This is a genomic window from Bacillus sp. FSL K6-0042 (genome assembly GCF_038006685.1).
Classification (GTDB): domain Bacteria; phylum Bacillota; class Bacilli; order Bacillales; family Bacillaceae_G; genus Bacillus_A; species Bacillus_A pseudomycoides.
The window spans coordinates 230686-288356 of record NZ_JBBOVS010000001.1; the positions used below are offsets into that span (position 1 = coordinate 230686).

General features: G+C 35.0%; 54 protein-coding genes and 10 pseudogenes (1 of these 64 running past the window's edge). 52 read left to right on the forward strand and 12 right to left on the reverse strand.

Going from position 1 to position 57671, the window contains the following annotated elements; genetic code table 11:
* Positions 1–408: 408 nt before the first annotated feature.
* From MHH45_RS01235 to hblB, 12 genes and pseudogenes are all read left to right on the forward strand, one after another.
* The gene (locus MHH45_RS01235) at positions 409–729 is read left to right on the forward strand and encodes a DUF3895 domain-containing protein (RefSeq protein WP_016115414.1); all 321 of its coding nucleotides are present in this window, start codon (positions 409–411) and stop codon (positions 727–729) included.
* 296 nt (positions 730–1025) lie between these two features.
* A complete protein-coding gene (locus MHH45_RS01240; RefSeq protein ID WP_016133087.1) occupies positions 1026–1805 on the forward strand; it encodes a hypothetical protein in 780 nt (259 codons plus the stop codon).
* A 19-nt stretch (positions 1806–1824) separates the two neighbouring features.
* A complete protein-coding gene (locus tag MHH45_RS01245) occupies positions 1825–2538 on the forward strand; it encodes a pentapeptide repeat-containing protein (RefSeq protein WP_016115412.1) in 714 nt (237 codons plus the stop codon).
* A 187-nt stretch (positions 2539–2725) separates the two neighbouring features.
* A complete protein-coding gene (locus MHH45_RS01250) occupies positions 2726–3106 on the forward strand; it encodes a hypothetical protein (protein ID WP_016115411.1) in 381 nt (126 codons plus the stop codon).
* Positions 3073–3390 (forward strand): HNH/ENDO VII family nuclease, encoded by a 318-nt coding sequence (locus MHH45_RS01255; protein ID WP_016115410.1) that lies wholly within the window; start codon positions 3073–3075, stop codon positions 3388–3390. Before MHH45_RS01250 ends, MHH45_RS01255 begins: the two co-directional genes overlap by 34 nt.
* A complete protein-coding gene (locus tag MHH45_RS01260; protein ID WP_016115409.1) occupies positions 3374–3802 on the forward strand; it encodes an SMI1/KNR4 family protein in 429 nt (142 codons plus the stop codon). Before MHH45_RS01255 ends, MHH45_RS01260 begins: the two co-directional genes overlap by 17 nt.
* Positions 3803–4077: 275 nt before the next feature.
* Positions 4078–4239, forward strand: a pseudogene (locus MHH45_RS01265) (ADP-ribosylglycohydrolase family protein); the annotation flags it as partial.
* A gap of 787 nt (positions 4240–5026) precedes the next feature.
* Positions 5027–5168: pseudogene (locus tag MHH45_RS01270) on the forward strand (RICIN domain-containing protein); the annotation flags it as partial.
* Between the two features lie 204 nt (positions 5169–5372).
* Positions 5373–6692: a hemolysin BL lytic component L2 gene (gene hblC / locus MHH45_RS01275; protein WP_340861741.1), complete on the forward strand. Its 1320-nt coding sequence runs from the start codon at positions 5373–5375 to the stop codon at positions 6690–6692.
* A 65-nt stretch (positions 6693–6757) separates the two neighbouring features.
* Positions 6758–7978 (forward strand): hemolysin BL lytic component L1, encoded by a 1221-nt coding sequence (gene hblD / locus MHH45_RS01280; RefSeq protein WP_016115406.1) that lies wholly within the window; start codon positions 6758–6760, stop codon positions 7976–7978.
* 37 nt (positions 7979–8015) lie between these two features.
* The gene (gene hblA / locus MHH45_RS01285; protein WP_016115405.1) at positions 8016–9143 is read left to right on the forward strand and encodes a hemolysin BL binding component B; all 1128 of its coding nucleotides are present in this window, start codon (positions 8016–8018) and stop codon (positions 9141–9143) included.
* Positions 9144–9410: 267 nt separating this feature from the next.
* Entirely contained in the window at positions 9411–10811 is a 1401-nt protein-coding gene (gene hblB, locus MHH45_RS01290; RefSeq protein WP_016115404.1) for a hemolysin BL regulatory component HblB, read from the forward strand.
* A 145-nt stretch (positions 10812–10956) separates the two neighbouring features.
* Here hblB and MHH45_RS01295 read toward each other — a convergent pair whose 3' ends face one another.
* Entirely contained in the window at positions 10957–11649 is a 693-nt protein-coding gene (locus tag MHH45_RS01295) for a cytochrome P450 (protein ID WP_016115403.1), read from the reverse strand.
* Positions 11650–12393: 744 nt separating this feature from the next.
* On the opposite strand from MHH45_RS01295, the gene MHH45_RS01300 reads away from it, so the two are divergent.
* Positions 12394–13677, forward strand: a complete 1284-nt coding sequence (locus tag MHH45_RS01300) for an aminopeptidase P family protein (protein ID WP_016115402.1) — start codon at positions 12394–12396, stop codon at positions 13675–13677.
* Positions 13678–13768: 91 nt separating this feature from the next.
* A pseudogene (locus MHH45_RS01305) lies at positions 13769–13981 on the forward strand (multicopper oxidase family protein); the annotation flags it as partial.
* A gap of 200 nt (positions 13982–14181) precedes the next feature.
* Here MHH45_RS01305 and MHH45_RS01310 read toward each other — a convergent pair.
* The 6 genes and pseudogenes from MHH45_RS01310 to MHH45_RS01335 form a co-directional block, all read right to left on the reverse strand.
* Positions 14182–14550, reverse strand: coding sequence for a hypothetical protein (locus tag MHH45_RS01310; RefSeq protein WP_016115400.1), 369 nt, complete (start codon positions 14548–14550; stop codon positions 14182–14184).
* Between the two features lie 304 nt (positions 14551–14854).
* Entirely contained in the window at positions 14855–15535 is a 681-nt protein-coding gene (locus MHH45_RS01315) for a DUF1266 domain-containing protein (protein WP_016115399.1), read from the reverse strand.
* Positions 15536–15547: 12 nt separating this feature from the next.
* Positions 15548–16846: a J domain-containing protein gene (locus tag MHH45_RS01320; protein ID WP_088093725.1), complete on the reverse strand. Its 1299-nt coding sequence runs from the start codon at positions 16844–16846 to the stop codon at positions 15548–15550.
* A complete protein-coding gene (locus tag MHH45_RS01325) occupies positions 16843–18546 on the reverse strand; it encodes a molecular chaperone HscC (protein WP_016133080.1) in 1704 nt (567 codons plus the stop codon). Before MHH45_RS01325 ends, MHH45_RS01320 begins: the two co-directional genes overlap by 4 nt.
* 592 nt (positions 18547–19138) lie before the next feature.
* Positions 19139–19445, reverse strand: a pseudogene (locus tag MHH45_RS01330) (MFS transporter); the annotation flags it as partial.
* Between the two features lie 78 nt (positions 19446–19523).
* Positions 19524–19856 (reverse strand): hypothetical protein, encoded by a 333-nt coding sequence (locus MHH45_RS01335; RefSeq protein WP_016115396.1) that lies wholly within the window; start codon positions 19854–19856, stop codon positions 19524–19526.
* Positions 19857–20378: 522 nt separating this feature from the next.
* Between MHH45_RS01335 and MHH45_RS01340 the strand changes: the two genes are divergently transcribed.
* The 8 genes and pseudogenes from MHH45_RS01340 (at position 20379) to MHH45_RS01370 (ending at position 25731) form a co-directional block, all read left to right on the forward strand.
* Positions 20379–22331, forward strand: a complete 1953-nt coding sequence (locus MHH45_RS01340) for a bifunctional metallophosphatase/5'-nucleotidase (protein WP_088093724.1) — start codon at positions 20379–20381, stop codon at positions 22329–22331.
* A gap of 106 nt (positions 22332–22437) precedes the next feature.
* Positions 22438–22593 (forward strand): annotated as a pseudogene (locus MHH45_RS01345) (IS6 family transposase); the annotation flags it as partial.
* Positions 22592–22711: pseudogene (locus MHH45_RS01350) on the forward strand (YIP1 family protein); the annotation flags it as partial. The pseudogenes MHH45_RS01345 and MHH45_RS01350, both read left to right, overlap by 2 nt.
* A 404-nt stretch (positions 22712–23115) precedes the next feature.
* Positions 23116–23583, forward strand: a complete 468-nt coding sequence (locus MHH45_RS01355; RefSeq protein ID WP_016133078.1) for a DUF6985 domain-containing protein — start codon at positions 23116–23118, stop codon at positions 23581–23583.
* Between the two features lie 349 nt (positions 23584–23932).
* A complete protein-coding gene (locus tag MHH45_RS01360) occupies positions 23933–24352 on the forward strand; it encodes an SMI1/KNR4 family protein (RefSeq protein WP_016133077.1) in 420 nt (139 codons plus the stop codon).
* A 44-nt stretch (positions 24353–24396) separates the two neighbouring features.
* Positions 24397–24843 carry an SMI1/KNR4 family protein gene (locus MHH45_RS01365; RefSeq protein ID WP_416076137.1) on the forward strand — a complete coding sequence of 149 codons (447 nt, stop codon included), beginning with the start codon at positions 24397–24399 and terminating at the stop codon, positions 24841–24843.
* A complete protein-coding gene (locus MHH45_RS27945; RefSeq protein ID WP_088093729.1) occupies positions 24844–24915 on the forward strand; it encodes a DNA/RNA non-specific endonuclease in 72 nt (23 codons plus the stop codon).
* A gap of 300 nt (positions 24916–25215) precedes the next feature.
* Positions 25216–25731 carry an ankyrin repeat domain-containing protein gene (locus tag MHH45_RS01370; RefSeq protein WP_016133075.1) on the forward strand — a complete coding sequence of 172 codons (516 nt, stop codon included), beginning with the start codon at positions 25216–25218 and terminating at the stop codon, positions 25729–25731.
* Positions 25732–25769: 38 nt separating this feature from the next.
* On the opposite strand, the pseudogene MHH45_RS27950 reads toward MHH45_RS01370, so the two are convergent.
* The 3 genes and pseudogenes from MHH45_RS27950 to MHH45_RS01380 all read right to left on the reverse strand — a co-directional run.
* Positions 25770–26249: pseudogene (locus MHH45_RS27950) on the reverse strand (hypothetical protein); the annotation flags it as partial.
* Positions 26250–26974: 725 nt separating this feature from the next.
* A complete protein-coding gene (locus tag MHH45_RS01375) occupies positions 26975–27514 on the reverse strand; it encodes an STM3941 family protein (RefSeq protein ID WP_016115395.1) in 540 nt (179 codons plus the stop codon).
* A gap of 197 nt (positions 27515–27711) precedes the next feature.
* Complete coding sequence (locus MHH45_RS01380; protein ID WP_229161768.1) at positions 27712–27840, reverse strand: DUF1963 domain-containing protein; 129 nt, start codon at positions 27838–27840, stop codon at positions 27712–27714.
* 392 nt (positions 27841–28232) lie between these two features.
* Between MHH45_RS01380 and MHH45_RS01385 the strand changes: the two genes are divergently transcribed.
* The 10 genes from MHH45_RS01385 (at position 28233) to MHH45_RS01430 (ending at position 41492) form a co-directional block, all read left to right on the forward strand.
* On the forward strand, positions 28233–31661 hold the full coding sequence (locus MHH45_RS01385; protein WP_088093722.1) for a DUF4132 domain-containing protein: 3429 nt from the start codon (positions 28233–28235) through the stop codon (positions 31659–31661).
* A gap of 15 nt (positions 31662–31676) precedes the next feature.
* A complete protein-coding gene (locus tag MHH45_RS01390) occupies positions 31677–32783 on the forward strand; it encodes an ATP-binding protein (protein ID WP_088093721.1) in 1107 nt (368 codons plus the stop codon).
* On the forward strand, positions 32744–35050 hold the full coding sequence (locus MHH45_RS01395; RefSeq protein ID WP_088093720.1) for a DUF5682 family protein: 2307 nt from the start codon (positions 32744–32746) through the stop codon (positions 35048–35050). Before MHH45_RS01390 ends, MHH45_RS01395 begins: the two co-directional genes overlap by 40 nt.
* Complete coding sequence (locus MHH45_RS01400) at positions 35040–36146, forward strand: VWA domain-containing protein (RefSeq protein WP_016133070.1); 1107 nt, start codon at positions 35040–35042, stop codon at positions 36144–36146. Before MHH45_RS01395 ends, MHH45_RS01400 begins: the two co-directional genes overlap by 11 nt.
* Complete coding sequence (locus MHH45_RS01405) at positions 36122–37759, forward strand: SWIM zinc finger family protein (RefSeq protein ID WP_088093719.1); 1638 nt, start codon at positions 36122–36124, stop codon at positions 37757–37759. Before MHH45_RS01400 ends, MHH45_RS01405 begins: the two co-directional genes overlap by 25 nt.
* The gene (locus MHH45_RS01410) at positions 37731–38009 is read left to right on the forward strand and encodes a hypothetical protein (RefSeq protein WP_016115389.1); all 279 of its coding nucleotides are present in this window, start codon (positions 37731–37733) and stop codon (positions 38007–38009) included. Before MHH45_RS01405 ends, MHH45_RS01410 begins: the two co-directional genes overlap by 29 nt.
* Positions 38010–38183: 174 nt before the next feature.
* Positions 38184–38528, forward strand: a complete 345-nt coding sequence (locus MHH45_RS01415; protein WP_016115388.1) for a DUF2185 domain-containing protein — start codon at positions 38184–38186, stop codon at positions 38526–38528.
* 283 nt (positions 38529–38811) lie between these two features.
* On the forward strand, positions 38812–39687 hold the full coding sequence (locus MHH45_RS01420) for a DnaD domain-containing protein (RefSeq protein ID WP_016115387.1): 876 nt from the start codon (positions 38812–38814) through the stop codon (positions 39685–39687).
* 467 nt (positions 39688–40154) lie between these two features.
* Positions 40155–40943, forward strand: a complete 789-nt coding sequence (gene imm47 / locus MHH45_RS01425; RefSeq protein WP_077293957.1) for an Imm47 family immunity protein — start codon at positions 40155–40157, stop codon at positions 40941–40943.
* A gap of 225 nt (positions 40944–41168) precedes the next feature.
* The gene (locus tag MHH45_RS01430; RefSeq protein WP_242227082.1) at positions 41169–41492 is read left to right on the forward strand and encodes a hypothetical protein; all 324 of its coding nucleotides are present in this window, start codon (positions 41169–41171) and stop codon (positions 41490–41492) included.
* Between the two features lie 299 nt (positions 41493–41791).
* Here MHH45_RS01430 and MHH45_RS01435 read toward each other — a convergent pair whose 3' ends face one another.
* Positions 41792–42061, reverse strand: a complete 270-nt coding sequence (locus MHH45_RS01435) for a hypothetical protein (RefSeq protein WP_033671322.1) — start codon at positions 42059–42061, stop codon at positions 41792–41794.
* 578 nt (positions 42062–42639) lie between these two features.
* Between MHH45_RS01435 and MHH45_RS01440 the strand changes: the two genes are divergently transcribed.
* From MHH45_RS01440 to MHH45_RS01515, 17 genes and pseudogenes are all read left to right on the forward strand, one after another.
* Entirely contained in the window at positions 42640–43125 is a 486-nt protein-coding gene (locus MHH45_RS01440) for an SMI1/KNR4 family protein (RefSeq protein WP_033671852.1), read from the forward strand.
* A gap of 164 nt (positions 43126–43289) precedes the next feature.
* Positions 43290–44960, forward strand: coding sequence for an IS200/IS605 family accessory protein TnpB-related protein (locus tag MHH45_RS01445; protein ID WP_088093718.1), 1671 nt, complete (start codon positions 43290–43292; stop codon positions 44958–44960).
* 465 nt (positions 44961–45425) lie between these two features.
* A pseudogene (imm47, locus tag MHH45_RS01450) lies at positions 45426–45866 on the forward strand (Imm47 family immunity protein); the annotation flags it as partial.
* Positions 45867–46040: 174 nt separating this feature from the next.
* Positions 46041–46544, forward strand: coding sequence for an SMI1/KNR4 family protein (locus MHH45_RS01455; protein WP_016115380.1), 504 nt, complete (start codon positions 46041–46043; stop codon positions 46542–46544).
* A 72-nt stretch (positions 46545–46616) separates the two neighbouring features.
* Entirely contained in the window at positions 46617–47099 is a 483-nt protein-coding gene (locus MHH45_RS01460) for a hypothetical protein (protein WP_016115379.1), read from the forward strand.
* Between the two features lie 93 nt (positions 47100–47192).
* Entirely contained in the window at positions 47193–47687 is a 495-nt protein-coding gene (locus tag MHH45_RS01465; protein WP_088093717.1) for a hypothetical protein, read from the forward strand.
* Between the two features lie 539 nt (positions 47688–48226).
* Positions 48227–50797 carry a type I pullulanase gene (gene pulA, locus MHH45_RS01470; protein WP_016131727.1) on the forward strand — a complete coding sequence of 857 codons (2571 nt, stop codon included), beginning with the start codon at positions 48227–48229 and terminating at the stop codon, positions 50795–50797.
* 245 nt (positions 50798–51042) lie between these two features.
* The gene (locus MHH45_RS01475; protein ID WP_016115376.1) at positions 51043–51408 is read left to right on the forward strand and encodes a hypothetical protein; all 366 of its coding nucleotides are present in this window, start codon (positions 51043–51045) and stop codon (positions 51406–51408) included.
* Between the two features lie 139 nt (positions 51409–51547).
* Positions 51548–51904: an Imm3 family immunity protein gene (locus MHH45_RS01480; protein WP_016115375.1), complete on the forward strand. Its 357-nt coding sequence runs from the start codon at positions 51548–51550 to the stop codon at positions 51902–51904.
* A gap of 108 nt (positions 51905–52012) precedes the next feature.
* On the forward strand, positions 52013–52369 hold the full coding sequence (locus MHH45_RS01485) for a hypothetical protein (RefSeq protein WP_016115374.1): 357 nt from the start codon (positions 52013–52015) through the stop codon (positions 52367–52369).
* A gap of 2 nt (positions 52370–52371) precedes the next feature.
* Entirely contained in the window at positions 52372–52962 is a 591-nt protein-coding gene (locus tag MHH45_RS01490) for an SUKH-4 family immunity protein (RefSeq protein ID WP_016133063.1), read from the forward strand.
* 69 nt (positions 52963–53031) lie between these two features.
* A complete protein-coding gene (locus MHH45_RS01495) occupies positions 53032–53583 on the forward strand; it encodes an SUKH-4 family immunity protein (protein ID WP_016133062.1) in 552 nt (183 codons plus the stop codon).
* A 204-nt stretch (positions 53584–53787) separates the two neighbouring features.
* Positions 53788–54180, forward strand: coding sequence for an immunity 50 family protein (locus tag MHH45_RS01500; protein WP_088093728.1), 393 nt, complete (start codon positions 53788–53790; stop codon positions 54178–54180).
* 70 nt (positions 54181–54250) lie between these two features.
* The gene (locus MHH45_RS01505; protein WP_016133060.1) at positions 54251–54598 is read left to right on the forward strand and encodes a hypothetical protein; all 348 of its coding nucleotides are present in this window, start codon (positions 54251–54253) and stop codon (positions 54596–54598) included.
* Between the two features lie 84 nt (positions 54599–54682).
* Entirely contained in the window at positions 54683–55078 is a 396-nt protein-coding gene (locus tag MHH45_RS01510; RefSeq protein ID WP_033671320.1) for an immunity 22 family protein, read from the forward strand.
* A gap of 96 nt (positions 55079–55174) precedes the next feature.
* Entirely contained in the window at positions 55175–55315 is a 141-nt protein-coding gene (gene tnpA / locus MHH45_RS27955) for an IS66 family insertion sequence element accessory protein TnpA (protein ID WP_414848071.1), read from the forward strand.
* Positions 55316–55378: 63 nt separating this feature from the next.
* Complete coding sequence (locus MHH45_RS01515; RefSeq protein ID WP_088093716.1) at positions 55379–56221, forward strand: SDR family oxidoreductase; 843 nt, start codon at positions 55379–55381, stop codon at positions 56219–56221.
* 166 nt (positions 56222–56387) lie between these two features.
* Here MHH45_RS01515 and MHH45_RS01520 read toward each other — a convergent pair.
* Positions 56388–56546: pseudogene (locus MHH45_RS01520) on the reverse strand (helix-turn-helix domain-containing protein).
* Between the two features lie 210 nt (positions 56547–56756).
* Between MHH45_RS01520 and MHH45_RS27960 the strand changes: the two are divergent.
* The 3 genes and pseudogenes from MHH45_RS27960 to MHH45_RS01530 all read left to right on the forward strand — a co-directional run.
* Positions 56757–56858, forward strand: a pseudogene (locus MHH45_RS27960) (nucleoside triphosphate pyrophosphohydrolase); the annotation flags it as partial.
* A 158-nt stretch (positions 56859–57016) separates the two neighbouring features.
* Positions 57017–57433 (forward strand): DUF6985 domain-containing protein, encoded by a 417-nt coding sequence (locus MHH45_RS01525; protein ID WP_016133057.1) that lies wholly within the window; start codon positions 57017–57019, stop codon positions 57431–57433.
* Positions 57434–57669: 236 nt separating this feature from the next.
* Positions 57670–57671, forward strand: a 2-nt sliver of a protein-coding gene (locus MHH45_RS01530) for a hypothetical protein (RefSeq protein WP_016115372.1). 139 nt of this gene lie beyond the right edge of the window; a 2-nt sliver of its 141-nt coding sequence is all that appears in the window; the start codon is cut by the window's right edge — 2 of its three bases fall inside, at positions 57670–57671; the stop codon falls past the right edge of the window.

The window sequence follows — 57671 nt, forward strand, 5'->3', positions numbered from 1 at the left end:
TAGGTGTATTTTTATTCTTGAAAACCACACATGTATTGGAGATTTTTCTCGAGTACAGTGTATTACATTAGAAATCATGCGTATACATAGGTTTGGGCACATAGAATGATTTTCTATAAAAATAAGTACAGGATAAATTTAAAATCTAAGTAGATTGCCCTTTGGTTAACTTAGATACCTTCCACCAGGTTCACTATTACTTTCAGTCCTATTGTAACGAATTCTACAATAGATGGTAGAACGTATATTTGGTATAATCAAAACATACTATTTGAAACGATGTACATGAGTTATGAAATTCATGTAATAAGGTAAGGACTACATAACAATAACTAGATTTTAAAGTTCTAGTACATATAGGCTTCAGTTAGTGTTATACAAATCCACCATTAGAAAGGAAAAGATGTAATGAATCAAATTGCATTTGAAGATTTATTTGAAGAAGAAAAAGTGGAGGTAGCTGAGATACCAGTACCTTTATCGCCATTGCAAAAAGATATTTTGGGATTACTTAATTCCGAAGAAATAAGTGCATTGGAGCTATGCGAACAATTAATACGATCTGGTAAAATACCAGATGAAAGATTCACAACTGATAAGCCCAAAGCATATGGACAAGTATGCTTAATATTAGAAGGTTTTGTTACGGAAGGGAAACTTACTTTTATCAAAAATGATGAGAAAAGAGATAGGGTATATAAAATGAAAGAAGAAGTTTCTAACACATAAGATGTACAAATCATAGTAATGAAATAAGGAAGTCCTCATATTTATGTCGTAAGCTTTTTTAAGTTATTTTCACATAAACGTGAGGACTTCTTTGCAGAGGGACACAAACTAAAATACTGATGTAGTTTTTACTTTTTGAAAATATACAAGTTACTAGGAATGTTAAGTTATTTACGAAATTGAACACTTGCGACAGTTACAGCAAAGTCATAGCGTAGTTTGCTGCTAAATATAAAGATATTGAATTAGAAGTCATAATACTCAAATGGCCATTTAGTATTAAGGGGAGGATATAAATGAAACCTAATTATTTTTCAATTGCAATGTATCCCACAGTATCTTTTAATCAGGAAGAGATACTAGGGCGTATTTTGGATGTGTTTGAGTCAAATGAAAAAGTTGCTCCTACTCATTGGAGCAACTGTGAAACGGTACGGGTAGAATATAATCGTGAGGAAATTATTGAAAAAGTGATTTCGGAGCGTAGGGTATCTGAAGTTCACCTCTATCGTGATAAATCTGTTAACTATAGAGGGAGTTTTGAAGTTAATTTGAGCCATGGCTCATTTTTAGAGTTTGAGTTTCATAAATCTATACCCCAAAAATTGTGGCCGGATTTTTTTGAGTTATCCGACCAAATCGCAGAAATCGTGAAACCAAGTTATGGAGTGGCGCATATGTTTTGGCCAGTATCCTATCCGTGGAATACCGAACGTGAACGCTTACATAAGTGGATGAATATGTGTTCTCAACCTGTACCAGTTAGGTTTCTTCCTAACGGTCCCTTGGGGGTAGGAACTAGAACATATTTTAGTAGTCATGTTTTGGACATGTTTGATAAGGAATTATTACTAAATAGTCCAGCTGTGGTATCAGAACTAAATTGGGGTGGTATGTGCATAGATCTTTTAAAGAACCCATTAGAAGCTGATATTGATACATTGCTTGATAGTTGGTTACATGTAATGAAATATTTGGAACCAGCTCAAGTAATGGCTATACCAAGTTTTGGTGATAATGGAAGGGGAGTATTCTTCTCTCCTAATGTTGCTTGGAAGGACCATCTGAAAAGCTAAATGAAAGGAGGTAGTAATAATGAACGAGAAGAATAATGATAGAATAAGAGTCATGGAAATATTAAATCGATCTCAATACAATGATGAGGTTATAGATCAGTTAGATATGAGTGATTTGGACCTTACTTTTTCAGACCTGTCAGAGGTAATGGGAGATCGTATTATGGCAAAACGGGTCATGTTAAGGGCTTCTTCATTAATGAGAGCATCGTTTTCTGATTGTGATTTTGAGTTGGCTGATTTCAGAAGTTGTAATTTAGAGGAAATACACATTGCAGATTGTAGGTTTGGCGAAGCGGATTTCTCTAAAGCAAATATGAAATATGCAAAGATAAATATAAGTAGTTGCTTCGAGACTTGTTTTGATGAAGTTGATTTTTCATATGGAGAATTAGTTGGAACAATTTTAAATCATGCTACTTTTTGCCATGCGAATTTATATAGAATTGATGCAAAACAGGCCGACTGTACGGGAATGGATTTTAGCAGCGCGAATCTTACAGAAGGTAACTTTGAAAAAGCGTATTTAGAAGATGCAAATTTATCAGAAGTAGATGCTAGAAATGCAGATTTAACAAATGCAGATTTAACAGGAGCGACCCTTTTAAAGGGGAATTTTACGGATGCGAATTTTACCGGTGCCAAACTTGATAATGTGGTTTGGAAGGGAGCAAATGTAGAAGGAGCTAAGTTTGACGAAAGTGTGAAGGAACAAGTATTAAAAATGATATAGAAGCTGATATATAGAAGGCTTATTCCATTTAGTAAGAGAAATAGGTCTTTTTTCTATGGATAAAAAACAAAAAAAGAAAAATTTAATGGTTACAGAAGGACAGAACAAAATGATTGGGGAAGGGTAGCTAAAAGAAAAGAGTTGTCTCATAATTTAATTGATTATGTTAAAAAATAGAAATCACAAGATGTATCAGTTTAGCGCAAGAATGGCCGAGGTTGTAGATTATATATTAGCTTCCCTCAAAAAGGCTATGAACCAGCTGGAAACGGTGTATTGGCAGGGAAGCAAGGCGGTGAGCCCAGGAAAGGTTACCAAGTGGGTTAATAAGCATCATGCAGACAGTAGTAAGAGGATCAATGATGAGATTAAGGAGCTTGAGGCTTCGCTTGCTAAGGGTACAGGAGATGATAGCACTTATCGACACCTTAAAGATTATGAAAGTAATACTTATTTTACTAGAAGTGTAGAGTATAATGCAGGTAAAGAAGGAAAAGGCTTTAGTTATAAAGTCTATCAAAGAGGAGATATTGATTGGAATATGGTTCGAACAAAGGGAGTGGATTAACAAATGCAGAAGCAGCTGCTAAGTATGGTTTAGCACCTATCCTTGATAATGCGGGTAGTGTTGCAACGTTACATCATTCGCAACAAAAAGGAGTGGGTCCATTATTTGAAACATCGACTAGGTCTCATAACATTAGTAATGCCAAAAGGGCACCATTACATCCGTATAAAGGGAAGTTAAATCCATTTTATCGCATGGATGAGCCAATAAGAAGAGCACTCCAAAAAGTAGATTCTGTAAATTATTGGAAAACTGGAGGGGATTACAATGAATGCTTTGCCTGATAAATTAGACCAAGCTCTTGAAGAAGATATTTATAAACGTGAAGATAAGAATAAAGTGAAGGAGACATTAACTAACCTAGGTGTAGAAGTATCTGATACATTCAGAGAATTTTATTATCGGTATGCAGGACCTTTTTGGGAAGAACACGTTCCTTACGAGTTACTAGATGTTGTAGATGAAGAGAATAGTATTGAATCATACACAATTATTGCTCGAAATGAACATGGATTTCCTAAAAAGTATCTAGTTTTAAGTGAAATGTCAGCAAATGCCGTACTAGTACTTGATAGTGTAACTGATAAAGTTTACTCGGTTAATTTTGAAGGTGGAGATGAGCTACTTTTAAGCGGAGAGTTAAAGGAAACTTGGCCAGCATTTTATGTGTTTTTAAAAGAATATTTTAACTGTTAGATGGAGATTAAGTTAATGTTGGGTAAAATGATTTTACTCACGATGCTAAGTAAGCGCAAGGGGTTATAGTAACTTTATAAGCTTATATATGTATGAAAACGATAAAGCTCTTGTAAACATACAGGTGAAGAGAATTTATTTGAAGTTGATAAAAAATGAATCAGTTGTTTAAAAGTAGAGACTCATGATGGTTGTACCATCATGGGCTACTATATGCAATGATTTAATTGAAAGAGGAGTACAAGTTTAGACGAGACGACATTTTACTGGGTAACGGGAAAGCTGAGTTCGATAATGGTAATGGTGCAATAATGAGAATAGCACCATTGGCTTTTATACTACTATATACTGAGTTTGATTTTATAAAAGAAGTAAAAATGATAAAAAGATATACTGAAATTACTCATGCTCATCCTCGTGTTATAGTAGGTTCCATTCACGCACCTTTTTTAGAGTAATAGTATCAGTATGTCCAAGATTTAGAGATTACTTGCAATTATCTTGAAGTTTTCGCACCAGAACCGTATTTTTTGTACCAGAACCGTGTAGGTTCTATGTCTCTATCAAATAATTTTTTGCACCATAACTCCGTGTAAACAAAAAATTTTCTTTCTCTACAGCTAGCTATTTATAAGAGCACATCTTATTTAAGCCTTTATTCGGATATGTAATTTTGCATATCTAAATAAAGGGGATAAATATACAGAGTGTGATTAAATTATATTAAAAAATAATCAAGTATTGTTTAAATATTCAAATAGTTATTTTTCACTCGGATATATCAAGTTGTAACTATTATAATTACTTAAATAATATTAAACAATAATTTTAGAAGTATAATATTTCCACTTGCGTTAATATTCAATAACTAAATTATTGAATATAATCGACAAAATTCTACTATTTACGCATTGAAAGTTTAATGTTTTAATAAAGGTGTAATTGGTATGACCACTAAGAGGAGGAGAAGGTTGTACTAATAAAAGTGCAATTAAAGTTGCAAGTAACATCATGTCAAGTTTATTTTCATAATACTCAGTTAATTTTGTTTGGTAATAATTTAGAATCAAAAAAACATCTTATTTGTAAAAAATAGAATTCTAAGTTTCTACAAAGCAAAAATGATCTTATTTTATTCCGAGGTGAAAGTATAAGCAATGTACAGTATAATTTCATCTTTTGTAATCTTGTAGGGTTCTTACCGACAAAACTAAGAGGGATATTATGAAATTACTATCAAAAAAAGTCATGGCAGGGTTAGCTGTAGGAGCAATGAGTTTATCTATCTGGGCTCCTGCAAGTCAAGCAGCAATTCCAGAGAAACATAAATATTTATACTATTCATTTGGAAGCTAATTCAGATATAGGTGATGAAATTTTATAGTTTACTTTTAAATGAGGAGGAAGTAAGGTCCTTACATTCTATGAGAAGTAAATAATAACGAGAGTTTAACACTCTATCTGAAAGACTTCTCCTTCCTCAAGAGTGTGCAAGAAAAGAGCCTATCGTTAGAGCGTTCAAGATGTATGTATAAGATTGTAAAAAGACAATAGTAAAGAGGTGTTCGGAATGAAAAATAAAATAATTAAAGGATTTTTAATAACATCCATTGTAACTGGGGCGAGTATTCCTATCAATACTCTCGCAACACCAATCGTTCAAGCAGAAACGCAACAGGAGAACACGGATATTTCCTCATCATTACGAAAATTAGGTGCACAATCGAAATTAATCCAAACATATATAGATCAAGCTTTAATGAGTCCTAATGTACAGCTTGCAGAAGTTCCATCTTTAAATACGAACCAAGATCTAATCAAGAAAGATATGAACGAATGGTCAACGGAACTTTATCCAAAATTAATTCTATTAAATGCAAAAAGTAAAGGATTTGTAACTAAATTTAATAGCTATTATCCAACATTAAAAGCGTTTGTAGACACTAAAGAAGATAAAGAAGGATTTTTAGATAGACTTGAAGTTCTTCAAGACATGGCTATGACGAACCAAGACAACGTACAACGTCAAATTAATGAATTAACAGATCTTAAATTACAGCTTGATACGAAACTTAAAGATCTCGATACTGATGTGACAAAAGCGCAGGTTGCCCTAAGTTCAGATGGAACAGGGAAAATCGACCAGCTAAAAAATGAATTACTAAATACCCAAAAATCAATTCAAAATGATTTACAACAAATCGCATTGTTACCAGGAGCTTTAAATGAACAAGGGTTTGTTATATTCAAAGAAGTCTATAACCTTTCAAAAGATATCATTGAACCTGCTGCTCAAACAGCGGTGGCAGCGTATAACAAAGGAAAAGAAATTAACAACTCTATTTTAGAAGCAGAGAAAAAAGCAGAGAAAGAAGCGACAGAAAAAGGGAAATCTGCTCTAGAGATTGAAGCTGCCAAAAAAGCTGCTCGTGAAGAAATTGAGAAAAGCAAACAAGCTGAAATAGCTGCAGCTGCAGTTACAAAAACGAAAGAGTATGACCTTACGAAAGTTATTGACCCTGAAAAAATTAAAAAAACATATAGTGCTTTCGCTGAAGTAAATAAACTAACAGCAGAGCAACGAGCACATTTAGCTGATTTAGAGACACAAAACCAAAAATTTTATGATTTAACAAAGAACCTAAAAATAGCAGATTTACAAAAATCCATGCTTCTTCGTATGCAAAATGATTTGCATACGTTTGCAAATCAAGTGGATGTAGAACTTGACCTAATGAAACGCTATAAAGAAGATTTGAATCTAATCAAAAATAATATTACAAAATTATCTACTAATGTTGATACAACTGACCAGCAGTCTCAAAAAGATACATTAAGACAATTAAAAAATGTAACAAGTTACCTTGAAGAACAAGTTTATAAATTTTAATATTATGTTTTTGAAATCTACAAAGATTATAAGAATCTATCGAAAGACTAAGGAGGAGAATAGATATGAAGAAATTTCCATTTAAAGTGTTGACTTTGGCCACTCTGGCAACGGTTATCACTGCTACTACCGGTAACACTATTCATGCATTTGCACAAGAAACGACCGCTCAAGAACAAAAAGTAGGGAATTATGAATTAGGGCCTGAAGGGCTGAAGAAAGCATTAGCTGGAACAGGATCTAATATTCTTGTAATGGATTTGTACGCAAAAACAATGATTAAACAACCAAATGTAAATTTATCCAATATTGATTTAGGTTCAGAAGGAGCAGAATTAATTAAAAATATTCACCTTAATCAGGAACTGTCACGAATCAATGCGAATTATTGGTTAGATACAGCGAAGCCGAAGATTCAAAAAACAGCGCGTAATATTGTAAATTACGATGAACAATTTAAAAATTATTACGATATATTGGAAGCTGCTGCACAAAAGAAAGATAAAGCAGAGTTAAAAGAGGGCATAAATGATTTAATCACTACAATTAATACAAATTCAAAAGAAGTCACAGAAGTAATTAAGATGTTACAAGACTTCAAAACAAAACTGTATGACAATTCTATAGGGTTTAAAAATAATGTTGGTGGCCCAGATGGGCAAGGTGGATTAACGGCACTATTAGCTGGAAATAATGCACTGATTCCACAACTTCAAGCTGAAATTGAGAAGCTACGTTCTACTCAGACAGAGCATTTTAACAATGTATTAGCATGGTCAATTGGTGGTGGATTAGGAGCAGCCATTTTAGTTATTGCAGCCATTGGAGGAGCGGTAGTAATTGTTGTGACTGGCGGTACAGCAACACCAGCTGTTGTTGGTGGACTTGCAGCTCTCGGTGCAGCTGGTATCGGTTTAGGAACAGCTGCTGGTGTCACGGCGTCTAAGCATATGGACTCCTATAACGAAATTTCTAAAAAAATCGGAGAATTAGGTACGAAAGCCGATCTTGCTAGCCAAGCAGTTATTTCGCTTACGAATGCAAAAGCAACTTTGACAGATCTGTATCAAACAGTGGATCAAGCGATACTGTCTCTAACAAATATCCAACAACAATGGAATAAAATGGGGGCCAATTATACAGATTTACATGATAATATCGACTCTATGCAAGAACATAAATTCTCTTTAATACTTGATGATTTAAAAGCTGCTAAACAAAGTTGGAGTGATATTCATAAAGATGCAGAATTCATTTCGAAAGATATCGCTTTTAAACAAGAATAGAACTTATAATCAAAACCTATATTAGGAGGAATATGAAATGCTAAATAAAATCCCTTACAAATTAATTGTTGCATCGGCGCTTTTAACTATGACAACAACTTCTGTAGTCTCACCAGTAGCAACTTATGCAAGTGAAATTGAACAAACGAACAATGGAGAGACGTCTCTTTCAGCAAATGAAGCGAAGATGAAAGAAACTTTGCAAAAGGCTGGGTTATTTGCAAAATCTATGAATGCCTATTCTTATATGTTAATTAAGAATCCAGATGTGAACTTTGAAGGAATTACTATTAATGGATATGTAGATTTACCTGGTAGAATTGTACAAGATCAAAAGAATGCAAGAGCACATGCTGTTACATGGGATACGCAAGTAAAAAAACAGCTTTTAGATACATTAACGGGCATTATTGAATACGATACAACATTTGAAAATTATTATGAAACAATAGTAGAGGCGATTAATACAGGGGATGGAGATACTTTAAAAGAAGGGATTACAGATTTACGAGGTGAAATTCAACAAAACCAAAAGTCTGCACAACAATTAATACAAGAATTAACTAAATTAAGAGACGCTATTGGACAAGATGTTAGAGCATTTGGAGGCAATAAAGAGCTCTTGCAGTCGATTTTAAAAAACCAAGGTGCTGATGTTGAGGCTGATGAAAAGCGTCTACAACAAATTTTAGACTCAGTAAACTATTATAAAAAATTAGAGTCTGATGGATTTAATGTAATGAAGGGCGCCATTTTGGGCCTACCGATAATTGGTGGTATCATAGTGGGTATCGCAAGAGATAATTTATCTAAGTTAGAGCCTACATTAGCAGAATTACGTCAGACTGTAGATTATAAAACAACATTAAATCGTGTAGTTGGAGTTGCGTATATTAATATTAATGAGATGCATAAGGCACTTGATGATGCTATTAATGCTCTTACTTATATGTCCACGCAATGGCATGATTTAGATTCTCAATATTCGGGAGTACTTGGACATATTGAGACTGCATCTCAAAAAGCTGATCAAAATAAATTTAAATTCTTAAAACCTAACTTGAATGCGGCTAAAGACAGTTGGAAAACATTACGAACAGATGCTGTTACATTAAAAGAAGGGATCAAAGAATTAAAAGTGGAACCTGTTACTCCGCAAAAATAAGGAAATATTGGTTCCGTTGCAAAGTTACCTAAAACATAGAGAATCTATGATTACATTGTTAAATAGTCATACAGAAATTAAAAATTCCTTATATACAGAAAAGGCGAAGTTTGATTCAAGACTTCGCCTTTCACTATAAATTCTCTGTAATACTTGATGATTAAAAAACTGCTAAATATAAGTAGGAATGCATTCATACAGATACGGAACTAATTTCGCTTTTAGAGAAAATAGAACTTATCAAACCCTGTATAGGAGGAATATGAAATGATGAAAAAAATCTCTTACAAAATACTCGCTGTATCAACGCTTTTAACTATGACAACCACTTATGCAGTCACACCAGTAGCAGTTTTTGCAAGTGAAATTGAACAAACTAACAATGGAGATATGTCCCTTTCAGCAAATGAAGAACAGATGAAAAAAGTTTTGCAAGATGCTGGGGTATTTGCAAAATCTATGAATGAATATTCTTATTTGTTAATGAATAATCCAGATGTGAGTTTTGAAGGAATTACTATTAATGGGTATGCAGATTTACCTATTAAAATTGTACAAGATCAAAAGAATGCAAGAGCACATGCTGTTACATGGAATACGAAAGTAAAAAAACAGCTTTTAGATACATTGACAGGCATTATTGAATACGATACAAAATTTGAAAATCATTATGAAACATTAGTAGAGGCGATCAATACAGGGAATGGAGATACTTTAAAGAAAGGGATTACAGATTTAAGGGGGGAAATTCAACAAAACCAAAAGTCTGCAAAAGCATTAATAGAAGAATTAACTAAATTAAAAAACGATATTGGAGAAGATGTTAGAGCATTTGGAAGCCATAAAGAGACCTTGCAATCGATTTTAAAAAACCAAGGTGCTGATGTGGAGACTGACCAAAAGCGTTTAGATGAAGTTTTAGGACAAGTAAACTACTATAAAAAATTAGAATCTGATGGATTAACAATGGTAAAAATCCCTTTTATTCCCACATTGATTTCTGGTGGTATAATGATAGGTACAGCAAGAGATAATTTAGGCCGATTAGAGCCTACATTAACAGAATTACGTAAGACTGTAGATTATAAAATAACATTAAATCGTGTAGTTGGAGTTGCGTTTCATAATATTAGTGATATGCATAGTACGATTGATAATGCTATTACTGCTCTTACTTATATGTCCACGCAATGGGATGATTTAGACTCTCAATATTCGGGCGTACTGGGACATATTGATACAGCAGCTCAAAAAGCTGATCAAAATAGATATAAATTCTTAAATCCTAACTTGAATTCAGCTAAAGACAGTTGGAAAACATTAAGAACAGATGTTGTCACATTACAAGAAGGGATGAAGATTGCAGAGGAAAAAGAACAGGATCTTATGAATCAGCTTCGTCCATCAAACGTTTTCTACTTTTATAAAAAAATTCATAACGCATACACATTTGAAATAAAGACTGGAACAAATGCACCAAATGCGTCTTATAAAGTTATGAATTTAACTAAAAACACTGTTCATAATATGTGGAGTGGAGGACCAAATACAAACATGTGGGCTGACTGGCTTTCATTCAATCCAAAAGATGAATTTGCGGTGGTAGCAGTAGTGGATGGGAAAGAATACGTTGTATATAAAGGCAAAGTAGAAAATATAATGAACTGAACCCGAAAAGTTAGACAGAAAAATTACGCAGCTATTGGAGATGGTACACTAAACTGGACACTAAGTTAAGTGAAAAAGATGATTCAGAGAGTTCTGTTGCAAAGTTTTTTAACAGATAAAAAGTTGGTATGATTGCAGATGGATTTTATGCAATCCTTAGTAATTGTTGTAATTTATTATACGTCGAAAAAACGAAGTTTGGTTGTTGCAAACTTCGTTTTCGTTTATATAGAGCATGAACGGTTTCAATGCCTTTCAAGGTACGTGAAGCATGACGAATGCCTTGAAATCCTGCGAATTTGGCAAAACGCCAGCTGATCATGAGCGGTCCAGCATAGCGAAGTAGCTCTTCGATAGCATTCGGTAGCAAAGAAGGATTACTACGCAACAATGCTAATTGTTCGGGATGTTTCTGCAAAGCAACCATACCATTTCCAATTAAATTGGTTGTGGTCTCATGTCCAGCAGTAATGAGTAATTGGACGGTAGAGAGCAGTTCGGGTTCACTCAGTTTATCCTCTTGATCGTGTGCGTGTATCAGGGAGCTGATTACACCCTCCGTTGGATGTTTTCGTTTTTCTTCCAATGTTTCTCGGATGCATGAGTAATACTCTTTGATCCATGCATGATGGTCTTGATTAGGATCTGCCTTTATGCTCACCCACAAATCATAAATTTTCTCTTGATACAAAACAGGTATTCCTAACATCTCAGCAATAACCCGAAATGGAAGTGGAAAAGCAAAATCTGCAATAAGATCCATCTTCCCTTTTTTCTGTACTGCATCCAATAATTCATCTGTAATCTGTTGAATACGAGGTTCTAGATTCGCGATCATTTGAGGGGTAAATCTTTTTCATGGATCTCCATTGGATGTTGTCCATCATCAAGGAGCATATTTGTTTTGTTGAGATTATGTTTTTTATTTCATCCTCCACATCCTCCGCTTGTATACCTCCATAGCTGTCCTGTCTAAACCAGAAAAGAAAAACCTGCACCCTCGGATAGTTAGTTGTAATAAACCTTTTACTGTGTGATGAATACTTGCTATATCTACTAATAGTAACCTTAACAACCCCATTAAGGCACTAAAGCACTCTAGGTCCTTTCTTGTTGCAGTGCGTTTATATAACATATATGCAATTTCTTTTTTTTATTTGTTTCTCGTAATCTTATAGTTTTTTGTGCTCTTCTGAGATTGAATACATACACTTGTTGCAGTTACCTATTGGATACTATTAATACATCCAGTCCCAGTTGTAAAAAATAAGTTATGTTTTCTTACTTTTTTTATAAATATTTTTTCTATGATATTGGATAATCCACTGTTTTTATAGTTTGAATATAAATTTCCCATTCTTTCTTTAATAGGTGTCTTTTCATAAAAAAAACTCCACATGTAGTATGTAAGGAGATTATCTCATGGGTTATTTGCAAATAGAAGGTGGGGAATATTTGACGCTTACTGATTAATGTTTTACTTTCTACACGATAATTATTAATTGACGAAAAATTATAACAATAATAAAATGAATTACATTGGATAATTTGTTTTGATACATAGAATTCAAGGGGGATTATTATGAAGCCAATATTTTTTGCCCAAAATAGAGAACGATTAACGAGAACATTGCCAGATGGATCGATTACTATTTTATTTGCCGGACAGGCACCACATATGTCAGCTGATGCACACTATAAATTTGTGCCGAATCGAAATTTTTACTATTTAACGGGAATCGATGAGCCAAATGTTATTTTTATTTTAAAAAAGTTTGGAGATAGTGTAGAAGAAACTCTTTTCATTGAAAAACCAGATCCAGTGCTTGAAAAATGGGTTGGTAAAACCGTTTCGAAAGAAGAAGCAGAAAATATTTCTGGTATTAAGAAGGTTGTATATATAGAAAGTTTTGAAGTAACAATTGCGAATACACTTTTCGCAGAAAATGTGAAACATGTGTATTTAGATTTGGAACGTCGTAATTGGAAAGGTACTGAGACGAAGGCGCTAGCATTTGCGAAGCACGTAAGAGAACAGTATCCTCATCTTTCAATTGGGAATGTCTATCCGAACATTTGTGAATTACGAGTGTTCAAAACAGATGAAGAAATTAAAAAAATAAAAGAAGCAATTGCGGTTACTCAAGAGGGTATTTATAATGTGCTGAAACAAGCGAAAGCAGGCATAATGGAATATGAATTAGAAGCGCATTTTGATTTCACATTAAAATCGTCTGGTATTAAATATCATGCATTCGATACAATTTTGGCGAGTGGTAAAAATGCTACTGTGCTGCATTATGAAGATAATGATGCAAAAGTGCAACAAGGCGATTTAGTACTGCTCGATTTAGGTGCTCAAAAAGACTACTACAATGCTGATATTAGTTACACATTCCCAGCTAGTGGAACATTCTCTAATCGCCAAAAACAAATATATAATATTGTATTAAAGGCATTAAAAGAAACAACTGAACTTATAAAGCCAGGATTAAAATTCGCTCCATTAAATGAACATACAAAAAAAGTACTGGCAGAAGAATGTAAAGAAATTGGTTTAATTCAAGAAGATGAGGAACTATCTAAATATTATTATCATGGTGTGAGCCATTTCCTCGGTTTAGATACTCATGATGTAGGAACATACAAAGATAGAGTATTAGAAGAAGGTATGGTCATTACGATAGAACCAGGTTTGTATATTGAAGAAGAATCAATTGGAATTCGTATTGAAGATGATATTCTTGTCACAAAGGACGGGTATGAAAACTTGTCAAAAGATATTATTAGAACGGTTGAAGAGATTGAAGAGTTTATGAGAGAAAATAATGAAAACGTTAAGGAAAGACAAGTTGTTACAAAATAAAAAGACGCTCAATTTTTGGGCGTCTTTTTATTTTGTTCATTTGGCATCTCCATGTTTTCTCGAAAATCGTCTTATATAATAATCTTGAAAAAGCAAAGAAAAGTATGATAAAGATTACACATTAATGTTAGATGAATGGGTAACAGATAAAAAAGAAATCGATAAGCAGTTAAAAGAAATGACAAAAGGGAAAACAGAAAAAGCAGACGGTAATAAATCTAGTATGGATAATAAAAATACGAAAAAGAATGATGATATGAAAGGCATGGATCATTCCGGTATGGACACGGGTAGTGATAATGAGTCAATAAGTATCATGTAGACAGCAGTAACAAGATCAATGATGAGATTAAGGGGCTTGAGGCTTCGCTTGCGGAGAGGGTAAGAAAAACTGATGATGCTTTGGCTGACGAGGTTTAATTCGAGAAGGTTAAATGCTATGGGGTGATCTTAATAACTGTTATTGTAAAAAACAAATATAAACGGGTTATAAAGTTAATAGTTCTAAAATTTAAAATACAAAAGTACGTAAGACAAGTGAATGAATATCGACGTAAAAACGTAAACGTAAAGTAACTCCAAAATATACAATAAAAGTTGATTTTGGAGTTGTTTTTTGTTTACTTCACTTTTTTTCGGCACTCTGTATCTAGGTAAACGCCAACACTCCTTTGGGGTAAGGCGTCTAATTTTAAAATCTTTCGTTAATACAGCCTGATTACAAGCTGTATCCAATGTTTGGGCTATGCCTTTACCAACTCTTCCTCGTCTAGTTTTACTTCCTGGTACTGAGAAGTTAATACTATCTCCAATTTGTGCCTCGGCATACCCTTTTTTAGTAGCTTCTCTAATATAAACTGTATGTGTCTTCATGGATAATTTCCCCCTTAGATATGCTATTTTTGTGTATTTTCTATTAATATTCTTGGTGGATCACCGCATGTCAAAGTAGGAGATAGATTATTAGTGTCATATACATGACTGCTTACTCCCCAACCACTAGGATTTACGTTTCCAATTTAATCAATGTAATCACTTCTTCCTGCAAGAATCAGTTTTTTATGTTATTAGAAGTGAATTCTTCTAAGTTTATCAAATACCTTATATGTAAATAAAATCCCAGGAAATCATAGTTCCTAGGATTTTTTATCAATTTGGTTAAGAAGCATAGCATGATTTAACTTAAATCTTTAAGTAGATTATTTTCCCATGGAACAACACGCAATAGAGTTTTTTTATAATCAAACAAGTACGATACGTAATTAATATTATACTTATCTTTATTTATGAATTCTATATCATTTGCGTTAAAGTGGCTGCCGATACGAAAGGCGTTAAAATACTCGTGCCAATCTGAATAAGAATGTTGTGAAAGTCGTGCAGCCTGTATCATAAAGTTCTTTGCTTCCTGTTTTGATAAATAACCGAGTCTTCTACCGACCCGACATAAACAGATACACCATGCATAATCAAACGCTGCAATTCCGGAATCCGTCAAAATGTGTAATCCGTAATTAGCAATATAAAGTTTTTCATAGTCAGGATTGTCTTTCGATAATTGCTTTCGCGCTGCCTCGGAAAGAGGAGTCAATTGATGGCGTATATGATTAAATTCCTGCCGTGTTCCTTCTTCTAAAAACCAAATGATTTTCTCTTTTAACTCCGTCGAATTTTCGATTTGCCATGTCCATAACACGTTCTTCAAAAAACGTTTCCCAATAAAGCGGTCTCTGATAAGGGTAAATTCATATCGGGTAAAATAGTTTGTAAGGTAAACGCAACTCAAACAAACGGAAGACAGACAGCGGAAATATAGTTCGAGCTGTTTCTCTCGTTTTCTTTTATATAAAACAGGCATTCTGTCTCCTCCTTATGCTAATGTTTTAAGCCTAACGAATTTCCATGCTTCCCAGATAAGTGGGAGTAGGAGAAGTAATGCATATTTAGATGGTAATGGGGTTAAAACAATAAGAATCATAAAGAGCAAATAAACCCAGGTGCGGCTAATAAATAGAAACAAAAAGTATAGCGCATATCTGATAATAAACTTCATATTTATTTCTTGTTTCTGTCTTTTCTCTGGAATTTCAGTGTGAATTCGAATACAGTATGAACGAAATTCGAAGCGTTCCACATAACGCTTTACCACATCCAACGCCCTAGTGGCTACAGTTTCTATATCACCTGATTCGAACGAATACTTCACTATTAAGAATTGTGCGTCCATATGCTCCGGCTCAATCGACAGTAGATGCTCACAGTCCTTGATAGCATCTGCAAACTGCCCGCGGTCATAGTAAATCTGGGCCCGATAAAGTAAACCATCTAGGTCATCCGGGCAAATGGCAAGTATGTCATTGAATGATTGTAACGCACGTTCTTTATTTTCTATGCGCAAATAATAAATGCCCTGCATGCGTAAAAGTTCCGGATCTTCTTGATAAAGCTCGTATGCAAAATCGAGTGCACTTTTTGCTGCTTCTAAGTTATTATTCATAAGTGTGAGCTGGACTTCTTCACGTAAATGAAAATACGCTTCAAAATCTAAATCATCACTTTTCTTGAAAACATCATAACGCATTTCCTTCTCGCCGCTAATTCTCTCTAGCAAAAACTGTACCGTGTCCTCACCATATTCAAATTCTAACGCCTCTCTTTGTTCACTAAAGCGAAATACATTGTCGAGAAGTTCCCAAATCGAGCCGGGGAAATGGTAATGATATTGTAAAAATTCTATTAATCTATCTTGAATCACTGCCGCATGTTCTATGTCCCATATCACATCGGAACTTAATAAGTCTTCCCAATTTTTCGGTTCGATTCGTGCAAAGAAATCGTTATACAGCGTCTCGATTTTTTCCGTAAATGCGTGAACGGGATGTTCTGAAACGAGAGTAGCGGCAAGTTCAGCGTCACCATCCATCCATGTAGGAGATACAGGATGGATATAGGAATTTTCTTCGTTTTCATCTGTTTTTTCTAGTTGAGAGGGAGGTGCGGTCTTCATTTGTTTTGCGCTTTTTATCGCTTTATCAAATGCTTCTCTCAGCCTCTGATATCCTTCAGGATCGTCTTCGGGATGATAGATCTTTAGAAGTTTTGCATAAGCCTTTTTAATAGCTGTGATATTATCGGTAGGCTCAATTTCTAACGTTTCCCAAATGCTCATGAATGACTGATCCACCTTTCAATATTCTCTAAATGCTCTTTTAATATATGAGCGGCTTCTTTCACTTTTTTATCATTTTGCGTTGTGAGCGCATTTTCAAATTGCTGTAACAAGATCGCGACTTTCTGGCGTTCGTCACCGAGTAACTCTTCATAGAGCCGTTCGCCTTTTGCGAGCAGCAATCGGTTTTCGGACCGGTCTCGTGGATGAATTTTAATTTCCTTCAATTCTAGTAGTCTAGCTTCAATTTCTTTTTCTGTAAGATTTCCGGCATTTTGTTGGATAATTGCTCTTTTTTTCTCTCCAGTCGTTGTACTTATTACCTCGACTTCGAGAATGCCATTTATGTCATATGTATAACGAATGTCAATCGCCTCTTGTCCAGCAGGAGCAGGAGGGACTTTAATTTTAAGTTCGCCAAGTTTTAAGTTATTTTTAACCAAGCGGTTTTCTCCTTGATAAACATCGACAAGTATGGAGTGTTGTCTATCATTGACAGTATAAAGTCGTTCCACTCGACTTACAGGAATCGGTGTATTTCGTTCAATAATCGGGAAGAAGTATCCGGATCCTTGTTGTCCATTTCCTAATGCTTGAACAACACTAGTTCCTAACGTATATGGACAAACATCCGTTAAGATAACTTCTTCTAGTGCTTTGTTTCGTTCTTTTAAAGCAACTTGAATCGCAGCACCTAAAGCAACCGTTTCATCAGGATTAATATTCGCATGAGGCATGCGTCCGAACATTTTAGAAATGACGGATTTGATAAGCGGCATCCTTGTCGCCCCGCCAATTAGAATGACAGCATCTAAATCCTTAGGGTTTAGCGACGCATCGCGAAGTGCGCGTTCAATCGGATAGCGAAGCCGTAAGAGAAGCGGGGTTACTAATTTTTCAAATTCACTTCTGTTAATGCGAGTTTCATACGTCTCATTATGAATAACGACTTTCATAATCGCGGCAGGCTCATTACATAATGTAAGTTTGCAACGTTCAGCTTGTGCATAAATTAAAGATAGCGTTTTTGAGTCAAGGGAATCGGAATCGAGTTGGTGTGACTCTAAAAAAAAGGACATGAGACTGTTTGTGAAGTCTTCGCCTCCAAGATAATTATCGCCGGCGATCGATTTAACATCCATCACTCCTTCAAATAATTCTAAAATGGACACGTCAAATGTTCCGCCGCCTAAATCAAATACAAGAAATTTTGTCTCTGCCGCTTCCTGATACAGTCCGTAAGCGATAGCAGCTGCCGTTGGCTCACTAATGAGACGTTCAACTTTTAATCCAGCAATTTCAGCAGCTCGTTTTGTCGCTTTGCGCTGAGCATCGTTGAAATAAGCAGGTACGCTAATGACAGCACCAGTAACCGCTTCGTTTAAATAAGCTTCTGCATCTTGTTTTAAAGATTGAATGATAAAAGATGAAAGTTCTTCTGAAGAAAATGTATACATACCTAACTCGTATTTTTTCTCTGTTCCTATAAATCGCTTAAACGTTGATGCTGTAACGTGCGGATGGGTAATCAGCCGTTCTTTGGCGATGCGTCCGACTAAAACTTCACCGCTCTCGTCAACGCTGATGACAGATGGTGTAAGATATTCGCCAAGTGCATTTGGGATAAGGGCTGCACCATGATCCGTCCAATAGGCTACTAAACTATTCGTTGTTCCTAGGTCAATTCCAATCGTTGCCATAATAATCTCCTCTCGTTTTTACTCTATCATACTATATATTATTATTATTATAATATATAGTATGAGAAAAATGGAATCGTGGGGTTTTATTTCTTGAAGGAAAGAGGGAGAAACAGATAGTTTAGTGGTGTTGAGTTTGTTATAAGTAAAGAGGTATAATTTCATCAGAATGTTTTTACAAACATGGGAAAATTTTATGTAAAGGGTGGTAAAGAGGTCAGATGATAATTGGAATTATATGTTTGATTTTAGGAATAGCGTTAATTTGGATGAGTGGAGGGGGACTTTTATTATTGGTGCCTGGCATTCTGTTTACAGTGGCGGGCGGTGTTATATGTGTGATTTTTAGACGGTTAGAAAAAGAGAGAAGAAGATTAAGGAAGAATGGTTAGAAGTTACATATTGTATAGTTTGTACTTACATAATTAGGCGGAAGCATCAGGTCTAAAACATCTCTTATATTTTATAAATTATAAAAAAGAACCCTAAACTTCTCGTTTTAGGGTTCTAATTATGAAAGAATCGTTATTCTATATGACTAGTTAACAAATAGACAATATATCTATTTTGTCGCTTTTCGTCCTACTAATATTCAGTATAGAGATAAACTGAAAAGGGCAATGAGTACGAGAATGAATAGGATATTGCTAAACATGGAAGCGTCCGCATTGTTTGCAATTCCTAGGAAGCTTTGGCGCATTGCGGAATGGTCCATCATTGCTGCTGTATAGGCGATACCGATTGACATCGCGACATTAAGTGTTAAATTATAAAACCCGATTGCTGTTCCTGTTTTTTCTTTCTCGATTGTTACAGATGCAAGAATCAAGTAATGGTGCATACATGAATGCAAATGAACTAGAGAATAGAACCATAGATATGACGAATACTTTTAAACTGAACAATTACATTACAAAGATTTGTAATGACATAATCGAAATAGAGCCCTGTTAATATTAACAGGGCTCTTGTAGAGTTTATGCCTTTTTTCCAAAAATGTTATAGAATCCACCGATTAACAGTGCCAAAGTAGAAAATAAATAAAAGGGTATCATACTTCTACAACAAATAAACATACCAATTGCGGATAGTATCATTAATATTCCAGCTTCTTTATGCGCTCTCTTCGCTCTTATGTATCCATAAACTCCTACAATAGCAGAAAATATTCCTGTATAGCCTATTATGCTATACAGATTAATTGATCCTGAACCATATTCAAAATCCCCAATGAAGATAGAAAATAGCGAACTAAATATCCCTAAAATTATACCGATAAACGCTACAGTATCTTCACCTGTTCTTCCCAATATAAATCTCCACCCTACATTCATATATATTTTATTTCCGTAATACAATTATCATTCATATTTGTTAACAACTCTTAACTCATTTCGAGATGTATCATAATAATGAATATAACCTGTTTCCAATTTTATTTTTTTCTGTTTATGATAGGAAATACTTACTTCTAGATTTTCAGACAGTGCCCCGCACACTTTTAAAATGAAAATTATCATATAACATCAAGAAGTAATGAGGGACTATAGCAAACAATTAGTTCGAATGTACAAACTCATTCTAATTATAGCAAAAGAACTAAGAATTGGAATCTTGGTTCTTTTGCTATATACTATCTCTTCATAAAATCAATTTTCTCAAATACTTCTTGTATTTCTGGTTTTAATGCGTATGCCATCAATTATTCCTCCCTAAATCTAATCTCAATGTCATATTTATCTTTTGTAGTTGAAGTTTTCCAAATAATAAGTTACATTTTTAAAGTTCAAGCAACTTTATGACAGTAAAAAAAGGGGAGAAATATTGTTATTATGCCAAAAATGAAATGGAAGAACTATGTATATTATTTTGTTATTCTTATACTTCTTGGAACAGCAGTAACAGTCGAACCAGCTATCTCTAAAGCTGAGGAATCTGATGTTAATATTACATTATTGGGTACTGCAGATATTCATGGTAGATTTATGCCTTGGGATTATGCGCTTGATGGTGCAAATATGAGTGGAAGTTTAACGCAGCTTTATACGGTTATAAAGAAGGTACGTCAAGAAAATCCAAATACCATATTATTAGATGCTGGGGATACAATTCAAGGAAACTCAGTAGAATTATTCAATGATAAGCCACAATCTCCAATGATGGTAGCGATGAACGCAATGGGATATGATGCTTGGGCATTTGGAAATCATGAATTCAATTTTGGATTAGATACATTGAAAAAAGTTAGTGAGCAATATAAGGGAAAGACGTTAGCAGGAAATATTTACAAGGAGAATGGAGAGCGTTTTCTTCCTGCATATACGATTGTTGAAAAAGGTGGAATTAAAGTTGGGATTATTGGCATGAATACACCAATGATTAGTGATTTTGAAAAAGGGACAGATCATTTGGCTGATTTAGTGGTGAAAAATCCAGTAGAAGAGACAAAAAAGGTAATTAAAGAATTAGAAGGTAAAGTAGATGTAATGGTAGGGGTTATGCATATGGGACTAGAAAATGAGAATGGAATCCCTGGTACTGGGGTTCAAGATATTGCGAATGCTTGTCCGGAAATAAGCGCTATTTTTGCAGCTCATATGCATAAACTTGTTAAAAAGGAAGTTGTAAATGGTGTTATTATTACAGAACCAGATAAATATGGAACACATATCTCACGTATTGACCTTACTTTTACAAAGCAAGATGGGAAGCTGGTTTTAAAAGATAAAACAGCTACCGCTTTACCTGTAAAAAATGCTGATGGAACAACGGTATTATCTGATCCTACACTTGAAGCAACACTAACACCTTTTCACGAGTATGCGAGAGGAGATGCAAATGTTGTAGTCGCTCAATTAAAGGGTAGAAATCTTGTTCCTGAAAATGAAATAAAGGGTATTCCAAGTGTGCAAATTCAAGAGACACCTTTATCAGATTTTTTTCATGAAGTCATGCTCTATTACAGCAAAGCAGATGTAGTAGCCCATCAAATTGATAACGATTATGCCCGTTTGGATGTAGGTCCTATTAAGAAGAAAGATATTGCGTATAATTACCAATATGCTTTGGGAGAAATAACAGTATATAAGATAACTGGGAAAGATTTAAAAGACTACATGGAATGGGCGGCAGGGTATTTGAACTCATCTCGTGCCGGAGATGTAACAGTTAGCTTTGATAAAACCCGCCGTGCGTCTAAATACAGTACGAACGATTTCTTTGGAGGCGTAAAATACGAAATTGACTTAACAAAACCATATGGAAGTAGAATTACAAATTTACGATCTATTCGTACAAATAAACCAATCAAAATGAGCGATGTTATGACGCTGGGAATGAATGCATATAGAATGGAGGCTCTTCAGGCAAAATGGGGAGCTTTAGAGGGACGTAAGTTTGAACAAATTTGGTCATCTAAACAAGAGAATGCATTCGGAGAAACAGGTGGAACCATTCGTAACCTTGCTATTACATATTTAAAAGAGATAAAGAATGGTGTATACACGCCCAAAGTTATGCATAATTGGAAAATTACCGGTGTAGATACACATTCTTCAGAGCATAAGGCTGTAGTGGATCTTGTAAATATAGGAATTTTAGAAATTCCAAAAACAGAAGATGGAAAATATACAAATATTGCATCTATAAATACTAAAGATTCAATTACAAAAGAAGAGATTGTAGCACTCTCTCAAAAAGCTAATATTAATCCGAATCAGTTTAATCATGTAAAAACAAAAGGTGAATTTTATAAAAAACTAAATAGGATTATTAAAAAAATATAAGAAAAATCTGGTTCTGTTGCGAAAAAAGGTTCTGTTGCAAAGTTTTCGAAACTCAAGTACACTTTGGAAAAAGATGAACGGGAGCGGGATATTTTAAAGGAAAACAATTCAAACAAGCTACTATTGTCGTTTTTCTTTAAGCTTTCGCGATGTAACTGAAATACTGAAGGAACGTGGGGTGTCTGTTCACCCAACAACCATCATGCGCTGGGTTCATGAATATGGTAACTTGATCTATCAAATATGGAAGAAGAAAAAGAAGAACGTTCACTAATCTAAATAAAAATAAACTTGTGCCGCTAATTATTGCACTTTTTATCCTTACTACTGCATTAGCGAGTATTTCCGGATTCATGCAAGAAATAACTAATCCAAAATGAATTAGACACACTTTCCAATCTCTTGGGAGAGTGTGTCTATTCGACTTTCTCTTTAAGATTTATTTAATCAGTAAAACCTTTTCTAATTTCTCGGTTTTGGTGCAAGAAATCTATTTAAGTGGACATATTCCTTGTGGGTGGAATGGAAAGTATCCAGAAGGAAATATATTTATATACTAGGGAAACAATAGATGATTCAGCTCTGAAGCGTTTTATATATTATCTATATGATATGGGGGATTATCCAAAAAAAAGTTAGATTATTTCAAACTGTCGGATTAAAAACAGGGAAATTCGAAAATGGAAAGTTGTATTAGCTAGGTAGAGTGAGAGGGATAAACACAGGGGCGTATATGTCTGAAGGGTTTGCTACAAAATAGAAATGAACTAAAGGAGATTGCATAATGGTAATAAATGATGAAGTTTTTGGAGAACTTGATTATCAGTATAAATGGCTAGGATACAGAACTGTAAAGTTTTTAGGGAAGGACATCGAGATAGCATTATTAGTAGGAGGTACAGAAGATGGGGAGTTTGATGAAGGACAATATGCAGCATACAACTCATTAATACATAATTGGGAACAAATCCAGCATAGCATACTACATTCAATTTTAGATTATTATAAACAAAAACGGCATGAACTCGGTTATGATGTTGCGTTTAATGAAGAATATCCATTAATTGAGACAGTTGATCAATTAATAGAACATATAATATTAGTAGGTATTTCTGTTCCATATGACTTTTTTCGCGAAGGACGTGATATCGGAATATCATTTGACTGTTCGTGGGATGAAGAAAATGGTTTAGGAGTTCGTCTTATAAATGAAAAAGTAGATGAAATAGGCTATCAAGATGTTGCGGTTTAAATATCACTATTTGCTAGGAATACACATAAAAGATTGGTTTGTTTGGAGGTTAATAGAAAAAAGCAGGGGTAAATACTAGAAATCTCTGCTTTTTTTATGGATAAATGAAAAAATTAACCTTGAAAATTATTTCTATCGTATATAGATGAGATTAATAGAATTGAGGCTTCGCTTGCTAAGGGAGGGGATGTAAGGAGAATTAAGGAAATCAATAAAGAAGCCCTTAAAAATGTGATGGTGGAAGCAGCAAAAAAATCAACCACCATATACTGAAGATTTAGTAATGAAGAAAAAAATCATTAGAATCTGGTAGAAGAGGAGAAATAAAAAAGATAAAGGAGATGATTTCATGGGATTAAAAAAATGGCTTTTTTCTGGTGAATCTTTAAATGAAAAAATTTTTATTGAAGTTGAAAGGTTATTTGGATTTAAACTCCCTGATGATTATAAAAACTGTATAATGGAAAATGATGGAGGGTTTCCAGAACCTAATACCTTTGATTGTGATGATGGAAGAATTGAAGCTGTTTTCAATGCTTTGATTAGTTTTACCGATGAAGATTTAAATATAAAAATGTTTTCTGAATTTTCATCACAAAAATTAATTCCTTTTGGTAGAGATCCTTTTGGAAATTTACTATGTTTTGACTATAATGACAATGCTGACTCGCCTAAAGTTGTTTTTTATAATTGCGAAGAAACTGGAAGTACATTAATTACCCCAGTATGTCAGTCATTTACAGATTTATTAGATAGATTATATTCTTAAAAATAAAATGAGCACTAACAAAAAGAAAAGTAGGTGGAATTTTAGTGATACAATTTGAGTATTCATATAAACCACTAGCAAGTGAAGATATTAGGAACTTTGAAAATAAGTATGGTATAACATTACCAGATGACTATAAAAAATTTTTATTACATAGTAATGGTGGTAAACCTGTTAAAAGAAGGTTTAAAACAGTTGATGGGACGATTACAACTTCAATTATGTTGTTTTTCCCAATAGCAGAAGAAACAGAATCAAATTTGCAAAGCTTTTATAATCAATATAATTTAGGTAAAATAGTTCCATCTAATTTGCTACCTATAGGCATTGATCCAGCTGATAGCTTGATATGCTTAGACATTGATGGGGATGGCAAAATCTACTTTTGTGACATGGATTATTTTGAAGAAGACAATGAATTAAAAGATGAGTATGTTAAATTAGTTTCAGAGAGTTTTTTGATGTTCCTTAATAACTTATATACATCATAAATTAACAAATATGATGGTGGTCACTTGATAGGAACCCAATTCCATGGATCTGGTGATATTGATAATTTGTGAATACAAATATTAAAATGAGAAGCCACAAGATGAAAAATCAAAAGAACAGAGGATTAAACAACTCTCTTCTAGCTATTTTATTTAGTTGTACATATAATATTATTTATTATTAAAAAATAGAATAATCTAAATTCCCCCCTAAGCAAGCTCACTTGTTTAGGGGCATTTTTATGAAAGACGGAAAAAGTAAATGGTGGGTCAGCAAACAAAAACTATGATTAGGGCTATGCAAATAAAGAGTGTTGAAGTTCTTGAAGGATTAGCTAGTAGAAGATAAATTGAAATGAAGGGGGACTTGTTTTGGATAAAAAAAGTGTAAACAAAGCAATAAGGAATGCAATTAAACTTGGTGATGCTCATGAAGTCAAACAATTAATAGGTAATGAAAAAGAAATTTTGAACATAATGACTTCATTTGGTACATGGTTACATGTAGCAGCAAAGAAAGGGCCCCTTGAAATAGTTAAGTATCTCATTGAAAAAGGTATAGATATTGATGCTAGAGGTGGTATATTCGATGCTTCTGCGTTAAATGTGGCAGCAGGAGCGGGGCAATTGGAGATAGTAAAATATCTAATAGAGGTTGGTGCAGAATTAGATGTGAGCTTAGCAAAAAGGAATCCATTATTTGGAGCAATTTATGGTGGGCATAAAGAAGTAGCCGAGTTTTTAGTAGAAAGAAAGGGTTATTTACTTTTCAACCACTTAGATCTAACCAATTCTTTTTCTTCAAATAAGTTACATAAGTTGTTCTTAGTTAGTTCAAAACACACTAACCAAAAATCTTTTTGCCACTTTGAACAGTCTTCCTCGTAATCCATAAGCATCTGAAGCATACAGTATGAATCAGATGGCTGAATATCAATCATATCATTTTTAAAAAATAAAGCTGTAAGACCATGTTCAATAGATAGCAAGCAATTTTTATGAAATGAAATTGCAAAGTAAGCATAGTTGTCCTTCGTATAGTTAGGTAAAATCTCAAATGTAGGAGTTCCTAAATAAGGATGGATTTCTTCCATACTATTAAAAGTAATAGGGCTAAAGGAATGGTCATTTACATTTTCATTATATATTTCGTATCTCATTAAATCTTTGAATTGCAATTCAAATAGAGCATTTAGTATATTTTCATAAATAATATCAAAGTGTTCCTTTAAATAACATAGCGTATTATAAGCTTCTTTTGTTAAAGGTTGATTATTTTCTAAATACCCATCTATCTCAATGTTTTTTTGTTTAAAAAACGAAATGGAACAATTTACGTTTATAGACCTATCCCAATAGTCGCATTCTTTGGAAAACTTAAAATTGTCTACTTTGTATAACACCATTCACACCTACCTAATTAAATTTTGTTATTCATAATTAACGCCCTCTTATTAGCGAAGTTGAATATGTTCCCCGACTGTTTTTATTATGGCACAATCACAGCGTAGGGTGTAGTATAATTGTAATTAATTCACAAAAACGAAAAGTATTTTTTAGTCTTGAAAAATAGCTGTAATCCTTATAACCTCCATCAAAAATAAATAACATCCCTTTAAATACTAAATCCAAAGCGTACAACGGTGTAAATTTTTAAACGTATTAGTATGAATAGGGAAACAATTTTTAAGGAAGAACTTTTTTGGCAAAATAAATGGGTTGACCAATACTAATTTTCTATTCTAGAAAGAGAGTGTTTTAGTAGAAAATAAACCTTAGTACCAAATAACATTTCTTGAACCTCTCACAACTAAAGACATGAGAGGTTCAAAATGTTTATTGTAGATATTAAATGAAGTTAAAATATTTATAAAAAAGATTTCAAGAAGGGAATTCTATATCGAATAGCAGAAAGAAAAGATACTAGATTTAAAGCAATGAAAAGCATAATGTGCCCCCATTCTTTCATAGTATGATTGCAAATCGATAAAGAATGGGGGGATACATATACTCATTAATTAAAATGATAACTATTTAATGGAAAGTAGCAGAACGAAATAAATATAAAAGAACATCTTTTTCATTGAGATGTTCTTTTTTTCCTTATACCTAAATTAATTCTTTTGTTATATTATTTCGCTTCATCTTCAGGAATTAAAAAGCTTATATCATACTCATCTAACTTCTCAAGTAATGCTTCTCCATCGATTTTCAATAAATTCATATGAATATTAAATGGTATAAATCCAGCACGTTTATTAACTCGATACAGCCGTTGTCCTTTTGAAGGTATAGAGGCGATATATCGATCTTCAACATCATCTTCCATCACGATTCCTAAATACTTTTGCCCCTGGATTGCATAAGGTAAAACACCTAATACATCCTCCAAAGCGATTTTTACAGGATATTTTGGATTGTTAATAATTGTAATGTATTCTTGTTCTAAAATGATGGCTGGTTTTTTCGTAAGCATTTTTTGGATAACTTTCCAAAGAGCAATTAGTACAACGAATGCAAGAGCTCCAAATAAAAATCCAACTATGAAATTAGGCTCCTCAGATGAAAATGCATACATAACAATAAAGAGAAACATCACTTCAACTACCAAAGTCAAAAAAAATAATCCGACTACTTTTCTCTTTGACTCGTAAATATCATATTTTCTCATACGATTCCCCCCACTCATATAAACCCACTTTGATTTTCTAACATATTCGTCATTGCTATGCAGAACCGAAAGCAAAATGCCTATCCTATATAAATTGAAAAGTTTATGTGCCTTTTCAATTTATATAGATGATCTATTTCGCCCAACAGGACTGCAACATACAACATACATTTTCGAGGCGGCGATGTTTTAAATCTTCATCTGAAATACAAAATCCAACATTTTATTTTTGGGTAAATCATTTTGTGTGTTTCTTCGCTATGTAATTCTGCTAAATTTAATTGAGTGATAAAATGAAGGGGATGCCCTTTATATGTAGGATACATAAATGATGCGGGCAAATCAGGAGTTCATCCCATTTTCGAACACCGCCAATAACTCTTCTTTCATATGTGTTAGTTGATACTTGTCAAGCAATGTCCCAATATGTTATTTCATAAAAAACGCCTTGTGCAAAAATTAGTACCTATACATCATATCATGAAAACACTTATCACTTACTTTGTTTATCTCTAAACCAAATTTTCAATGATTGTTTTAAATAAATATAAAGTTTTCAAAAGAAACAAATGTTCGTATGTAGATTGATATGATATACTAATAATGTAAATATATTCCGTATTTTGTATCTGAAATTTCAGATATGCGAGAGAATAGGTATTATCATATGTATATGGTATAACGATGAGTTTATAAAAGAACTAGGGAGGCAGAGAAGATGGCAGTCAGTACACATCAGTTGTTTCAACACCTTAATATGACAGGAGCACAAGAAGAATTAGCATTCCGTTACTTGCAGACGAGGGATGAAGAAGTTTTAAAACATATAGAACAAACAACCATTTGCGAAAATAAGCGTAGTGATTTTGCTTGGCAGTTCACAAATGACTTTAGGAAAACGTATAAGCAAGATCCAGTGTTTTTTCGGTTATTCTATCATTTACTTGAAGATCAACTGTTGAATGTTCTTCTCGTGCGTTTTTCATATATGAGTTTTCCAGATATAAAGGTTTATTTCGAAAAAAGCGGTCTTTTATTCGATAGACTTGTAGTATTTGCTTGTAAGTATTTAACGAATCTTTCGCGTTCTGTAAATGAAGCGGATGTTTTTCTTAGACAATTAATAAGGGAAAATCCGAAGTATATAGAAGAACAGTTGCAAGTTATAACAGGTCAGCAAAAATTACTTTTGCTTCTAGTTATGTTAGATGCAGATTATGAGAGATTTCTTCCTTATCGTTCTTTACTTGAAGAAGAATTGCAAGAGCATGCGGAGTATATATTGAGGCTAAGCGGTGCAGAAGACAAGGTTGAAGCAGCTCAAAAGTACGTTCGAGGCGAATCTGTTAGTAAGGTGTTTGCCGGGTCATCTTTACCTGACTTTACTTGGCAGCAAATTTTTCGTATGTATCCGCATTCGGATGTTGCAAGAAGATATATGGAATTGTTAGTGAAATGCTCTGTTAAAAATTTTATGAATTATGCAATTTCACATGTTAGCCATACTCTTGAACAGTCTGGAAATTACAAAAAAACAAAAAGTTTTGATACACAATTGTATGAAACAATCCGAGATTTGTGTGAGCAATTCGGTATTTCAGAGGAAAGATTTTTCGCATATCGCCTTACGCAACATCATTTAGGTGTTGTTGATTTTGATCGCGTATATGAATACCAATTGTTGCTTCGTATGGTGGAAGAGCAACCGGAATTTGTGCAGCGTACACTGCAATATTTAAGTCAAAGTCATTACCTTTTTGTATCAATGCTTTTAGCGGAAAAAGGGTACGAGTTACATAGAAACAAAGTACGTGAAGAGTTTTTAACGGTTGTCCTTCAAACAAAATCATCTGACATACGTGGTACATATCGTGACTATTTATTAGGCAATTTATCATTTGAGGATATGAAGCAACAGTTCGAAAGTTTGAAGTATAGAAATAATTACTGGAGAATGCCTGTTTTAGAAATTGCGCTTCTTTGGGATATAGAGGAAGCGGCAAAGAGAGAAGCAGTTCTTACGCTTCAACTCGGGAAAACCTATAACTATAGTTTATACGAACTTCTGCAGCGCTATGCTGCTATGGAGAACTCGCCAGAACAGGTGCTGGAAGATCTGCTTTCCTACGGTTTATCGATGGAGAAGCTCGTTTTTTATTCCATTGAACAAGCTTCCGGGCATAGTGAGAAACGAAATAAGGCGACGGAGGCACTCGTTCGTTTGTTTGTAAAAGAACGAGCGTATGTGACAGAGAAATTTCCTGAGTATTCTGCAGATGAACGGATTTTTATTTTGGATGAGTTGGCAAAGGATAACGTAGTTCAGACGCGTAATCTTCTCATTCAAAGCCTTGGGGATTCCTCTAAAAAGGTACGTACCGCTGCCGTAGAACTTCTTACAAAAGATACGGAGGCTGCAGAAGATGTAGCAAATGAATTAAATCATAGAAAGAAAGTTGTACGCGAAAATGTAATGCAAACACTTTTATATTATAAAACTGACAAATATACAAAGCTTGTACAGGAAGCTTTACAAGAAAAGAAAAACGCTTCTTTGACGGAGAAGTTTGCTCCATTGCTTGGAGAAGGAGACTTAGAAGGAGCATCAGGAAGTATAGAAGCTCTTTGCATGCGTATTTTAACGCCGCAAAAAAGGAATGCACTTGTGCAGTGGCTCGGATTTGAACCGCAAATCCGCCTTCGTGATTCTGATGCAATTGCAGATGCAATGATTCCTCTTGCATATTTTCAGCAGTACGTATCAGATTCTGTCATTGAGAAGAAGGAAGCTGCAGAAGTAATAGGTGCGGCTCTAAACGAACAAGATTTAAAGGAAAATATACAAGCAATCTATCAGCTTTGGGTTTCTCAAGGCGCGGAATCGAAGAAACGCGGTATTCTTTCGTTGTACGGTATTTATAGTGATGACGAAATGGCGTTGCAGCTCAAAAAGCAGATTGATGAGTGGGCACTTGGCATGCGCGGAGCGATTGCTGCTGCAGCTGTTCAGGCGCTAGCGTTGTCCCAATCACATATTGGACTAATGTCTATCCATGCGATGGCATTTAAGTATAAACATAAGCAAGTGCGTAATGCTGCGAAAGAAGCGCTAAGTCTCGCTGCGAAAACGCGTGGTATAACAGAGGAAGAATTAGAAGATCAGCTTGTCCCAGACCTTGGTTTTAATAAACGCGGTGAAAAGACAATTGATTACGGCAGCAGAACATTTACTGCCTATTTAACTCCAAACTTGAAAATTGAGCTGAAAACGGGAGAAGGAAAACGAATAAAGTCGCTTCCGAAACCAAATGCAAAAGATGATGCGGAAAAAGCTGAGGAGGCTAAGGCGGAGTTATCCTCTATAAAGAAGCAGCTCCGAACTATGATTACGATGCAAACGCAGCGTCTTGAAACAGCACTTTCTCTGAATCGCTATTGGTCTCAAAATACATGGCAGTCTCTGTTTGTAGAAAATCCAATTATGCAGCAGTTCGCTATCTCCCTTATTTGGGGTGAATATAAGGAAGGAAAGTTGCTTGCGATGTTCCGCTATATGGAGGATGGCACGTTTAATACGATTGAAGAAGAAGAGCATGAACTTACGCCAGAAACTGTTATCGGTCTAATCCATCCGCTAGAATTGTCAGAAGAGGAACGAGAATTATGGAAGGAACAGCTAGAAGATTATGAGGTGGATCAGCCATTTCCGCAAATTGACCGTGAAGTATTTCAGGTGAAGGACAATGAGGAAGTCACTGTAGAAAGGTTTGCTGGTATCCAAATTAATGGCCGTTCGCTGTTTGGTAAGATGACGAAGTACGGCTGGAGTCGTGGATCGGTTCAAGATGCTGGTGTATATTATACATTCTATAAAGAAGATACTCGCGCCGGGCTAGGGGCGGAGCTTGCGTTTGAAGGGGCACCGGTTGGGTATGAAGTCGAGGATGATGTGTGCGTTTTTGAAATTCAATTTTACAAAGCAGGCACGGTGAGCCGCGGTTCGTATGACTACGACGAAATTGATCATGAGAGACGCGTTTTACCGAAGCAAGTATCGGAACGCTTTTTTAGCGAAATTTTATATGATATAAAACGGGCAACAGAATCGAACCTTGGCCGTGATGAAAACTGGCGCAGTAAGCGATAAGAAAGGAAATGACATATGCAGTCTATTAAACCATTAATGGAAGAATTATATGAAATAGAATTGAATGCGTTAGAAGCGAATGATTCGTTTCCGAAACCACCTAACTGGCGATTGTCACCGCGTGCCGTTCGTACGTTTATTATCGGACAAGAAGAACCGCTTCTTTTGGAAGGAAAAGAAGTGGAAATTAGTCGTAAGTTTTATGGTAATGATGTGCTTGTAGAACGAGCAATTGTCACATTAGCAGGAAATCGCGGACTTATGCTAATCGGCGAGCCGGGAACAGCAAAAACGATGCTAAGCGAGCTGCTTTCTGCTGCGATATGCAGAAATAGCCGCAACACTGTGCAAGGAACAGCTGCTACGATGGAGGATACGATTAAGTACTCGTGGAACTATGCACTTCTTCTTGCGAAAGGGCCTGTAAGAGAGGCGCTTGTGCCAGGACCTCTCTTCGTTGGTATGGAACAAGGGATATTAACTAGATTTGAAGAGTTGACGCGCTGCCCGCAGGAAGTACAGGATTCGTTAATTAGTGTTTTGAGCGACAAAGTGCTGAACATTCCAGAGTTTGGGGAGCAAGGAATTCTTACAGCTAAGCCTGGATTTAATATTATTGCGACGGCTAACACACGAGATCGCGGTGTGAATGAAATGAGCAGTGCATTGAAGCGTCGTTTTAATTTTGAAACGGTGCATCCAATTAAGGATGTAAAGCTTGAAGCAAAAATAATAGAGTCACAAGTAACACGCTTATTAGGAGCATCAGGTATCACCCCAAAAGTGGATGAAACGGTTGTTCAGCTGCTAGCGACTGTTTTTCATGAACTACGGGAAGGTGTAACTGCTGAAGGAAAACGAATTGATCAGCCTTCTTCCGTAATGAGTACCGCAGAAGCAGTATCGGTATATTATCAAAGTGCAATGGACGCGTACTATTATGGAAGCGGACAGGTGAAGATGGATGCACTTGTTCGATACTTATCCGGAACGATTGCGAAAGAAAACAAGGAAGATTTAGAAAAGCTGCGCAGTTACTTTACAAGCATCGTTAGTGCGCGAGGTCAAGTAGGAGGAGAGGTATGGAAGTCGTTTTTCGAAGCTCGCAATCAGCTGAAGTAAATACATTGTTTCAAAGAGCTTACAATTTAAGCAACAACGTCGTATATGTGCCGATTCGCCATCATAGTCCTGCATGCTCTTTTCATGTACAAAAAATAGTTGAATTATATAAACCGGATGCGATTCTTATAGAGGGATTGATGGATTGTAACTCCCTTATTCCGCATATCGTGAGTGCAGAGAGCGAGACTCCGATTTGTATATATTGCAGTTATGATGATAAAACGGATGTGCTTGAAAGAGGAGAAAGTGGAAAGTACCGTGCGTACTATCCCTTTCTCGACTATTCACCGGAACTTGTCGCGCTACGGGAGGGAGCTGCACAAAGCATTCCTGTTTCATTTATTGATCTTCCCTTTAAGGAATATTTGTTTGTAACGAAAAACGAGGAAGAGCGCGGGAAGTATGACGAGCAATATTTCCGGCACAGTCAATATGTCCGTATGCTTTCGGAAAAAACGGGGTGCCGAAGCTTTCATGAATTTTGGGATAAATACTTTGAGTTGCAAGGCTTTCATATGACAAGTGAGGAGTTTGTCCATCAGCTCTTCGATTATTGTTATTATACGCGCGCGGACTATACGCAGGAGATGCTGACAGAAGACGGTTGCGAAGCCAGGGAGATACACATGGCAAAGGAAATTGAAAAAGCGCGTAAAGTGTATGACAAGGTGCTCGTTATTACCGGAGGCTTTCATGTGAAAGGGCTTCTTGAATTGGAAGGGAAAAAGAAACAGCTGTCCAAAAGCCCATTATCTAAAACGTATGCCAAAAACTACCTTATGCCGTATTCCTTTTTGGAAAGCGACCAGACGCGCGGTTATGAAAGCGGTATGCCTGCACCTGCTTTTTATCAACATATTTGGGAGAACAGGGACGAGGCGGCAGCTGAGCAATTTATGATACGAATTGCTAGACAGTTAAAAACAGAAGGTATATCAATGGCAGATGAGATTGAAGCTGCGCGAATGATACGTGAACTTGCACTGCTTCGGGGAAAGATGCAGCCTGGGTTGTATGAGCTGATGGATGCGGTGCACAGTGCATTTGTTAAAGGAGAGATATCTTCGGCAGATAAACCTTTGACGCTACTTCAGACGAGTCTGCAAGGGACGAAGCGCGGAAAATTGTCAAAAGAAGCGGATGTGCCGCCGCTCGTGCATGATTTTCGTGCTTCTGTTCGTTCGTTTCGTCTTCCGGCGCGTTCTACTGTACCACAGGAGACGATTCTTGACATATACAAGAAAGAAAGGCACTTGCGTTTAAGTCAATGCTTTCATTGCCTCGCTTTTTTAGGAGTTCCGTTTTGCGAGAAGCTGCGCGGTCCAAACCTAGCTAGAAAGCAGAATATTAATCTTATGCGAGAAACTTGGAAATATCGTTTTTCAGCACAAGTAGAAAGTGCTCTCATTGATTTATCTGTGTATGGCGGAACGGTGAGAGAAGCCGCGCAGGAAATGCTAAGAGCAAAGCTGTATAAGGCGAAAGGGCGTGCGGGAGAGGTGGCCCTTTTATTGCTAGACGCCTACTTAAGTGGTTTATTTTCCGAGTTCGCTATGTACAATCAGTTTATAGATGAAGCTGTGCAAGAGGATGGAGATTTTGCTTCTATGGCAGATTGTGCTTACTATTTATCACAAATAGAAAAAGCAGATCAGCAGGCGGATAGTGCTAGACATAAAGCGCTTTCGTTATTTTCTGTTTTAGATGGGGGCGAACCAGCAATTATTGCGGAAAAGCTTATCGATTTGTATACGCTGCAGCCTGCGGACCAGCAATTTATTGAAGCATTGGAGCTTTATTTGCAAAAGGAAAAACGAGAAAGCCAAGTAGAGGGAGCGGTATTTGGGCTGTTAACTTCTTTAGGGAAGCGGAAAATCGATGAGGTAATGCAAGTAGCAGAAGGGTATTTTTATGGAAGTGGCGATATGCAAAAGCAAGCTCCGATATTTTTGAATGGTTTGTTTGCTGGCGCAAAAGATATCTTTTTATATAACGAATGGCTGCTTGGCGGGATGTCCCATGTCCTAGAAGAACTTGATGAAGAGATGTTTTTACAAGTGTTGCCGCATTTACGCCTCTTGTTCAGTCAATTCACGCCGCTTGAGGTGGATACGATTGCTAGACAGATTGCTCGATTATATGGAGCCACAGAAGAAGTGATAAAAGAAGAAGCAATTTCCGAAGAGGTGCTGACGTATGCAATACAGTTAGATCAGAAAGCGCGGGGAATTTTAATGAGACGGGGGCTAGAAGATGGAGAATAACATTTCTTTAAATCGCTGGCGTCTTGTTCTTGGGAAACATGCGGATGACCAAATCACATTTCAGGAAGAAGATCCTGCATACAGAGAAATGGATGATGTGCTGGAGTTTTTGTACGAGAGAGAACGCGGAGAAGAACGCGGAGGATCCCTAGATCCCTCTCAGCTAACAGTGCCGACTTGGATTTCGAAAGTGCGGGAGTTATTTCCGAAAGAAACCATTGAAATTATGGAAAATCATGCGCTAGAAAAGTATGAATTAACAGCTCTATTGCAAGATAAGCAAACGCTTGAAAAAATGGAGCCGAATATGAATTTATTAAAATGCATTTTACAATTTAAAGATTATGTAAAACCGGATGTATTGGACACAGCTAAACGTATTGTAGCGAAAGTCGCTGAGGAGTTGCGTCGTAATTTAGAGCAAGAAGTGAAGCACGCATTAAGCGGTAGAGCGGATCGAAATCGTTCTAGTCGCGTACGCACGATGCGCAACTTTGATTTTAAGAAAACGATTCGAAAGAACTTGAAGCATTTTGATAAGGAAACGAACACCATTCATATTGAAAAACCGTACTTTTATGCTGCCACGAAGCACGTTAGCCCATGGCGTGTGATCCTCGCAGTAGACGAGAGCGGAAGTATGATTGATTCTGTTATTCATAGCGCAGTTATGGCGGGTATTTTTGCAAGCTTACCGACGATTAAGACAGATTTGTTCATCTTTGATACAGATGTTGTTGATTTAACGGATCGTATTGACGACCCGGTGGAGACGCTTATGAGTGTACAGCTTGGGGGAGGAACATATATTGCTCAGGCGCTGCGTTACGCAACGAATAAAATCGAGATGCCTCATAAAACAATTGTCGTGCTTGTAACGGATTTATATGAAGGTGGCAGTTACAATGAAATGTACCGAGAAGCGATGAAGATTGTAGAATCAGGGGCAAAGTTGATTGTGCTTACTTCTCTTGATCCGACTGCACAGCCTTTTTATGATAAACAGGCAGCAAAAAAAATGGCGGCGCTCGGTGCTCATGTAGCGGCACTAACACCAGGGAGGTTGGCACAATGGATCGCAACAATCATTTCTTAAATGTTCTTTCCTCTATTGATGAAACATACTTAATCGCCATGTCCAACAAAGGAACATATAAGAGAGCAATGAAGGATTTGGCCGTTGTATCAAATGTCAAAATGGACGTAGAAGAGGGTGCAGTGCAAATACATCTTGATGACGGAATTACTGTAACGTTTACGGGTGATATACGCAGTTACTCTTGTAGTTGTGAAGCCCGTTCGATTTGTAAACATGTCATTATAGCTCTGTTAGAAGCAAAGAAGATGTACGAAGGTGAAGAGAACATAAAAGTTGATTTCTCTGCTCTTTTGAATGTGGACGTTCGCAATATTGTCTCCGAAAAAATGTGGGCTGAAATAATGTTTCGCGAAACATTTCAGCAAAAGTTTGTTTTAGAAGAAGAGGGGGCTTTAATTGCGTCCTTCCCAGAAGAGAATATAGCGGCTCGCTTTCTAACAGCCGAATCGGTAGCGGATGCAATCTGTACGTGCAAAGCAGAGGGGATATGCCGGCATAAGGCGGAAGCGGTATATTGGTATCAAAAAGAGAAAGGAATCTCGCATGAAACGAAACAGATGCATCCTCTTATCATTGCGCCGGATAAGCTATCTATTTTCAAAGAAATGATCGAGCAAATTGTTCACTTTGGATTAACACGCCTTACCGAAAATACAATCTATGAAATAGAACAACTTTCTGTAAAAGCACGTTCTTTGAAACTAGCAAAGTTAGAGAATTTATTTCGCAAGCTCGGGGCGGATATCGGGCTATATCGGATGAAACATGCATCTTTTCAAATGGCATCTTATCGGCAAACACTGTCCGCGATTTATGAACACATTTTGTTGTTGGAGCGCCACCATCTGCAAGAGAGTCCGTTTCGTTCGGAATATTACGAAGTTCCACCACTTATTTTGCATGCTTTCGGTGCATCTGGCTGGCAAACGAAGTCTGGTTATGTTGGTGTGACGTATTATTTCTATAATCGAGAACAGGAAAAGTGGATAACATACACACAGTCACGCCCCATGTTTTATGAAGGGAGTAGCACAACTCCTGAAGAACTCCATGAAAGGCAAGTTCCATGGGGAATTGCAGGGAAAGGATACGAACTATCTCGTTCATCTTTCCAATTGAAGCAGGCAAAACTTAACGCCGATTTTCAATTGTCATCTAGCTCACAGACAGTAGGAGAAGTGGAAGGAAAAACAAATGTGGCAGAGTGGCAATCTCTCTTTTTAACCTCATGGGAAGAACTACTAAAAAAAGTAAAAGAGCACAGGTTAGAGGCAAATAAACAAGGAGTCTTTTGTATCGAAGTTGCTGAAATGGGAGAATGGGAATTTCAGAAGCAAGAACAAAAATGGATCATACCTCTTATCGATAAGGCTGGTAAAACATTGCAAATGCAAATGATGAAACGACCAGAAAATGAGCGGATGATTCGACTTGTAAAAATATATTTGGACTCGTTGCATGTAAAGAGAATGCTAGTTCATCCTTATCAGGAAGGAACAAAGCTCGTAGTTACACCTATTATTTTATATACAGAAGCAGGAGAGATTATAAATATTACACTCAATGAAGGAGAAACATTCTATGATCGAGTTAATGCGTATAATCGATGAATTGGAACAAGTTCTAGATGAGATGCTTGTCTCAGGAGCAGGGACTGTACCTTTTTCTTTTTTTCAGGATATAAAACGGGAATGCGAAAAGTACGGTCTTTCTTATGCTGCCGCGCAGCTACTTATCATAGAGGAAGAACGAAACAAGGCCCGCTTTCTTCATAAAGAAGAGACAAGCAAATTGACAGAAGCGTTTTGTAAGTTGCAGGAATATATTCAAGTTGTAAAGGCTGAAGTGCTACATTTATGATTCAGCCAAGAACATTTGTGATTTCAATTATGAGATGAATCAGTTTCGGACAAGGCGTGTCTTTTGACACGTCAATTGTTCGATATATACAAAATTTGTAATTAGAAAACATAGGTATTTGGTACAAATATTTATTCAAATACGTTAGTAATTACAATATTAAGGAGTTTGAAAATGAAAATAAATAATAGTGAGTATGGTGGTTTTGTCGTTTCAAAAAATATTTTGGCTGGAAAACCAGTTAGATATTCATTTAGAGAAGAAAGTTCTATCCCGCAATTAAATGGATGGAATTTGTATTCTATAGATGATACCGATGAATATGTGAATCATGCGGAAAATTTTATCATCTTAAACGCGGAATCTATTTTTAAAATTGCTCCTGCAATGTTTGAGATTTTTGAAGCTCCTTATGGAACGGATCTATGCTGGTTATATGAAGAAGGAGTTCATATTGGATTTTATGATTTAGTCGCCGATAAAGAAGTGACAATTAATGAAGTTATAAAACAAAATTAATTTTTTCATACAGTACTATTTTATAAGTTTTTCAGCAGATGGCAATAAAAGAAGCCCCTTATAAGCCCATTCCATCCCCCTTATAAACCCCTACCAAGTAATAAATCATTAAATAAACAAAAGAAAAAACAACTACAAGAACTACTACAAAAAAATAAAAAAGTAACATTCTAGTACTAGTAAAAATTATAAAATAAATCCACCAAATTTCTGCCTGCAATCCTATATATATGAAGGAGTAACCAATTCTATATTTACCACTAGAAGGGCAGGAGGAAAAAACATGGGAGTATACCGGAGTGTACAAGTGAATTTTTGGCAAGATGAGTTTGTGCTTGATTTAACGCCAGAAGAGCGATATTTTTATATGTATTTACTGACATGTTCGAAGACGAGGCAATGCGGGATTTATCCACTGCCGTTACGTTTGGTAGAGATGGAAACGGGGTATAATCGTGAAACGGTTGAGAAGTTGTTGCAGCGGTTTATTGCGTATGGAAAGATATTGTATGATGCGACAACGAAGGAGTTATATGTTCTAAATTGGTTACGCTATAACCCTGTTACGAATACGAACATAGAAAAGTGTGTGTTACGTGAGTTGAAAACTGTGAAAAATAAAGAGTTTGTACATATGTTTCTTCGAAGATGCCTCGAGGAAGAGTTGAATATTCCGTTATTGCTAGAGCATTTCGGAATGCCTGTTGAAACATCTGATGTAATTCCACAAGAAGTTTTTCAAGGTTATGAAGCGGATGAGGAAGTAGTAGTAGAGGAAGAAGTAGAAGTGAACCCAGGTAGCAGTGTATTCACATTTTATGAACAAAACTTTGGTAGTTTGTCATCTTATGCAGTGGAGGAATTAAGTGAATGGATTGCGGATTTGTCTGAGGCACTTGTACTAAAAGCACTTCAGATTGCCTATGAAAATAATAAGCGGACGCTTGCTTATGTGAAGGGGATTTTACGAGATTGGCATGGGAAGGGATATACAAAGCTCAGTGAAATAGAGGAAGCAGCAGCGAAGTTTCGAAAGAAGGAGCCGTCTATTCTTTATGAAACGGAGAAGTTTTTGGAGGAATGTGAAGAGTGGAAGAAGAATGTACCATCTGAGGAAGAGTTACAGAAGTTCTTGCGGGAAGAAGGGTGGCAGCCGTGAGTGTTCAATATGTTGAGGCAAAGCAAATAGTATTAGAATCTTTGTTTTTTTATGATGAACCCTGTTTGACCAAGCTACATTTTTCTACGGCTGTACGTCAAGCTATATTCAAGTTAATACGAAAAATAAAGGAAGACGGGCAGTAGCTTGATCTTGTCACACTTGTTTCAAAAATGGAGTCCCCGATTTTTCACCAACAGCAAAAGCACCATTGGATCAAGACCCTATAAAGGACCTAGCTAAACGAATAAAAAAGTTATAGATCAATTAAGAAGTGTGGAGATTGATTACATAGCTAGCTGATTATATAAAAGTTCGAAAGCTCATGAAGGTTTTACCATCATGGAGTTTTGTTTTTATATTAGGATAGTGTGATAAGAACGATAAATAAGTGAGAAAAAATTTTACTGGGTGACAAAGTAACAGAGAGAAAAGGCCTGAGAGAATAATTACAAAGGAGAAGGATTATGAATTTGGAAAATATGGTAAGAGATATTTGGTATGGTGATATTCCAAATGATAGAATCGAAAATCTTAAATCTAAGCTAAAAGATGTTACAACTGAGAAAGAAAGCTTTCTCTTAATTAATAAATTGCTAAAATTAGGTGATTTCTCTGTAAAGGGATTACTCATACAACTTATGAATAGTACGCAAGATGAAGTGATTCTTAATTTATGTACAAGACTTTTTTGCTCAATCGCTACTCATGATGACTTATTAGACACAAATAACTTGAAATTCCTTTCAAATGCTTCAGAGGATGGTGTTCATACTTTTGTGGCAAGTGCTGGTGAAACTCTTTCATATAATGTAGTACCATACCTTCTAACTTTGTTAGAAGAATGGGAAGATACTTTTATTGAGAAATCAATCAGAAATACACTTGCATTAATGCTAGGAATTAATGATGACTATTATGAACGATCAATAGAAGAATTAGGAGAAATATATTTTGAGCTCGTTAAAAATAGTGATGACACCAAATATTACTATCATAACGATTTGGCATTTCCTGGAGACTTGGTAAAGAAATTAATCCCGAGAGTAATGATTTCTTTAAGAGATAAAAAAACATTTGATATGGTTACAATTCCATCTATTTTATCTATTTGGAGTGGGGTTAAATGTCCTGTACAATATGGTGCAATAATAACTGATGAAAAATACAGAGGGTTAATGTTATATATTGATTCTTTAACAAAAAAAGAATGGAAGATTGGTGAAAAATATTTTTATGAACATTTAGTTGTGTGAATATACATGGTATGAATTTATTGAAACTTAAATGAAGCATGAGGTGAATGAATTGTTTACAAAAGATACATACATTAGCTCGATAAAAGAAAATCTTCAAAAAATTCAGAAAGGTTGATTCATAATATAAGAGAAATTCTTAATTTTAATTATTACTGTAAAATAGAGTTAATAGATTTTATGATTTTTATCGGATCATTTGACCTTTCTATCATGATGTTTTCTATGAATAGAGAAGCAAGTGAGGTTTTTTACGAAGGAAACGATAGGAGTGTTTTTGCAGGAAGTCATGAATTACTCGAACGTATATCATACTATAACCTTTCTTATGATAAATCAGACGAGTTCTGGGAGTTTTATGAAGAAAACGATGAGATCATATCGGAAGATGAGGAAAAAATCCTTGTGGAATGGTTTGTTGATTGCTGGAATAAAGCAAATGGAGGAAGTATAAAATTACCTGCCTATTGTGGTTTTCATGATGCTAATCAATCATTTGACTTACAGAAAAATATATGGGTTTCTGATGAGGAAAAGTGGTGGGATTAACAGTTTCATTTGCTTGCATTGTAATTGAAAGCCTAAAATGAAATGGAAAATTTAGTGTATTTAAAAAGATTAAGAAAGAATTTGGACGTTTAGGTGAAGTTAATGTAATAGAATTGATTTTGTTGCTGATAGTAAGTGAACAACTGAGGTTGGCTATGTGGATTAATTTCTTCGCATTTACTGTTCGACTATACAGATGAAAATGATAAGGCTTGTGTTGTGGGGAGACGAGATAAGAACATGAAGTAGAGCATTTAAAATCAATGCTCTACTTCTGTTACCTTTTAACAGCCCTTTTTCTAATTACTTGGAGCAGCATTATTGAATAATTTAAATACTAAAATTAAAAATAGATTTGCTAATGCTATACCGCATAAAAAGAGAGCGGACATGAATTCACCTATTCCATTATTATATAAAAACAAGGAATAGAAGAAAACCGCTAAAATTACTGAAACAGCAGCTGGAATGAATTTGAAGATTGATTTTAGATGTGACTTTTTAGAAAGAAAAACAGTAGCTAACAATGTTACCGGGAAGAAAAAATACAATATTATCTGTATTATCATCATATTCACCTCCTTTCTAATAGCAAATATCTCAATATGATTTTACCGTATTTATACATAATTGTAATTTGATAACACGCCCTATTTTATTAATGAAACTATGGAGAAAAATTTTGATATTATATATAAATCCTTTCTAAAAAGACCTTAAGTACCCTTCCCTTAGCGTCATAACCCGATCTAATCAGTCGTATGTTAACATAAAAATCAAACATAATTTTTTTGAAATAAATCATTTATATTCGGAATTTTAGGGGTAGAAGGCTTAGTTACAGGGGGCTGCTCTAATATACTTGTTCCATCATCGATTCAGTATTAAATTTAGTTTTTCAATCAACATATATCAAATGATTAATAAATAGCATGCAATAATAACAGCAATCCAAAAGGGAATCACGATTAATAATCCATTCACGCAGCCTTTAAAAAAATCTAGATTACATGGGTATTCTAAATTGTAATTAGTAATTTATTTGTTTTTTGTTGTATATTTCATGTCTATATTCCTTTCTGTTCAAAAAAAGACATACCTTAAGTAGATACTACTGAAAGGTATGTCCTTTTCGAATACATATAAGATGAATAAGATAGTATGGAAGTATACATATAATCAAATTAGTACAGATGATGTAAAAGAAATTTTAAAAGGTACCGGTTTTGATTTTCCGTTAGATTATATAGAATGCGTTGCGATGAATAATGGAGGACATGTCGAGCAAATGCTATTTGATGTTGAGGGGATTGAGAGAGTTTTTGGTTCGCTTTTATCTTTTAATCATGAGAGTGAGGAGTTTATCTTAGAAACTAATAATGAATATAAAGATACTTTTCCTAGTGAACTATTTCCAATTGGAATTGATCCAGGGGGGAATTTAATCTGTTTTGATTATAAGAATCATGAAGAAAATCCGATTGTTGTTTTTTGGGAACATGAAGGTGCATGGGAAAAAGAAGCGTTGATGGAGAGCGAAGGGATTACTGCAGAACAAGCGGAGGAAGCTGCGCGAGAAAATGTATTCTACATAGCGGCATCATTTACTGAATTTCTAAAGAAATTATACTAAGGTGAGTAATATCAATTTAACCGAGAAGACCCTCTCCTCTAAACGAAGCGTAGGTGGGGGATGAATCGGTTTTTTCTTTTTAAAGAAAATGTTTCTTTTTTTGTAGAACGTACGTTTCGTTTTGTTGTATAATTGTCTTAGCAAACAAAATGGGGTGAGAACAGGTGAAGAAAGCGTTTTTTTCGAAACGGATCTATAAGACAGATTTGCCGCATGAAATGGTAGATACATTGACAGAGACAATCGAAACATTCAATCGGGCGAAACGCTTTGCGTTTCAAACAATTGTCCGAGAAAAACGTTGGAATCGTAAGCTGCATACAGATAGTCTTCATCTCGTTCTCAAGCGGAACTATCAATTGAATGATTACTACGCAAACAGCGCGGTACAAGAAGCAAAATCTTTGTTTACAGGTTTAATGGAGTTACAAAAAATATATGAGAAACAAACACAAGAGAAACTGGCGAAACTTAAGAAAAAGTTGAAACAAGAACGGACAAATCTGACAAACTTTCGCAAAATCAAACAAAGTTGTGTGAAAGGAAAGTTGAAGTTTCCGAAAAACACTCGCTTTGCGAAGCACAACAATATCATCTCCTTGTCTCGTAAAGAGGACACATTGATTTGGCTAAATGAATATCTGTTTGAGCACCAGTACTTAGATATTCAAATCAAAAGGATTCAGACGAAAGTGGGCCTTTTGACCCACCGGCAATATCGTTTAACGCAGAAACTTGCATCATACAAAACGCATATTCCGAGTGCGGTGTTTGGAAGTGAAAAACTATTTCGGTCTCAATTTACAATCGATGAGTTTGTGTGTAACCATGACAAATGGAAAACATTCTTTTCCCGTGCTCGAAATAAACAACTCATTCTATCTGGCCGTAAAGATGCCAAACATGGGAATTTTGTGTTTCAGTATGTGATGGAGAAACAAGAATTATGGATGACGACAAGTACAGGGAAAACACTTATGTTTCCGGCTGTTATATTCCCGTATGGACAAGAAATCATTGAAGGAGTAATTACAAACCAATTACAGTGTAAAAATAAGAAAAAACAAGGTAAACCGATTGCGTGGTCTGTGGAAGACTATGGTTCGTATTATATTTTGAAATGTTTAGTCGATGTACCGGAAAATCCAAACACGAATTATAGTAAAGCAGATGGTGTTATTGGTGTAGATTGCAATCTCGAGCATTTTACGTGGGCAAATGTAACAAAGGATGGAAATTATAAAGGAAGTGGTTCCCTCCATTTTTCGATTCTAGGTAAATCCACCGGACAAATCACAAAGATCATCGAAGTGGAAGCCATTCGCTTAGTTGACTTAGCGGAGCGGTATAATAAGCCAATTGTCATCGAGAATTTAGATACCACACAATCAAAGACAGGTGATCGATACGGAAATAAGCGAGCAAATCGAATGAAGAGTATGTTCGCTTATGAGAAGATGACAAGTGCGATTCTCAGGCGTGCAGATAAAAGGGATGTGGCTGTCTTTCAAGTCAATCCTGCTTACACTTCGATTTCAGGTAAGATGAAATATATGCGGAAATTCGGTATCTCTATTCATCAATCTGCGGCTTTTACGATTGGTCGCCGTGGGCTGGGGTATACAGAAAAAGTGCCACAGGTACTTCAGCCTTATATTCCCAAGAAAGACGCCCATCACTGGAGCCATTGGCATCAATTAAACAATCGATTGGCTATTCGCACACACCATTTCTATCAGCTATACGATGTGGATCAGCCGAAAGAGGCCTTACAGATCGAGCGATTAGACGTATTTGAAAGTGAAAAGAAAAAGCTAACAAAATTGTTTGCATAAAGAAAAAAGAATACCTTGTCCCAGTCTCTTACACTTGTTACCAGAGTAGATAACAAGTCTAGGAACTGGATGCATGACAAAGTGTTCTACACCTCGATATAAGAAAAAAGTAGCTGTACCTGTTTTGCTTTCCACGGAAGATAGAATAGGTCGTCTTACATAAGGACACTACGGAACTTCTATATCGTTGTATCCTCTTTGTTGAACGAGAGGAAGTGTTTTGAAATAGTAGAATCCCCCGCCTCAAGCTCGTGTAGAGGTAGGTGGGGGTAGTTCAATGTATAGCTAATCGAATAGAAATAGGTCGTGGAACAGCACTTAGTGGCATTGAAAGTATCGATAAGTCTTTTGTTCAAAAATACAATAAAAGTGTGGTTTACTTTACTGAGCCGTTCGCTTTTCCAGAGGAATACGGCTATGTACTTACTGGAAATGCAGAAAAGGATGGGAAAGTTTTGCTGGTATTTTTTATTAGTGTTACTTGAAGAGTGGGATGAAATCACAGATACTTCGATGATCATAAGGGATTCCATTGATTTTTATATAAATTATCAAGATATCATTGGAGAAGAAGCAAGTGTAGACGAGATTGGTGAATTTTATCTTAATCACACAAAAAACTGTGATATGGAAAAGTATTATTGCTATCAGAGCCCAGCATTTCCTGGGGATTTAACAAAGAAACTATTTGAAAGAGTCATAAGAGCAGCAAATCATGAAGAACCATTAAAAATGGAGTTGATACCATCCTTATTATCAATTTGGACAGGAGAGAAAGTACCTGCTGATTATCATACGATAATTCGTAATGATAACTATAAAGATTTTGTAACCTATATAGATGCTATCTCGGAAAGAAGTTGGGAAAGAGGGCAAAAATATTTTTATGGATTTAAATTATCATAGTGGTTGAAATGATGGAATTCCTGTTTTTTATATTTTTTGGAAACATTAGGATAAGAGCAAAGGGGATATAGATGGATATGGCAGTATCATTAAGTTACAGGTGAAATGTAATTAATTCAAACGTAAATAGTGTTAACTATTTAAAAGAAATAAATTATAGGGGGCAACAATTAGATGACCGAAATTAAATGGGAGTATATAGATAACAAGATTACCGTTGAAGAAGTACTCAGCGTAATGAAGGAAATAAATTACGATATACCGAAGGATTATGCAGTTTGTGTTGCGGAAAATAATGGTGGTGTTGCAAAGCCAAGTCTATTTGATGTTGAAGGTGTAGAAAGAGTTTTTGGTTCGTTGCTTTCATATGATAAAAATGATGTGGAATTTATTTTAAAGGTTTACGATAATTATAAGGATACTTTACCTAAAGAACTTTTGCCGATAGGATTCGATCCAGCAGGAAACTTAATTTGTTTTGATTATAAAAATCATGAAGAGAATCCAATAGTCGTTTTTTGGGAGCATGAAGGTGCATGGGAAAAAGAAGAACTGACGGAGAGTGAAGGAATGACAGCAGAAGAGGCAGAGGAAGTGGCGAGGGAAAATGTATTTTATGTAGCTCAATCATTTACCGAATTTCTAAATAAATTATATGCTGATGAAGATGATGAATAAATTAGAGAAAGAAAAGAGTAATATGTGTAATGAAAAATATAATATTGAAATGAGATGGGTGGAACAATAAGTATGGCTATAGAAATGAAGCCAGAAATTAAAAAGGTTTTAGAAAAAATAAATTTTATTGATAGATATCAAGCGATGTCTAATCGATTTCGAGGGAATTCTAACGATTTAGATGATAGATTAGGAAGTTACAACATTCAAAAAGTGATAGAAGTACTGAAACATTTTGGATACGAGGCAACATTTGATTATAAAGAGAGATTTTTTAAAGTAGGAGTAGTTGATCATTCACCGCAATATATGATTTGGTTTAATATTAGTTTAGAACATGGAATGACAGAATTCATTTGGGTTGCTTATTATAATGGCGAAGTTCGATTAGGGAGTCCTTGGAGTATTTATCCGAGATTATTAATAAATCCAAGTATGAGAATAAAAATGCCTATTTTCCGTAGTTACGAAGAATTAGAAGAAATATTAAAAGAGGCTTTTGTACTCTATGAAGAGTTTAAGTGGGAGTTAATATCATTATATGAAAAAGAATAGGTAATGATTTTTGAAAACAGTTTTCGAGCGTTTCGTTTACGAATGGTTTCAATGAGGTGTAATTAAGCATCAAGAAAGGTGGTTTAATAAGGAATGAACGGTGAGGAATACAATGACTGGGTACAAGAGGTAGTTGATTTCTCAAAGGATTTTCAGTTTTCCTCTTTAACTAAAAAACTTTTGAATAAAATTTATATCATTACCGATATGCGACAAGCGGAATTTCTCGCTTATGAGGAAGTATATGGTGAGGATGAATACACGTGGACAGATATAAGGGAGCTAGAAAAAAGTAAAGTTCTAGGAGTATATTATAGGTTATCAGAAAGTGAAAGACCAAAGGAATTATATAATATGTTAGAGGTTATTGACGATCATGTAAGGCAGAGTTCAGTTAGAATGGATGGATTTTTCAATGATGTTGTAGCTGACCTCAATAATTGTTCTTTTAGCCGTGCTATCAATGGAAAAAATAACGACTTCTTTGAAACTATGTTTGAAATCTATAAAGCAGGTGGCTTTCCTTGTGGCTGGGATGGTGAGTACCCTGGTGATGGAAGAATTATCGCTTATTTTGAAAAGAGATAGTTAATACAAGCGAGTTATAAAGAAAGAGGATTCAACACATGAATCTTGTAAAATAAAGTAATCCCAAACTCCTCTAAACACGTGGATGTATTTAGGGGAGTTTTTATTATATGTTGACGCTGAGATAAAGTTTCAAAGTCAAAATATATCCATGCTTATTATCTTCAATGGGTTACAACTTTACATGTTAACAATATATACATAGGGTAAAAACAGAAAATTAATAATATATTGACCTCTTTATGGTTCATGCTATAAAATTGAAAGCGGTAACAAACGTTTTCTTTAGAATGTTTTCCATGATCTTTTGATATTTAGAGATATAATAAGGAATAAGTAAGTCTTTTTTTTGATATTTAATGCAAACGTTTTCGTTGATTTCTTATTCCTTTCTACCTTTAATTTTTCTATTAAAAGATCATTGAAATACATAAGTAAAACATTCAATACGGAGGTGTTATAAAAGCGATTTCTAGATTAACTTATGCAGTGTTACTCATAATGAATAGTTCGTAATATTTTAAGAAAGGGTGAATGGAGTGTATATTACAAAAAAATTAATAAACAAGACGTTTTTATTACTTACTGTAATTGCTATGCTATTATCTGGTTTTTCTTTTCAGAGTGTACAAGCAGAATCAAATACGAAAACAACTGAAATTATCGTTCATTATAAGGAGAAGTCTGGAAATACAAAAGACTGGAGTCTTTGGATGTGGACTGAAAATGCGAGTGGCAGGTCCTATGAATTTACTGGGGAAGATGAGTTTGGTAAGTATGCTAAGGTAAAGATTGATGGTAACTATAATCGTGTAGGATTTATAGTTCGTACGAATGAATGGGAAAAAGATGGTGGTGATCGTTGGATTGAAAATATTAAGGATGGCCGTGCTGAAGTATGGGTTCTTTCTGGCGATGATAAAGTATACGATTCTAAACCTTCTTCTGAACTTTCTATTCAGAAGGCCACTATTGATAGTTTCAATGAAATCACTATAACTACCAATGCTCCATTCAATATTAAGGAGCAAAAAATTGAAATTGAGGGCGTTAACATTGAGAAAGTTAGTCCTTATGATACAAATAATGGAGATATTACCAATAAGGTCAAAATCATTACAGAAAAGAATCTTGATTTTAAAAAAACATACAAAATCAAAATGGGAAATTCCATTGAAGCTAATACTGAAATTGGTAAAGTAATTCGTAGCGAGGAATTTGATCATTTATTTTATTATGATGGTAATGATTTAGGTAATATATATACGCCACAGGAAACCAAGTTTCGTTTGTGGGCTCCCACTGCGAGCGAGGCAAAATTGGTTACTTATAAAAAATGGAATGATGAAAAAGGTACTGAAATAAGCATGGATCAAGGTGAAAAAGGAACTTGGACTGCAAAACTTACAGGTAATCAAAAAGGCCTTTTTTATACATATAAGGTGAAGATTGGGGACAAATGGATTGAGGCCGTTGATCCATATGTGCGTGCTGCTTCTGTGAATGGTGATAAAGGTGCAGTCGTTGATTTAAAAGAAACAAATCCGAAAAATTGGAAAGGGAACAAAAAGCCGAAATTTAAAAATCCGGAAGATGCTATTATTTATGAGTTGCAAGTACGTGATCTTTCCATTCAACCTGAAAGTGGTATTAAAAATAAAGGAAAATATCTTGGTGTAACAGAAAAAGGAACGAGAGGACCAGAAGGTGTAAAAACAGGTCTTGATCATATTAAAGATCTAGGTGTTACTCATGTCCAGTTTTTACCGATATTTGATTATGCTTCAGTCAATGAAGAAAATCTAAATGAACCGCAATATAACTGGGGATATGATCCGAAAAATTATAATGTACCAGAAGGCTCGTATTCTACTAATCCTTATGAGCCGACTGTTCGAATTACTGAATTAAAGCAGATGATTCAAACACTACATGATAATAATCTTCGTGTTGTGATGGACGTTGTATATAATCATATGTACAATGCAGCTGAGTCTAATTTCCACAAGTTAGTTCCAGGTTATTATTATCGTTACAATGAGGATGGTTCACTTGCAAATGGAACTGGAGTAGGGAATGATACGGCTTCTGAACGAAAGATGATGAGGAAATTTATGATAGATTCCGTCGTGTATTGGGCAAAAGAATATAATTTAGATGGATTCCGTTTTGACTTGATGGGTATTCATGATGTCGAAACAATGAATGCGATACGTAAAGCCGTTAATCAAATTGATCCTTCTATTATCCTTCATGGAGAAGGATGGGATTTAAATACTCCTCTTGCGCCTGAGTTGAAAGCAAATCAAAAAAATGCGGAGAAAATGAAAGGAATCGCTCATTTTAATGACGATATTCGTGATGGATTGAAAGGCAGTGTATTTGGGGATAAGGATAATGGTTTTGTGAACGGAAAACAAAACATGGAAGAACGTATTAAAAAAGGAATTACGGCTGGTATTGACTATGATAGAAAAGTGTATACTTATCAGGATCCTGAGCAGGTTCTGACATATGTTGAAGCACATGACAACCATACATTATGGGATAAGCTTGAGTTGACTAATCCTGGCGACAGTGAAGAAGTACGTAAACAAATGCACAAGTTGTCTTCTTCCATCATATTGACATCGCAAGGGGTTCCATTCTTGCATGCAGGGCAAGAGTTCATGCGTACAAAATATGGTGACCATAATAGCTACAAATCTCCTGATTCTATTAACCAGATGGATTGGGTGCGCCGTGCAGCATTTGATAAAGAAGTAGATTATATGAAAGGTTTAATAGAGTTACGTAACAATTATTCAGCTTTTCGTATGACAACTGCAGAACAAATTAAAAAGCATCTAGCGTTCATTGATGCGCCAAAAAATGTTGTAGCTTATACAATAGATGGTAAAGCAAATGGTAATAAAAACGAATATTTTGTTGTAGCTCACAATGCGAATAGAGAAGCTGTGGAAATAACTCTTCCATCAAAAGGTCCTTGGAAAGTGCTAGTAGATGGTGAACGTGCAGGAAGTAAAGTGCTTTATGTTTTCCATGATAATAAGATTAAGGTTCCTGCATTAAGTTCATTTGTTTTAAAAACAGAGAAACCAATCAAATAAGAATAGATGATGTAAAAGGAAATCTTGTTTGAAAAATCCACTAACCATATCGGGAGTGCAACAGGTTCCTTGCTATAAACTATAAAGTAAAAGATAGAAATACTCATCTTCCTATTAATAAATTAATTCCCAAATATGATAATATATATATTATGGAAAAAAGATGGCAGAATTGTAGAAAATATACTAGATTGAAAAGTGAGAAGTTTAGTATTAGACGAACAAAAGTTTAAGGGGAGTTTAAAATGAGTATAAAAGTAATAAGGGCAACAGGAATGATGGGCGGAGCTACAAGAGTGGCTTTAAAGGTAGATAATGAGGTTATAATGAAATTAGAAAATAATGAAGAGTACACGCTCCCTTCTGATGTAAAAGAAGCGAAGTTAAAAGCAAATCAATTATTTTTTGGAAGTAAAGAAAAGCAAGTGAAAAGTGGCGATATAGTCGAAATTAAGATTAATAGTATAGCCATGCTATTGTATATGGTATCGTTAATAGCAGTATTATTTGGTTCAAAGATTGATCCTAATGTTATTTGGTTTGGTGTAATCGGCTCTTTGGTATCGCTTGTCTATTCAATAAATAATTGGTTCACATTAGAAGTTAAATAATAGGAAACAGCAGAGATTTTAAAAACTCTGCTGTTTTTTACATCATAATTGTTTGAATTGTGTTGCGTAGTCTAATAACTAGTGAGTATCTATGTCTAAACAACTACTTCAAAATTAACACCTAATGGAGGGATTTGAAATGGAAGACTGGGAATACAATGAATTGTTTGAAGCTATTAATGAAGCCTATAATGATTTTTTAGCTTTAAATAGAGGATATAAATATGCAATAGCAAGGGCTGCTAATGAATATATAAATCTAGGGAAAATAGAAGACGTTATTGCTGATACAGCTGTAGGTGAAATACTGTTAACTCATGACAAAGTTTTTATTGGATACATTGAAGGTATAACAAAGAGATTAAGCAAGTTTAATCCACTAGACGCAGTGGGGGAATTAACGCAAGAAGAAATAAGAGATTTATCTAATAGAATACATAAAGTATTGGAAGGTCTTGAAGAAGTGGAGATTGATTATAATCCTTCAGCAGAATAACAAGATCTATTCTCTTTCGTGCTCAAGAGGAAGTATTTGAAGGTAAACGGGTAGGAGAGAAGCTTTATCTTTGTTTTGCTCAAAATAAATGAGAAAGCGGGAATTTGAGTGGAGAGCTATTTTATTAAGATAGATGGGTTTGAATATCCAGAAGCATATAGAAAAGCAATTGAATTACACTTAGTGGATTTTGATTTATGGTATATGATGGAATCAGCACAAGCAACTAGACGCTTTCTTGATTTGAAAGAAAGGTATCCAAATAGAAAATTAGTTCCTTTTGCTAGAAGAGATGATAATGATGATATTGCCTGCTTTGAATTTGGAAAAGGACAAAAGGTTCAAGTGATTCATGACTTCGCTAGGGAAGGGTTTGAACAGAGGAAGGAATTCGGTGATTTTTGGGAGTGGCTTGAATTCACGATTAAGGAAATGATTATTTTTAATCGAATGGAAGAGGAGTAATATTGCTAGACGAAAAGCTTGTATGGGAGGAAAGGTTTAAATTGATGAACCCCAATGAATTTCTAAAAAGATGGAACCAAAAAGTATATCCACTTGTTCATTATGAAGAAGATAAACTCAAAAATTTAGATATCCCTGTGGCATGTAAATATTTTTTATTAAAATCTGGATTACCTGAATCTGCAGCTCCATTTTTAAATTTTGAATCAACAAAAAATGGAAGCTTATTAACCTTAAAGGAAAAATATAATGTAGATGCAAGTTATGAGAGGAATACATATTTAGGGTTTACAGGTGAAGGAAATATTTTATCCATGAAAGTTCCTTCAGGGATGGTCGTATGTATAGATCATGAAAAAATGGAAGAAGTATATGTAAATCAATCCATCCCACAATTAGCAGAATGCATGTTGGAATATAGTGAGTTTATAAAGAGAATAAAAGAAGTGAATGGTAGACATGCATATTTGAATAGAGAATATAAGAAGGAAGATTTAGAAGTTATGATAGAAAAATTCATTGAAATTGATAAGGATTGTCTAAATCATAATACTTTTTGGAATGAAGAAATAAATCCTTTTCATAAAGATTAGAACTTATAAAGATGAAGAGGAATATGTAGGAGTAAATGATGAGAATGAAAAAAGGAAAGAGGTATTTAGATGATTTCACCTAAAGAATTTTGTGATAAATGGAATGAAAAAAGAGACGGGCCAGTGAACAAATTAGATCGAGATATGTTACAGCACACAAATTTATCTAGTGATACAAGAAGGTTTTTAAGCGAAGTCGGTCTTCCGGCATCGGCTGCTCCATTTATAGAGTTTGATAACGCAACTGAACCGATGCAGAATGTAAACCAAAAATTTGGCATGCCAATAGATTACCAATCTTATTGGTTTATAGGAACAACTGGTTCTGGCGATCCTCTTTGTATTGATGAGAGAACAAATAAGGTAGTCTATTTACATCACGACAACAACTATGAAGAAATCTTCATTAATTCTTCCATCCATCAATTTGCAGAAAGCCTTCTATTATTTTCTAAGTTAATTGATGAAGCGATTCACATAAATGGTGAATTTGCTTTTTTAGATAATGAAATTCCAGAATCAGTGCGTATCTGGTTTGAAAATGAAGTAAGGCGTATTGATCCTAAGGCTGTGGAAAAGAATACGTTTTGGTTTGAGGAGCTTGAAAACCTTACTGAATGACAGAGTGTATTTTATCATTTTAACCGAGAAGACCCTCTCCTCTAAACGAAGCGTAGGTGGGGGTAGTTCAATGATGATGTACTTTATTTTTATGGCACCTATTGGGCTTGCATAAATGATGATTCTCTATATGTTTTTCTCTGGATTTTCAGATGAAGCCCTGTTATTTTGAAAAGAAAATCAAAGAAAGTAAGGCATATAAAAATGATTAATCAACTTAAAATCTTAAATCCTCAAGCACTTATAAGTATTTTTGGAATGATATCAGAGTTTGAACAATCAGAGTTATTAGATGTTCAGCTTAGAAGAGATGGTCCGACCTTAGTTATCCAACTCATGACAAAGGAACCTGTTGAAAATAAACCGAAGCGATGGAATAAATGGGATGTAATTTATATAGAAATTTCATTCTTTTGTATTCAAGATTTAATAATCAAAGATATAGGAACAGACAATATAATTCATCAATTTGAAATAAATGCTATTGAAGAAGAAGGGCAATTAAAAATTAAGTGTAGAAATCAGATGCAAGTTGAATGCTTATTTGGTTGGGCAAAAATAGAGAAAATAACCCCTGGTTTAATAGGACTACACTGACCTAGTTTTAGTAGCTAATTTTAAGAACACCTACTTTTTATAAAATGTAACATTTGAGGAGGGCCGCTGCGTGGCTATATATTCTGTCATTCTTGAATCAAGTATTAAAAGTCGCTTATTAATGAAAATAAAAAACTATACAAATTGCTCTTTATCTGAAATTCAATCCAACATAAAAAATAAATATCCGGTAATGGCTGTTAACCGTCGGAATTCAGAAGAAATGGAGAAAATGAAGAATTTAATTGAAGAACTGTCTTCAAATAAGCTTCAATTTAGGCTTTTTAAGCAAGCTAATGAGGAGATTAGAGAGGTAACAGTTGCAATGTTTACAAATGGTATGGAAACTTCCAGGAAGATTGCAAAACAAAGGGAGCGTTTGGATGCATTATTAATAGAAGAGGACGATGACGAATAGATGAGTGATCTAGCAATGGGTGAGGAGAATTCAAAATAAAACTACCCCTAATAAACGAGTAAGAATGAATAAAGGAGGGTTAATATCGAAAATCCAGGCGTAATCTCTCTATGGCTAGGGAATATCAAGAGTAAAGAAATGCTGCAAAAGTATGTGGAAATAAAGTTCGATGAACAGGGAGATAGAATCCCATCACAATTCATGAGAGATTTCCAAATTGATTTTATCGATTACAATGAAGACCTATTGGAAATCACATTTATTGATATTTCAACTACATCTTTACAGTTGTTATTAGAAGGCGCATCTTATTATGAAAAGATTATATCTCAATTCACAGATTATTATGGGGAACGTATGTTAGAGAGTTATAATGCAGTGATCAGAGTGTATGATTTTGAATATAGCGAAGCGAATGCTGTTGAAAATAGAAATATAGTTTTTGCTGGTGCAGTTGTTTATGAAGAGTGGGAAGAATAATGTTGGTGAATGTATTTTATGATCAAAGTATACTGCGATTATAATGTGATGAAAAGTTGAATGACAAGTTACAAGAGGTGACTGAAAGGTGCTTATATTCAAGACTATAAAAACAGTGGGTTATCAAAAGCTACTTGGTGTCAAAAACAGCACCTACCGGTTCATCGGCTATATTACTGGTTGAAAAAATTCTCACCTCGAAAACAACACCTTCATTTCCTCTATTTAATTTTTTGAAAAGGATATATTTTCCTGAATATCATAATACATTATAGAAAAATGCCGAGAGGGGTGTATGTGATGGGTTTCCCGCCTCAACAACAAAGTAAACCTGGCATTGAATCATTAATGATACCCAGACCTATATTTGATAACCCCAATTACAAACCAGCCGGTAAGCTTATAAATAAGGTAGCGCTTATAACTGGTGGGGACAGTGGGATTGGGAGAGCTGTCGCTGTAGCCTTCGCGAAAGAGGGTGCAGATATAGCAATCTCATACCTAAATGAGCACAGCGATGCCAAAGAAACGGAGTTCTATGTCAAAAAGTACGGCCGTAGTTGCATTACCATTCCAGGTGATATTGGGTATGAGCAGCATTGCCAACAAGCAGTAATGCAAACAATTCACCAATTTGGCCGTATTGACATTTTGGTGAATAATGCCGGTGTACTATACATAAGGAACAGTCTACTTGATGTAGATTCGAACCAACGAGCAAGTACCTTTCACACAAATGTTTTTTCTCAGTTTATTTTTACGAAAGCTGCTTTGCCATACATGAATTCAGGGAGCTCCATAATAAATACAACATTCCTTAGTGCCTATCATGGAGATCAAGATGCAATTGACTACTCGGCATCTAAAGGGGCTATTGTTTCATTTACACGTTCGCTGTCATTGTCACTGGCATCGCAAGGGATTCGAGTTAATGGTGTGGCCCCAGGACCAATTTGGACTCCATTAATTCCATCTTCCTTACCTCCAGAATGGCTTGCCACATTTGGAGACCATGTTCCTATGAAGCGAGCCGGTCAACCGTTTGAAGTGGCACCTGCTTATGTATTCTTGGCCTCCGATGATGCATCTTACATATCAGGGCAAATTCTGCACGTGAATGGTGGGGAAATTGTAAACGGCTAAATACTTACAAAATTAATATTAATTGTTATTATTCAAACTGGGTATTTCCCTTTTACCTTATATTCATTCAACTCTCTTTTCTTCTTCATAAAGAGTAAATATCCCATTTGAAACATGATGGAAGACCAGATTAGAATGGTAATCAATTGCCCATACAAATGGCATTCTAACCGTTCTCTTCTATGTGTTTAAAGTTAATATTTTGTTTCTTTTGATTAGCTAACTTACTTAAAGTGGCGTATCAAATATCTGTTAATCTTGATAATTCTCGTAAGGAAATTCCTTTACGGCAAAAAAGAAGACAAAATGGAAGGGGGGGTCTAATGAAAAGTACTTCAAGAGAAAAAGAAATATTGTCATCATGTTAATGCTAGCAGCTGTTGTAGGGGTTTTTTACCACTGTTTATGTACAAAGCAATAACAGGTGAAAATGAAGTGTACAAATATCATTGCTAATCAGCTTTATAAGTTAATAGAAGAAATCATCCGAAGCACTGGTGTAACGCAAGGTGATTTCAACAATAATACTAGATAGAAAGAATACATAGAAGAAGTATGCAAGAAAACAGGGGAAGAGTTAACGAAGTATATAGAAGCGAAAAATAAAGAGCATAAAGTCGAAAAACTAGCAGATTTATATTGCTTTCTTATTGTTCTTTGTTTTATGTTGGTTCGAGTCTAGTTTGAAGTATACAATTTAAACAGGTAGGAGGAAAAATTGAAAGAAATGGACAAGTAATTCAAGAATGGGGTCCAATTGATTATAGTTTCAAATCTCAATTGAGTAAAGTGGAAGTGGCAGCTAATAGATCAAAATTTCAAGATGAAGCCCAAATAAATGAGGATGAGATAGAAGAAGCTGATTTATGTCCTACAATTCAAGAAGAATCATATAGCAAATTCATCGCTGATATAAATAGACTAACACAAGAAGCTGAACAAGCTATATTCGAATATTATCAAGAAGAATGTTTAGAGTATAGAGCTATGTTAGGGGGTGAGTCTGCTGATGAAATAGCACCAATTATAACAACTACCCAACAATTAGGGAAATTGGTTGATCTTATTGGCCTTACTATTTTACCTGATTTTGAAGATGGAGTTAGAAGGGTAGGATTAGTATTCAATTGTACATGGGAAGAGGACGGCGTTGGTGTAAGATTTGAAAATGAAGAAGTTGCTAAAGTTGGTTATCAAGATATTGTTATTTAAACTGTAGGACGAGAAAACTTACATATTAATAAAGTGAAACTAAAACGTATTTTATGTAGGTTTCACTTTATATGATGAATTGAAATCCCAAGTGAACGAAATGTCTCTAGGGATTTTGTGCTTATTAGACAAAAATAAATATAAGATGGAAATATAGTACAATAAATGTGATATAAAGTTTAATTGAAATAGAAAGAATAGTAAGTTGATTTGATCGATTTGAAAGCTGGAATGATGT

Excerpts from the sequence above, each read along its gene's own strand:
- MHH45_RS01405 (WP_088093719.1), top strand. The coding sequence starts at position 36,122 with ATGGATCGCAACAATCATTTCTTAAATGTTCTTTCCTCTATTGATGAA.
- MHH45_RS01380 (WP_229161768.1), bottom strand. The coding sequence starts at position 27,840 with ATGTATCCTACATATAAAGGGCATCCCCTTCATTTTATCACTCAATTA.
- imm47 (WP_077293957.1), top strand. The coding sequence starts at position 40,155 with ATGAATTTGGAAAATATGGTAAGAGATATTTGGTATGGTGATATTCCA.
- MHH45_RS01455 (WP_016115380.1), top strand. The coding sequence starts at position 46,041 with ATGACCGAAATTAAATGGGAGTATATAGATAACAAGATTACCGTTGAA.
- MHH45_RS01410 (WP_016115389.1), top strand. The coding sequence starts at position 37,731 with ATGATCGAGTTAATGCGTATAATCGATGAATTGGAACAAGTTCTAGAT.
- MHH45_RS01385 (WP_088093722.1), top strand. The coding sequence starts at position 28,233 with ATGGCAGTCAGTACACATCAGTTGTTTCAACACCTTAATATGACAGGA.
- MHH45_RS01340 (WP_088093724.1), top strand. The coding sequence starts at position 20,379 with ATGCCAAAAATGAAATGGAAGAACTATGTATATTATTTTGTTATTCTT.
- MHH45_RS01435 (WP_033671322.1), bottom strand. The coding sequence starts at position 42,061 with ATGATAATACAGATAATATTGTATTTTTTCTTCCCGGTAACATTGTTA.
- MHH45_RS01430 (WP_242227082.1), top strand. The coding sequence starts at position 41,169 with ATGAATAGAGAAGCAAGTGAGGTTTTTTACGAAGGAAACGATAGGAGT.
- hblC (WP_340861741.1), top strand. The coding sequence starts at position 5,373 with ATGAAAAATAAAATAATTAAAGGATTTTTAATAACATCCATTGTAACT.
- MHH45_RS01250 (WP_016115411.1), top strand. The coding sequence starts at position 2,726 with ATGTATCAGTTTAGCGCAAGAATGGCCGAGGTTGTAGATTATATATTA.
- MHH45_RS01465 (WP_088093717.1), top strand. The coding sequence starts at position 47,193 with ATGAACGGTGAGGAATACAATGACTGGGTACAAGAGGTAGTTGATTTC.
- MHH45_RS01300 (WP_016115402.1), top strand. The coding sequence starts at position 12,394 with ATGAAGCCAATATTTTTTGCCCAAAATAGAGAACGATTAACGAGAACA.
- MHH45_RS01395 (WP_088093720.1), top strand. The coding sequence starts at position 32,744 with ATGGAAGTCGTTTTTCGAAGCTCGCAATCAGCTGAAGTAAATACATTG.
- MHH45_RS01375 (WP_016115395.1), bottom strand. The coding sequence starts at position 27,514 with ATGAGAAAATATGATATTTACGAGTCAAAGAGAAAAGTAGTCGGATTA.
- MHH45_RS01500 (WP_088093728.1), top strand. The coding sequence starts at position 53,788 with ATGATTAATCAACTTAAAATCTTAAATCCTCAAGCACTTATAAGTATT.
- MHH45_RS01440 (WP_033671852.1), top strand. The coding sequence starts at position 42,640 with ATGAATAAGATAGTATGGAAGTATACATATAATCAAATTAGTACAGAT.
- MHH45_RS01420 (WP_016115387.1), top strand. The coding sequence starts at position 38,812 with ATGGGAGTATACCGGAGTGTACAAGTGAATTTTTGGCAAGATGAGTTT.
- MHH45_RS01515 (WP_088093716.1), top strand. The coding sequence starts at position 55,379 with ATGGGTTTCCCGCCTCAACAACAAAGTAAACCTGGCATTGAATCATTA.
- MHH45_RS01415 (WP_016115388.1), top strand. The coding sequence starts at position 38,184 with ATGAAAATAAATAATAGTGAGTATGGTGGTTTTGTCGTTTCAAAAAAT.
- MHH45_RS01245 (WP_016115412.1), top strand. The coding sequence starts at position 1,825 with ATGAACGAGAAGAATAATGATAGAATAAGAGTCATGGAAATATTAAAT.
- MHH45_RS01310 (WP_016115400.1), bottom strand. The coding sequence starts at position 14,550 with ATGAAGACACATACAGTTTATATTAGAGAAGCTACTAAAAAAGGGTAT.
- MHH45_RS01320 (WP_088093725.1), bottom strand. The coding sequence starts at position 16,846 with ATGAGCATTTGGGAAACGTTAGAAATTGAGCCTACCGATAATATCACA.
- MHH45_RS01260 (WP_016115409.1), top strand. The coding sequence starts at position 3,374 with ATGAATGCTTTGCCTGATAAATTAGACCAAGCTCTTGAAGAAGATATT.
- MHH45_RS01360 (WP_016133077.1), top strand. The coding sequence starts at position 23,933 with ATGGGATTAAAAAAATGGCTTTTTTCTGGTGAATCTTTAAATGAAAAA.
- MHH45_RS01355 (WP_016133078.1), top strand. The coding sequence starts at position 23,116 with ATGGTAATAAATGATGAAGTTTTTGGAGAACTTGATTATCAGTATAAA.
- MHH45_RS01495 (WP_016133062.1), top strand. The coding sequence starts at position 53,032 with ATGATTTCACCTAAAGAATTTTGTGATAAATGGAATGAAAAAAGAGAC.
- hblA (WP_016115405.1), top strand. The coding sequence starts at position 8,016 with ATGCTAAATAAAATCCCTTACAAATTAATTGTTGCATCGGCGCTTTTA.
- hblB (WP_016115404.1), top strand. The coding sequence starts at position 9,411 with ATGATGAAAAAAATCTCTTACAAAATACTCGCTGTATCAACGCTTTTA.
- hblD (WP_016115406.1), top strand. The coding sequence starts at position 6,758 with ATGAAGAAATTTCCATTTAAAGTGTTGACTTTGGCCACTCTGGCAACG.
- MHH45_RS01240 (WP_016133087.1), top strand. The coding sequence starts at position 1,026 with ATGAAACCTAATTATTTTTCAATTGCAATGTATCCCACAGTATCTTTT.
- MHH45_RS01295 (WP_016115403.1), bottom strand. The coding sequence starts at position 11,649 with ATGATCGCGAATCTAGAACCTCGTATTCAACAGATTACAGATGAATTA.
- MHH45_RS01325 (WP_016133080.1), bottom strand. The coding sequence starts at position 18,546 with ATGGCAACGATTGGAATTGACCTAGGAACAACGAATAGTTTAGTAGCC.
- MHH45_RS01475 (WP_016115376.1), top strand. The coding sequence starts at position 51,043 with ATGAGTATAAAAGTAATAAGGGCAACAGGAATGATGGGCGGAGCTACA.
- MHH45_RS01400 (WP_016133070.1), top strand. The coding sequence starts at position 35,040 with ATGGAGAATAACATTTCTTTAAATCGCTGGCGTCTTGTTCTTGGGAAA.
- MHH45_RS01480 (WP_016115375.1), top strand. The coding sequence starts at position 51,548 with ATGGAAGACTGGGAATACAATGAATTGTTTGAAGCTATTAATGAAGCC.
- MHH45_RS01235 (WP_016115414.1), top strand. The coding sequence starts at position 409 with ATGAATCAAATTGCATTTGAAGATTTATTTGAAGAAGAAAAAGTGGAG.
- MHH45_RS01390 (WP_088093721.1), top strand. The coding sequence starts at position 31,677 with ATGCAGTCTATTAAACCATTAATGGAAGAATTATATGAAATAGAATTG.
- MHH45_RS01460 (WP_016115379.1), top strand. The coding sequence starts at position 46,617 with ATGGCTATAGAAATGAAGCCAGAAATTAAAAAGGTTTTAGAAAAAATA.
- MHH45_RS01315 (WP_016115399.1), bottom strand. The coding sequence starts at position 15,535 with ATGCCTGTTTTATATAAAAGAAAACGAGAGAAACAGCTCGAACTATAT.